Origin of the sequence: Phyllobacterium phragmitis (assembly GCF_002980495.1) — a bacterium.
Classification (GTDB): domain Bacteria; phylum Pseudomonadota; class Alphaproteobacteria; order Rhizobiales; family Rhizobiaceae; genus Paramesorhizobium; species Paramesorhizobium phragmitis.
In genome coordinates this window covers 111,543-168,067 of the sequence record NZ_PVBR01000007.1, presented here as the reverse complement: position 1 = coordinate 168,067, position 56,525 = coordinate 111,543, and the positions used below count along the sequence as shown (strand labels likewise).

Here is a 56,525-nt window from a genome sequence, read left to right as displayed (position 1 = left end):
CGCCTATTTGAGATAGGTGCGCAAGATCCGCATGATGTCATCGATTTCGGCATCGGGGTCGCTCACGGCCCGTTCAGCAATCGCTTCCCGCGTTTTCCCGAAGGTTTCGCGAAAATGGGTTTCCAGCACTTCCGCCATCAGCCCGTTGGCCGCTCCGCGCAGCGCCGCAATCTGCTGGAGAAGTGCACTGCATTCCGTGCCTGCCTCCACCGCGCGCTCAAGCCCTTCGGCTTGCCCGCGAATGCGGCGCAGGCGCGTCAGCGCGCGCTTCTTGTCTGCCAGTGAATGCGGCATTGGATCTCCCGAATGCAATAAACGGTACATACTGTAGGGGAGTATGTCAACGGGTTCGGTCCGCCTTTCCATTCATAGTGGAACTGTTGTATCGGTGTGCGCCTTGTTGACCCGGCCCTATCAGTCGATACACCCATGGAGCACGGTTTGCCAGACCTGCCGAGCCTGCCTGTAACCGAAGCCTTGCCCGCGCTCGACCAAGCGCTGGAAAGCGGCAATGCGGCTGTGCTCGTCGCCCCGCCCGGCGCGGGCAAGACCACGCTGGTGCCGCTGCATTTTCTCGGCGCGTCATGGCGCGGCGATGGCATGATCGTGCTTCTGGAGCCGCGCCGTATCGCTGCCCGTGCCGCCGCCCGCCGCATGGCGTTGCTTTTGGGCGAGGAGCCGGGCGGAACCGTCGGCTATCGCATGCGGCTCGAAACGAAAACCTCCGCCCGCACGCGCATTCTTGTCGTCACCGAAGGCGTCTTCGCGCGGATGATCCTCGACGATCCCGATTTGAAAGGCGTTTCCGCCGTCCTCTTCGACGAATTCCACGAACGCAGCCTCGATGCGGATTTCGGCCTGGCGCTGGCGCTCGATGTGCAGGCAGCACTCAGGCCCGATCTGAAGCTCGTCGTCATGTCGGCAACGCTTGACGGCGCGCGCGTGGCAAGGCTTCTGAACGATGCGCCGGTGATCGAGAGCGCCGGCCGCTCCTTTCCCATCGATATACGCTACCGCGAGCGCAAACCCGACGAGCGCATCGAGGATGCGATGGCACGCGCCATCCGCGAGGCGCTTGCCGAGGAGACGGGCAGCATCCTCGCCTTCCTGCCTGGCCAGGGCGAAATCGAACGCACGGCGCGGCTTCTCGCAGACCGTCTGCCCGCCGATGTGATCCTCGCACCGCTCTATGGGGCGATGCAGGGCCGCGATCAGGATGCCGCCATCCGCCCGGCACCGGCGCGCAAGCGCAAACTGGTGCTGGCGACGTCCGTGGCGGAAACCTCGATCACCATCGACGGTGTTCGCGTGGTGGTCGATTCCGGCCTGGCGCGGCTGCCGAAATATGAGCCTTCCACCGGGCTGACGCGGCTGGAGACGGTACGCGCCGCGCGCGCCGCTGCCGACCAGCGCGCCGGCCGCGCCGGGCGCACCGAGCCGGGCATCGCCATTCGCCTGTGGCATTCCGGCCAGACCGCCGCCCTGCCGCCCTTCGCGCCGCCTGAAATCCTCGAAGCCGATCTCTCCGGCCTGGTGCTCGATTGCGCGGCCTGGGGCGTCGCAGACCCCGCCACGCTCGCCTTTCTCGATCCGCCGCCGGCGCCCGCGCTCACCGAAGCGAAGGCGCTGTTGAAGCGTCTCGGCGCGCTCGACGGCGATGGCCGGCTGACCGCCGATGGCGAGGCGATGCGCGCGCTGGCGTTGCCGGCCCGGCTCGCGCACATGATCGTTGCCGCCGCAAGGCGCGGCGAGAGCGGCCGGGCTGCGGAACTGGCGATGCTTTTGACCGAGCGCGGGCTCGGCGGCAATGACGTGGATCTCGATGTCAGGCTTTCCCGCTTCCATCGCGACCGAAGCGACCGCGCCATGCGGGCCAAGGGACTGGCAAAGCGCCTCGGCTCGGCGGTACGCTCGGCCTCTTCTTCGGGCGAGCCGTCCTCCGCCGGACGCCTGCTTCTCGATGCTTATCCCGACCGGATCGCCAAGGCGCGCGGCGCAGCCGGACAATTTGTGCTGGCAAACGGCAGGGGAGGCGAGGTCGATCCGGCCCTGCCGCTGTCGCGCGCCGGATGGCTGGTCGTCGCCGATCTCACCGGGCGGGCGGAGCGGACCCGCATTCTGGCCGCAGCCGAGGTGAGCGAGGAGGATATCCGCGCGGTGCTTGGGGCCCGTGTCGAAAGCGGACGCCAGATCGTCTATGATCCCGAAAAGAATGCCCTTCGCGCCCGCGAGGCGACCCGCATCGGCGCCATCGCGCTCTCGGAGCGGCAATTGCCCGCCCCATCCGGTGAGGACGCGGATAGGGGCGTCATCGAGGCGGTGCGCCAGCACGGGCTCGCTATTTTGCCATGGAGCAGGGAGGCGGAAATCCTGCGCCGCCGGCTTGGCTGGCTCAATCGTGGCTTGGGAGATCCCTGGCCGTCCATGGAGGACGATCATCTTCTCGCAACCCTCGATGACTGGCTTTTGCCGTTCCTTACGGGCGCGGCGCGGCTTGACCGCATCCCGCCTTCAGCGCTGATGAATGGCCTGCGTTCCCTGGTGCCGTATGATCTGCAACGGCGGATCGATGCATTGGCGCCCACCCATTTCGAAGTGCCGACGGGCTCGCATATCCCGATCCGCTACGATGCCGACGAGCCGGTGATCGCCGTGCGTGTGCAGGAGCTTTTCGGCCTCGCCACCCATCCGGCCATCGCCGGGGGCAAGGTGCCGCTGCTGCTCGAACTGCTATCGCCCGCGCATCGCCCGATCCAGATCACACGCGACCTGCCCGGCTTCTGGCGTGGCTCATGGGCCGATGTGCGCACCGACATGCGCGGGCGATACCCACGGCATGTCTGGCCCGAAGACCCGTTCGCAGCCGACCCGACCCGGCGCGCCAAGCCGCGTGGGCAATGATCACGAAAACGGCGGATCGAGGCGCAGCGGTATGTTCTTGCGCGAGACGAACGCTTTCCCGCATAAGGAAATGCCAGAAAGATGAAATGATGAATCCTGATTTCAGCAATCGCGCCTCCTACCTCTCGCGTCGGCTCAGGCTGACGACGCTGGTGCGCCTGCGCTGGCTGGCGATTGCCGGGCAGACGGCGGCCGTCCTGTTCGTGATGCTCTATCTGCAATTCCCGTTTCCGGTCAGCATCTGCTTTGCGCTGATTGCCTGTTCGGCATGGCTGAACCTGTTCCTCTCCTTCCGCTATCCGGTCAATCACCGCCTGCAGCCGGGAACGGCGATCGCCGTCCTCGCCTTCGACCTGTTTCAGCTTGCCGGCCTGCTCTATCTGACCGGCGGACTGCAAAATCCCTTCGCGGTACTGATGATCGTGCCGGTCATCATTTCCGCCACCTCGCTGCCGGGGCGCAGCACCATGGTGCTCGGCGTTCTCGTCATCGTCTGCACCACGTTGCTGGCCTTCGAGCATCGTCCGCTGCCCTGGTATCCCGGCGTGCAGATGACGCTGCCCTTCCTGCTGATCGCGGGTGTCTGGTGCGCCATCGTCTCGGCGCTGGTCTTCACCGGCGTCTATGCCTACCGCATCGCCGAGGAGGCGCGGCAATTGGCCGATGCCCTGACCGCCACCGAGCTGGTGCTGCAGCGCGAGCAGCATCTTTCGGCGCTGGACGGCCTCGCCGCCGCCGCCGCCCATGAACTCGGCACACCGCTCGCCACCATTGCCCTGGTGGTCAAGGAGATGCAGCGCGCCCTTTCGCATGACGACCGTCTGGCCGACGATGTGGAGCTTCTGCGCTCGCAGACGCAGCGTTGCCGCGAGATCCTGCAGCGGCTGACCAGCCTGTCGTCGGAGGGCGAGGAACATATGTCGCGCCTGCCGCTTTCCTCGCTGATCGAGGAGGTGATCGCACCGCATCGCAATTTCGGCATCCTCATCGACGTCAGCAAGACGGGCGGAGAGGGACCGGAGCCGGTGGCGCGGCGCAACCCCGGCGTCATCTATGGTCTGGGCAATCTGATCGAGAATGCCGTCGATTTCGCCCGTGTCAAGGCGAGTGTGACATGGGGCTGGACAGACAATACGGTGCAAATCACCATCCTCGACGATGGCCAGGGCTTCACGCCGGATATTCTCGACCGCATCGGCGAGCCCTATACGACGAGTCGCGAGGCGAGCACCAATGGCGGCGGGCTTGGGCTCGGCCTGTTCATCGCCAAGACGCTGCTGGAGCGTTCCGGCGCCCAGATCAGCTTCCACAATCGCAGCGATCCGGGGCAGGGCGCCGAGGTGCGGGTGGTCTGGCCACGCGGCGCTCTAGAGGAAAATATCGTCTGAAATTCCGACCAAAATTCAATGCCTATTTGACTTTTTGACGCAGGCCAATCAATAAGGGGCGAAAGAAAAGACGAGTAGGAAACAACCTGATGGAAGACGCAGATCAGGACAATGCCGGCACGATCGGCAACGATCCTTCCCTTCTTCTGGTCGATGATGACAAGCCGTTTCTGCAACGTCTTGCGCGCGCCATGGAGAGCCGTGGTTTCCAGGTCACGACAGCCGAATCCGTCGAGGAAGGGATTGCGGCGGTCAGGCATTCAGCCCCCGCCTATGCCGTGGTCGACATGCGCCTTGCCGATGGCAACGGTCTCGATATCATCGAGGCTATCCGCAGCCGCCGCGAAGATACCCGCGTCATCGTCTTGACCGGTTATGGCAATATCGCCACGGCGGTCAATGCGGTGAAGCTCGGCGCGATCGATTATCTCTCGAAGCCGGCGGATGCCGACGAGGTCTTCGCGGCGCTCACCCGGCGCGCCGGTGAAAAGGTCCCGCCGCCGGAAAATCCGATGTCGGCTGATCGCGTGCGCTGGGAGCATATCCAGCGGGTCTATGAGATGTGCGACCGCAACGTCTCGGAAACCGCGCGTCGCCTCAACATGCACCGCCGCACGCTCCAGCGCATTTTGGCCAAACGAGCGCCGAGGTAGGTAAGGGAGTAAGGGAATAGGGGAATAGGGGAATAGGGGAATAGGGGAATAGGGGAATAGGGGGTATATTTCCTTACTCCCTTACTCCCTTACTCCCTTACTCCCTTACTCCCTTACTCCCTTACTCCCTTACTCCCTTACTCCCCTATATCCACATCCGGCATGCTGATGCCCGAAAGCTCGGCAAGCGTCAGCCGTGCGGCGCTGGTGCGTGCGAAACGCAGCGTCATCGCCTTGCGCGTCGCCGCCGCCAGCCGGTGTTCCGGCGCATCGCGCAGAATTTCCGCGCCATAGCCGTCGGAGAGGATGAAACCGCACTCCTCGGGGAAGATATCGCTCGGCACGCCCGGATGGGTGGCGAAGAACAGCCTGTCGCAATGGGCCCGGTAGATCGGCCATTTGCGGTCCGCCTTCCAGTCCTCGATCGAGGATTTGATCTCGACGATCCAGATATCGCCGCTGCGCGTCAGCGCGACGAGATCGGCGCGCCGTCCCGAGGCAAGCGGCAGTTCAGGTGTCACGGTCAGCCCCATCTCAAGGAACAAACGCTGCACGCCGCGCCGCACGAGCATGGCGTTTTCCGACTGGCGGCCATCGGCGAGCGGATGGGTCTGATGGGGAATCACGATCGGCATGGCGCTATTTTGCGCCAAAGAGACGCGCTCCGTCTACTGCGTCGCCAAACGCTTCCAAATTGCCGCCTCATTCCTAGGCTCGGGCAAGCATAATTGTATTTTCGACAATCACAAATGTGGCTTTTTCGCGCCCCGACGGGTTCGCGGAAGGTGAAAATGTGGAAAACTCGCATTACGGTTAATCCACGGTTAATAATGCCGGTAATACATTGGTGCTATTGGAAGGGCGATTCGCCCGTATCGGATATTGCAGACGAGGGGAAATATATGAATATCAAGCCGTTGCTGGTGGCTTCCGGGCTGATTGCCGCAACCGCCCTTGCCGGGTGTTCGACAGTCGGCGGAACCTTCTACACCGCGTCATATGCCTCTGTAACGGATGCGGGCTACAAGCTCCCCGCGATTCCGAAGACAAAGGTTCCGTCTCAGTACCTTCGCCAGATCGTGAAATACGAGACAAGCGAAGCGCCGGGCACGGTGATCGTCGATACGTCAGCGAAATTTCTCTATTTCATCATGCCGGACGGCAAGGCCATGCGCTATGGCATCGGCGTCGGCAAGCAGGGCTTCGAATGGTCGGGCACGGCGCGCATCGCGATGAAGCGCGAATGGCCGACGTGGACGCCGCCGGCAGCGATGATCAGGCGCCGGCCGGAATTGGCGCAGTATCGCGGCGGCATGAAGCCCGGCCTGCAAAATCCGTTGGGCGCCCGCGCGCTTTATCTGTTCAGGGGCGGCCACGATACGGGCTATCGCCTGCATGGCACACCGGAATGGTGGTCGATCGGCAAGGCGATGTCGTCAGGTTGTATTCGCCTGTTGAACCAGGACATCATGGATCTCTACAACCGTGTGGATATCGGCGCGAAGGTGATCGTGAAGTAGGTTCCGCCCCCCCCCTGGAATGCGAAAAGGCCGCTGAAAGCGGCCTTTTTATATCAGTGGTGGTCTTATCAGACCGATTCGACGTGCTGCACTTCAGGCACGAAATGCCGCAGCAGGTTCTGGATGCCGTGCTTCAGCGTTGCCGTCGAGGACGGACAGCCGGAGCAGGCGCCTTTCATGTGCAGATAGACGGTTCCCTTTTCGAAACCGCGGAAAGTGATGTCGCCGCCGTCCTGCGCGACGGCAGGGCGCACGCGCGTCTCGATCAGTTCCTTGATGGTGCCGACGATCTCGGTATCGGCCTCGTCGAAGAACTCACCCTCGCCATGTTCGGGCACGCTGTCCTCGGTCGTGGACATGACCGGCGCGCCGGCCATGAAATGTTCCATGATCGTGCCGAGAATGGCGGGCTTGAGATGCTGCCAGTCCGGATCGTCCTTGGTGATGGTGATGAAATCATAGCCGAAGAACACACCCGTCACACCGGGCACTGCAAAGAGCTTGGCGGCAAGAGGCGATGTATTTCCCGCCGTATCGGCATTACGGAAGTCTGCCGTGCCTTCCGGCATGACCACTTTTCCGGGCAGAAATTTCAGGGTCGCCGGATTGGGCGTCGTTTCGGTCTGGATGAACATCGCGTTCTCCCGCGCTGGTTCTTGGAACTGTTCGAAAGTAGGCCTATCGGCCGGGCGGTTCAAGCCTGGCGTCAATGACGTCTGCGTGACCTATATAAGGATGTTAGGCGACGGCATCAATGTCCTGGTCTGTGAGGTTGTGCGGCACCACCGTAACCGGGACGGGAAAAGCCGCGCCGCGCCCGGCGATCGACTGTACGAGCGGGCCTGGACCTTCCTTGCCGGCCCCGGCCGCCAGCACCAGGACGGCGATGTCCTGATCTTCCTCGATCAGCCCGTGGACTTCCTCGGAAGTCTGCCCTTCACGCACGACGAGTTCCGGTTCCAGCCCCTGTTCCTCGCGCACCTTGGCGGCGAACTTGTTGAGCGTTCCCTGGGCCCGTTCCTCGGCTTCCGCGCGCATGATGTCGCCGACGCCGAGAAACTGCTGGAAATCGACCGAATCGATCACGAACAGCAGCACCAAGGTGCCGCCGGTGTTCTTGGCGCGGCGTGAGGCATAGGCGACTGCGCGGTCGCACTCCGGCGTCTCGTCGATGACGGCGAGGAACTTGCGGCGGTGTCCGGCTTCCCGGCTGAGACGTTTTGAAACCATGCGATCAATTTGCCATTGCAAGAGGGGACCTGCAAGGACGTGATTTCCCCCGCCTCCAAGATCCCGGAAAAAAACAAACGGAGCAAGACCGTTGCTCCGTCACGCTTTCGGCCCTGCGGGGCTCAATCCTGCAGGAAACCGATGATATCGCGCACATTGCGCATGGTCGCTTCGGCGAGAACGCCGGCGCGCTCGCCGCCATCCTTCAGGACCGCATCGACGTGAGCCTGATCGGCCGAGATACGGCGCATTTCGTCGGTGATCGGCGAAAGTCGCGCCACCGCGAGGTCGGCCAGCGCCGGCTTGAACTCGGAAAACTGCCTGCCGCCGAAATCGCGGATGACGCTGGCCTTGTCGGTGCCGGAAAGTGCGGCGAATATGCCGACGAGATTGTCCGCCTCGGGCCGGCTCTCCAGCCCTTCCACATCCGACGGCAACGCTTCGGGATCGGTCTTCGCCTTGCGGATCTTTTTGGCGATCGTATCGGCATCGTCGACGAGATTGATCCGCGAAAGGTCGGACGGATCGGATTTCGACATCTTCTTGGTACCGTCGCGCAGCGACATGATCCGCGTTGCCGGACCGCCGATCAGCGGTTCGGCCAGCGGGAAGAAGCCTGAAACGGTCTCGTCGCCGACGGCCATCTCGACACCGACGCCCAGCGAGGCGATGCGGTCGGAATAGTCGTTGTTGAATTTCTGCGCGACGTCGCGGGTCAGTTCCAGATGCTGCTTTTGATCCTCGCCGACCGGCACATGCGTCGCCCGGTAGACGAGAATGTCGGCGGCCATCAGGCTCGGATAGACGAACAGCCCGGCGGACGCATTCTCGCGGTCCTTGCCGGCCTTGTCCTTGAACTGCGTCATGCGGTTGAGCCAGCCCATGCGCGCCACGCAGTTGAACACCCAGGCGAGTTCGGCATGCTGGTGCACGCGGCTCTGGTTGAAGACGATATGCTTCTTGGGATCGATGCCCGCTGCGAGGAATGCAGCCGTCACCTCACGCGTCGAAACCATCAGGTCCGCGGGATCGGGCGAAACCGTCAGCGCATGCATGTCGACGACGCAATAGATGCAGTCGTGGCTGTCCTGCAGATCCACCCAGCGCTTGATCGCTCCCAGATAATTGCCGAGATGCAGGTTTCCGGTCGGCTGGACGCCGGAGAAGACGAGCGGTTTGAAACTGTTCATGCTGGTTCCCTGAAGCTGGTGGAGAGCCGGGTGGATGATATGGTGGCGCTTTTTGGCAGAGCGATGCGCGCCGATCAAGCGGAATCGCTGTCCTGTGTTTCGTTGCCGGCTGCGCGCGGCTTGCGTTTCAGGCTGCGCCTGATCATGCCGGTATCAGCGCCGCCGAGGCCGAAGGCGAGTGCGAAATAGACCACCATGGCCGTCAATATGAGGCCGCCCAGCGTCGCAGCCCGCACGAGCAGGGGAACACCGGTGGCAAGCGAGTGGCCGAGCCATTGCGTTGCGTAATGCAGCCCCGCCGCCATGATGGCCGCCGCCAGGATAAGGCGCGGAATGCGGGTCAGGAGCGGAATGTCCTGTCCCCAATGCTTGCGCCAGACCAGCGTGGAGAAGAGCAGGATGACATTGACCCATCCGGCGACGATTTCCGCCGTCGCGATGCCGCTTGCCGCGAAAATCGGAAAAAGCGTCAGGGCGAGTGAAATGTTCACGGCCACCGAAATTCCTGCAAAGACCATCGGCGTGCGGGTATCCTCGCGGGCGAAGAAGCCGGGAATGAATGCCTTGATCAGCACGAAGGCCGGCAGGCCCAGCCCATAGATGGCGAGGATATCGGCAACGATGCGCGTGGCGTCGGGCGAAAACTGACCACGCTCGAAGAGCAGCCGCACGATCGGCTCCGACATGACGAGCAGTGCTGCAGCCGCCGGTAGCGTGAGAAACAGCGTGAACTCGACCGAGCGGTTCTGCAGATTGGCGGCTTCCTTCAGATTGCCGGAGCGCAGCGCCCGCGAAAGTTCAGGCAAGAGCACGGTCGCGACCGCGATGCCGACGACGCCGAGCGGCAGCTGATAGACGCGATCGGCATAGACCAGCGAGGAAACCGCGCCCTCCTTGCCCGATGCGATATTGGTGTTGATCAGCAGGTTGATCTGGGTGATGCCGCCGGTTATCGCCGCCGGCAGAGCGAGGACGAGCAGCCGTTTGACATTGGGCGTGAGGCGCGGGCGCCGAAACCCGATGGCGATGCCCGCATTGCGCACGGCGATCCAGACGATGGCGAGTTGCACCAGCCCCGCCGCCATGACGCCCCATGACAGACCATAGCCGACAGTAAGCGCATCGTGACCGCGATACCAGGCATAGGCGAGGACGCCGATCAGGATGATGTTGAGAAAGACCGGTGCGACGGCTGCCGCGAAATAGCGATGCAGCGAGTTGAGCATTCCGCTCATCATCGCCGCAAGCGACATGCAGGCGAGGTAGGGGAACATGATGATCGCGAGCGTCACCGTGCTCTGGAATTTCTGCGGATCGTCGGCAAAGCCCGGCGCGATCACGTAACGCACCAGGAAAGGCATCGACAGTTCCATGACGATGGTGAGGCAGAGCAGCACCGTGAAGAGGACGCCGAACACCTCCTCGGAGAAGCGCTTGGCGCCGTCGAGGCCGTGCTTTTCGATTTCCTTGGCGAAGAGCGGCACGAAGGCCGAGTTGAAGGCGCCTTCCGCGAAAAGCCGCCGAAACGTATTGGGAAACCGGAATGCCGCGTTGAAGGCGTCGGCCACCGGCCCGGTACCAAGGGCTGCCGCCATCAGCATTTCACGGGTAAAGCCGAAGAGGCGGCTCATCAGCGTACCCGAGGCGACGGTGGCGAACTTCTTCACGAGGCTCATGGGTGAGAGCCTTTCATTTTGGCGCGTGCTTGAAACACCCCCCTCTGCCCTGCCGGGCATCTCCCCCACAAGGGGGGAGATTGGATATCAGGACCGCTTTCGCCAATCGCCACCGTTGCAGGCTCCGCCATCGATGCCAGCCAATCTCCCTCCTTGTGGGGGAGATGCCCGGCAGGGCAGAGGGGGGTATCTCGCGATTCCATCAAAACAGACCACTCATTCCGCAGCCTGGTGCGAACGGCTGCTGCCGCGCGCCTGGCCGTTTTCCTTGCCCAACAGCGCCAAAAGCTTGCGCCGGACATTGGCCTGCCGTGCCGGACTGGAAATCTTGTGGCCGACGAGATCGGTGACGTAGAAGGCGTCGATCACCTTCTCGCCGAAGGTGGTGATATGCGCCGAGGCGATATCGAGCGAAAGATCCGAAATCACTCCGGTGAGTTCGGACAACAGGCCCGGACGGTCGAGCCCCTCGACTTCGACGACGGTGAACTTGTTCGACAGCGTATTGTTGATCTCGACGCGCGGCTCGAGGCGGAAGGCCTTGGCCGCGCGTTTCGGCTTGGTGCGCTTGGCCAGCATGTCAGGCAGGTGGGAGCGGCCCGACAGCACGTCCTCGATCAGCTTGCCGACACGCTCAGCCCGTCTTTTCTCGTCGTCGTCGGTTTCGAATTCGCGATTGATCAGAATGGTGTCGAGCGCCCGCCCGTCGCTCGTCGTGAAGATCTGCGCATCGACGATATTGGCGCCGGCGCCCGCACAGGCGCCCGCGATCACCGAGAGCAGGCGCGGATGGTCGGGCGAAAGCACGGTGATTTCGGTCACCGCCTCGAAGGCGTGCGGCTGCACCATCGTTGCGAGCGGCTTGCCCGATGCATCCGTGTCGCGGATGAAATTGGCATGCCGCACCTGGTCTTCCAGACTGACGGTGAGGAAATAATTCTGGTAGTGCAGATTGAGATAGGCTTCCCGCTCCGCCTGCGGCCAGGAGGAAAGGGCGGTCGCAAGCTGCGCGCGGGCGTGTTCGAAGCGGTCCTGGCGCGAGACTTCCGAAAAGCCGCCGGTCAGGAGCAGTTCGGTTTCGTAGAAAAGCGTGCGCAGGAGCTGGCCCTTCCAGCCGTTCCAGACGCCGGGGCCCACGGCCTTGATATCGCAGACCGTCAGGATCAAAAGCAGTTTCAGCCGCTCCAGCGTCTGGACGGTGTCGGCGAAATCCTCGATGGTCTTGCGGTCGTTGAGATCGCGCGACTGCGCCACCATGCTCATGGTCAGGTGCTCCTGCACCAGCCATGCCACCGTCTCGGTTTCCGCCGGGCTGAGGCCTAAGCGCGGGCAGAGCTTGCGCGCAATCTTTGCACCCGCAACCGAATGATCCTCCGGCCGACCCTTGGCGATATCGTGCATCAGCAGCGCGATATAGAGGAGATTGCGGTCCTTCTTCAGCGCCGGCATCAGCGTGTTGGACAGCGGGTGCTCATGCTCCAGTTCACCATGCTCGATCTCCGAAAGGATGGCGATGCAGCGCAGCAGATGCTCGTCGACCGTATAGTGGTGGTACATGTTGAACTGCATCATCGCGACGATCTTGCCGAAATCCGGAATGAAACGGCCGAGCACACCCGACTCGTTCATCCGCCGCAGGATGAGTTCGGGATTGCGCGGCGATGCCAGGATTTCGACAAAGAGGCGGTTGGCTTCCGGGTTCTCGCGCAGTTCGGCATTGATCAGCTTGAGCGAGCGGCTGACCTGCTGCACCGCATGGGGGTGGAATTCGAGGCCGTTTTTGTCGGCCAGATGGAACAGCCGGATGATGTTGACCGGATCGTGCTGGAAGACCTCGTCATTGGCGATGTTGATGCGGTGGTTGTCGGCGATGAAATCCTGCGTACCGGCAAGCTTGCGCTTGCGGCGCGAGAAGGTGAGGAAGATGCGGTTGAAGCCCGGAACGTGCTTGGCCTGCTCCTCCTCCAGAGCGGCACAGATGATGCGCGTCAGGTCGCCGACATCCTTGGCGACAAGGAAATAGTGCTTCATGAAGCGCTCGACATCGTGCTGGCCGGGATGCGCCGTATAGCCCAGCCGGTGGGCGATATCGCGCTGGATGTCGAAGGAGAGCCTTTCCTCCGCCTTTCCCAAGAGGAAATGCATGTGGCAGCGCACCGCCCACAGGAAATCCTCCGCCTTGTTGAACAGCTTGTGCTCGGCGCGCGACAGCACGCCTGCCTTCACCAGTTCCTCGCTCGTGCGCACGCGATAGAAATATTTGGCGATCCAGAACAGCGTGTGCAGGTCGCGCTGGCCGCCCTTGCCTTCCTTGACGTTCGGCTCGACCAGATAGCGTGTTTCACCTGTTTTGCGGTGGCGGTTGTCCCGCTCGGTGAGTTTCGCCTGGATGAATTGCGGTGCTGTCCCCTTGACCACTTCTTGATCGAAGCGTCCGGTCATCTCATCATAGACTTCACGGCTTCCACAGAGGAAACGCGTTTCCAGGATGGCGGTGCGGATGGTCATGTCCTCACGCGACAGCCGGATCGATTCATCGATATTGCGCGTGGCGTGGCCGACCTTCAGTCCCATGTCCCACAGCATGTAGAGGACGTATTCGACCACCTGCTCGCCCCACGGCGTCTGCTTGTAGGGCAGGAGGAACAGAAGATCGATGTCCGAGCCGGGCGCCAGCGTGCCGCGGCCATAGCCGCCGACAGCGACAAGCGCCATCCGCTCGGACGTCGACGGATTGGTTGCGGGATAGACGGTGGTGGTGGCGAAATCGTAGAGCGTCTCGATGATGACGTCCATCAGATGCGAGAGGCGGGTGGCGCAGAGGACACCGCCGCCATCCTTCATCAACATCGCTTCGGCGCTCGCGCGCCCATCCGCCAGCGTGGCCTTCAGCGTCTGCAACACCTGGCCGCGTATCGCCTGAGCGTCGGCTTGTCCTGCAAGGGCATCCAATTGCCCGCGCAGTTTTTCCGCATTGACGATCTGTTCAAGCTTCAGGTCTGAGGCGCTCATGGAATGGGTCCGATGGATGGATGCTTCCTATAGCGCGTTTTGGAAGGGGTGGGTATGGGGAAAGATGCCGTGGAATGCCCCTCACCCTTACCCTCTCCCCGTCAAAACGGGGAGAGGGGGGACATAGACGCTTCGCCTGTTCTTCGTGCCAAGTGCAGGGAGAAGGAAGGGGCGGCAACGTTGAAGTCCCCCTCGCCCCGCTTGCGGGGAGAGGGTAAGGGTGAGGGGCATTTCGCCTACGTCGTCGCATTATAGGCCGCGATGGCCGCCATGTTGACGATGTCTGAATCCTTCGCGCCGAGCGAGACGATCTGCACCGGCTTGTCGAGGCCGACCAGCAGTGGGCCGATGACCGTCGAACCGCCCAGTTCCTGCAGCATCTTGGTGGAGATCGAGGCGGAGTGGAAGGCCGGCATGACCAGCACATTTGCCGGGCCTGACAGGCGGATGAAGGGATATTGCTCCATCAGGATCGGGTTGAGCGCTACATCCGCGCCCATCTCGCCGTCATATTCGAAATCGACGCGGCGCTTGTCGAGGATCTTCACCGCCTCCTGGATGCGCTCCGACCGCTCACCGCCCATATGGCCGAAGGTCGAATAGGCGAGAAGCGCCACGCGCGGCACATAGCCCATGCGCCGTGCCATGCCCGCCGCCTCCTCGGCGATATCGGCAAGCTCCTCGGCATTGGGCATTTCGTGAACCGCGGTATCGGCGACAAGCACCGTGCGGCCGCGGCAAAGCGCGATCGATACGCCGATCACCTTGTGCCCCGGCTTGGCGTCGATGACGCGGAGCACGTCTTCGAGTCCCGTCGCGTAATTGCGCGTCACGCCGGTCACCATGCCGTCGGCATCGCCGAGCGCCACCATGCAGGCGGCGAAATGATTGCGGTCATTGTTGATGATGCGGTGGCAGTCGCGGAAGAGATAGCCCTTCCGCTGCAGCCGCTCGTAGAGATAATCGGCATAGACCGTATTGCGGCTCGATAGCCGCGCATTGATGATCTCGATACCCGCCTTGGCGAGATCGACGCCGGCTGTCTCAGCCGTTTCGCGGATGCGCTCCTCGCGGCCGAGCAGGATGGCGGTGCCCAAACGCTGATTGGCATAGGAGACGGCGGCGCGCATGACCTGCTCTTCCTCGCCCTCGGCGAAGACGATGCGTTTTGGCTGGCGCCGCACCCGCTCATAGATGCCCTGCAGCGTCGAGGCGATCGGGTCGCGGCGGGCGGAGAGTTCGCGCGCATAGGCTTCGAGATTGGCGATCGGCTTGCCGGCGACGCCTGAATCCATCGCCGCCTTGGCCACCGCCACCGGTATGGCGGTGATCAGCCGTGGATCGAAAGGCACGGGGATGATGTAGTTCGGGCCGAAGCGCGGGCGGTTGCCCTGATAGGCCGCCGCCACATCGTCCGGCACGTCTTCGCGGGCGAGCTCAGCCAGCGCATTGGCGGCGGCCACCTTCATCTCCTCGTTGATGGTGGTGGCGCGCACGTCGAGCGCGCCGCGGAAGATATAGGGAAAGCCCAGGACGTTGTTGACCTGGTTGGGATAGTCGGAGCGGCCCGTCGCCATGATCGCGTCGGAGCGGATGCGCGCCACTTCCTCCGGCGTGATTTCGGGGTCCGGATTGGCCATGGCGAAGATGATCGGGTTGGGCGCCATCGAGCGCACCATATCCTCCGTCAGCGCGCCCTTGGCCGAGACGCCGAAGAAGATGTCGGCTCCGTCCATGGCTTCGCTAAGCGAGCGCTTGTCCGTTTTCACCGCATGAGCGGATTTCCACTGGTTCATGCCCTCTTCGCGGCCCTGGTAGACGACGCCCTTGGTATCGCAGAGAATGACGTTCTCAGGCGTGAAGCCCATGGCCTTGACCAGCTCGATGCAGGCGATACCGGCCGCGCCCGCGCCATTGCAGACGAGCTTGGTCGTCTTCATGTCGCGCCCGGTCAGGTGCAGCGCATTGATCAGCCCGGCGACCGCGATGATCGCCGTGCCGTGCTGGTCATCGTGGAAAACCGGAATGTCCATCAATTCGCGCAGGCGGCTTTCGATGATGAAGCAGTCCGGCGCCTTGATGTCTTCCAGATTGATGCCGCCGAAGGAGGGCCCGAGATAGCGCACGGCGTTGATGAAGGCGTCGATATCGGTGGTATCGACCTCCAGGTCGATGGAATCCACGTCGGCGAAACGCTTGAACAGCACCGCCTTGCCTTCCATGACGGGCTTGGAGGCCAGCGCGCCGAGATTGCCCAGCCCGAGGATCGCCGTGCCGTTGGAGATCACCGCCACCAGATTGCCCTTCGACGTGTAGTCATAGGCGCGCGCCGGGTCTTCGGCGATGGCTTTCACCGGTACGGCGACGCCTGGCGAATAGGCAAGCGAAAGGTCGCGCTGCGTCGCCATCGGCTTGGTCGGGTTGATCTCCAGCTTGCCGGGACGGCCATTGGCGTGGAAATCGAGCGCTTCCTTGTCGGTGACCGAAGGTGCAGTCCGGCTATTGCTCTTGATGCTGGATGGATCGACGGGCATGTTCCCTCCGGGGCGTTGTTCTGTGGAGGAAAATTCGATACCGCTAGCAAGACGGTGTGTAAACAGCACAACAGGGAATAGGTATTATTCAGGTCAATCGTGTATGGCTCAATTTGCCCCTCACCCTTACCCTCTCCCCGTAAGGACGGGGCGAGGGGGACGCCAGCGTTGCCGCTTCGCCCGATTCCCCGTGTGCGGGGAGAAGGTCCCGGCAGGGGGATGAGGGGCGTTCTCCGGCATATGCGATTGAACTAAGTTCGACACATCCTAACCGGGAAACACGCATTGAACGACAAGCCGCAATTCACCGACGGGCCCCGGACGGGCGCGGACGCCTATGACGCGGGCGCGCGCCCGATGCCGATAATGACGCCTATGATGGAGCAATATATCGAGATCAAGGCTGCGAATGAAGGTTCGCTGCTGTTCTATCGCATGGGCGATTTCTACGAGCTCTTCTTTGCCGATGCCGTCGAGGCGTCGAAGGCGCTCGGCATCACGCTGACCAAGCGCGGCAAGCATATGGGCGAGGATATCCCGATGTGCGGCGTGCCGGTCCATGCCGCAGACGATTATCTGCAAAGGTTGATTGCCAAGGGCTACCGCGTCGCCGTCTGCGAGCAGACGGAGGATCCGGCGGAGGCAAGGAAACGCGGCTCGAAATCGGTGGTGCGCCGCAATGTCATCCGCCTCGTCACCCCCGGCACGCTCACCGAGGAAAAGCTGCTCGATCCATCGCAAGCCAATTTCCTGATGACGCTCGGCCGCGTCAAGGGTGCCGAGGATGGGCGCATGGCGCTTGCCTGGATCGACATTTCGACCGGCACCTTCCGCGTCTCCGAAACGGCGCCGGGCAGGCTGCTTGCCGATATCATGCGGGTCGATCCGCGCGAGTTGATCGTCGCTGAGCCGGTTTTTCATGATGAGGAACTGCGCCCGGTCTTCGACATGATCGGACGCGCGGTGACGCCGCAGCCGGCGAGCCTGTTCGACAGCGCGATCGCCGAAGCCCGCATCAAGCGCTATTTCGACGTGGCGGCGCTCGATGGCTTCGGCCAGTTTTCGCGCAGCGAACTCTCCGCGATCTCCGGCGCGATCGCCTATATCGAGAAGACCCAGATCTCCGAACGCCCGCCGTTGATGCATCCCGAGCGCGAAGAGGAGGGCTCCGCGCTCTTCATCGATCCCGCGACGCGCGCCAATCTGGAACTGGTGCGCACACTTTCGGGCAGCCGCGAGGGAAGCCTGCTCAAAGCGATCGACCGCACGGTGACGGGCGGCGGCGCCAGGCTTCTGGCCGAACGGCTGACCTCGCCGCTGACCGATCCGGCGGCCATCGCCGCGCGTCAGGACGCGGTTTCCTTTTTCCTGACCGAACAGCCGCTCGCCGAAGGACTGCGTGAAGAACTGAAGGGTGTGCCCGATATGCCGCGCGCTCTCTCGCGGCTTGCGGTCGGTCGCGGCGGGCCGCGTGATCTCGGCGCGCTGCAACGCGGCCTCGATGCGGCGCGGGGGATCGCGGCACTGCTTGCAGACCGCGACCTGCCGCCGGAAATCGAAAGCGCGCGTGCCGCCCTTGCCTCACTGCCGCAGGATTACGCCGAACATCTCGACCACGCTCTCCATGATGAATTGCCGCTTTTGAAACGTGATGGCGGTTTCGTGCGGGCGGGCTATCATGCCGAGCTCGACGAGATGCGGGCATTGCGCGACCAGTCGCGCCGGGTCATCGCCGGCCTGCAGGCTCGCTATACCGATGAGACCGGGATTAAATCGCTGAAGATCAAGCACAACAACGTGCTCGGCTATTTCATCGAGGTGACAGCCAATCACCATGCGATCATGACCGGCAGCGACGAGGCGAAGGGCCGCTTCATCCACCGCCAGACCATGGCCAATGCCATGCGGTTCACCACCACCGAGCTGGCGGAACTGGAATCGAAGATCGCCAATGCCGCCGATCGGGCGCTCTCCATCGAACTCGCCATTTTCGACACACTGACCAACGAAACCGTCGCGCACGCCGATGCGATCCGCGCCGGCGCGGCAGCCCTTGCCGTGCTCGATGTTTCCGCAAGCCTGGCAGCCCTTGCCGAGGAGCAGGGCTATTGCCGTCCGATCGTCGATGCGAACCTCGCCTTCAACATCGTCGCCGGCCGCCATCCGGTGGTCGAGCAGGCGCTGCGTCGGCAGGCGGCCAATCCCTTCGTCGCCAATGATTGCGATCTCTCGCCGCAGGGCGATCAGCACCATGGTGCGATCTGGCTCCTGACCGGCCCGAACATGGGCGGCAAGTCGACCTTCCTGCGCCAGAACGCGCTGATCGCCATCCTGGCCCAGATGGGATCTTTCGTGCCAGCAGGCTCAGCCCATATCGGCGTGGTCGACCGGCTGTTCAGCCGTGTCGGCGCATCTGACGATCTGGCGCGCGGCCGCTCGACCTTCATGGTCGAAATGGTCGAGACCGCGGCCATTCTCAACCAGGCGAGCGAGCGTTCCCTGGTCATTCTGGACGAGATCGGCCGCGGTACGGCCACTTTCGACGGACTCTCCATCGCCTGGGCGGCAGTCGAATATCTGCATGAGAAGAACCGCTGCCGGGCGCTTTTCGCCACCCATTTCCATGAAATGACGGCGCTTTCGGAAAAGCTCGTCCGGCTCGCCAACGTCACCATGCGGGTCAAGGAATGGGACGGCGACGTGGTCTTCCTGCACGAGATTGCCAAGGGTGCCGCCGATCGGTCCTATGGCGTGCAGGTCGCCCGCCTCGCCGGCCTGCCGGAAGCGGTGGTCAACCGGGCGCGCGACGTGCTGCATCAGCTGGAAGCCGGCGAAACCTCGGGCAAGGCCGACAAGCTGATCGACGATCTGCCGCTCTTTTCGGTCGAGGTGAAGCGCGAGAAGCCGAAGCAGAAGGGCGACAGTCCGCTGCTACAGGCCATCCTGGCGCTCAACCCCGACGAGATGACGCCGCGCGAGGCGATGGATGAGCTTTACCGGCTGAAGGTGCTGGCGGGGAAATCGTAGGGCGAATGACCGGGAAGGGATGCACATCCGGCTCACCCCCCTCTGGCCTGCCGGCCATCCCCCCTTGTGGGGGAGATGGCCGGCAGGCCAGAGGGGGGTGAGATCGAAGAGAGTCACGGCTCTCAAAGAATCACCTCGCCCTCAGGCCCCTCACATGAACCGGTCCGCTTCCGCACCGTAATAGGTGATATATCGGCTCGATATGTGCGAGACCGGCAGGACGATGAACACGTCGGTCGTGCCGAAGGCCTGATCGACAACCGCGCCGTCGCCGATCATCGCGCCGAGCCTCAGATAGCCCTTGATGAGCGGAGGCATGGAGAACAGCGCCACTTTCGGATTGATCGCCTCCAAAGGCATCAGATCCATCGGCTGATAGCGCTGCGGCAGCGCCCGCACGTCCCAATCCGCGTCGGCGCGGCAATGATGGTGCAGGAAGGACAGCGATAGCGCATGAGCCGCCGGGATGGCGCCATGGAACGAGGCGCAGCCGAACATCACATCGATATGGTGATGGCGGCAATAGGCCCATATGCCCTGCCACAAAAGTTCGACCGTACGCTTCGAGCGGTATTCCGGCTTGACGCAGGAGCGGCCGAGTTCGAGAAATTTGAGATCGGATTTGGCGAGCGTCAGCCGGTCGACGTCATATTCGCTCGCCGAATAGAAGCCATGGGCCTCGCGTGCCTTTTCGCCGCGCAGCAGCCGGTATGTGCCGACGATCTGCCGGTGTTCCGGCTCGGCAATGGCCGTATCGTAGACGAGTAGATGATCGCAGGCGGCATCGAATCGGTCCGCATCGCGCTCTTCCAATATTGCCGCGTCTTCCCGCTTCGCACCCAGCTCGTCGAAGAAGACCTTGAACCGCAATTCCTGTGCTGCGGCGATTTCCGCGGCGGTTTGGGCAAGCCGCACTTCCAGCGATCCCATTCGCCCGAGAACGCCGGGACTGTCGGGGCGCGTGAAAAGGGCCGGGTGTGCTTCGATGCTCGACATGCCTGCATCATTAATGATTTGCCGGGAAATTCCAAGCAAGGTGCTCATGGTGGTCTTCTCCCAGTGTGCTTATTTCACCTTTTTCGGAATATAAGGTGAAACAAAACATAAAAATTCCAATCAGTTGAAAGTATTCGAGGCGTTTTGACAGAAACGCGCGAACCAGTTCAACGCTCATGCCAAGGAGATAATGCGAAACTGCTACATCACGATGACAGCAAGGTGACATGAATAAGGCTATGCCCTTCGTTGCGTCACATGTTCCGTGATCGCCAGGGCAAGCTCCGCCGGATCGACGGGCTTGGCGATGAAACCCGTTGCGCCAAGTTTCATCAGATTTGTCCGCGTTCCGGCCTGATCGTCGGCGGTGAGCACGAGAATGGGGACGGCCGGCATGGTCTGCGCCGCCTCGAACATGCGGATCGCGGTGATTGCGGCGCCGCCGTCCATGCGTGGCATATGCAAATCCATCAACACGATGTCGAATGCCATGCCATCGAGTCTTGCCTGGCGAAAGGCCGTGACGGCCGCCTCGCCGTCAGTGGCGATGGACGCATCATGTCCGGCACGCAGAAGAACGGCGCGCGCCAGTTGCAAATTGATTTCATTGTCGTCGGCGATGAGAACGCGCAGCGGTGCCGTGCCCGGGTCAGGCGCTATCTGCGGCGCCCGGATGGCTTTCCATAAGGGTTCCGGCATTTCGGCGGTCAGGATGCGCAAAAGGCTCGTCGAGCGCACGGGGCGTACCAGAAATGCGTCGAAACCCTGGCGCATGACATCGGGCAAATGGTTCTTTTCCTCGGGCTTTATCAAGATGACGGCCTTGTCCACCCCCCGGGGCTCGCTTTTGGCGTCGGCCTTGCGCGCGCGAAGAAGCGGAGAAAGCGCCTCGGCGAAGGCCATATCGGCCAGAACGGCATCGAAATCCCGTTGTCCGGCCATATCCAGCGCCGTCGGGCCGTCGCGGGCGAAGAGCACTTCGGCACCATGATCGCGAAGCGTCCGTGCCAGGGCGTCGGCTTCGTGGCAATTGGGGCTAAGAAGGAGATAGGCCCTGTCTGCGAGGCAGGGGTTTTCGTCTGGCGCTGCGGCATCGGTGAACGGCAGGGTGAAGATGAAGCGGCAGCCCTTTTTCCATTCGCTTTCGACCGTAATGGCGCCGCCCATCGCCGCCGCGATCTTCTGCGAAATCGCCAGCCCCAGCCCGGCGCCGTCCCGCGATGTCGTCGAGCCGTCGTCCGCCTGCTCGAATTCCTCAAAGATGCGTTCCTTGTCGCCGGGCTTGAGGCCGGGCCCGCTATCGGCAACGCTGAAGACGAGCGAACGTCCATTCACTGAAACATCGAGAAGCACGCCGCCCTCATCCGTGAACTTGACGGCGTTTCCGATCAGATTGAGCAGAACCTGCCTGACGCGGGCCTGATCGATGCCGACCCTTGCCGGCACGTCATGCGAGACATGGCAGCCGAGGCTGATCCCTTTCGCGTAGGCCCTCGACGCCAGCAATTCGGTCACCGATTCGCAAAGCGGCCCGATTTCCGTCTCCACGGATTTGGGTTCGAAATGCCCCGCCTCGATCTTGGAAAAATCCAGGAGGTCTTCGATCAGCAGGAGAAGGGCGTCGCCCGATTGCAGGACGGCATCGGTATAGGCGCGCTGTTCGCCGGTGAGACCTGTCCCGGAGAGCAGTTTCGCCATGCCGATGATACCGTTCAGCGGTGTGCGGATCTCGTGGCTGACGGTGGCGAGGAAGCGCGATTTCGCTTGATTGGCGTTTTCGGCGCGTTGGCGTGCCGCGATCAGAAGCGTTTCCGATTCCAGCTTTTCGGTGGACTCCCAAAGCCGGTCCGCCAGTTCCTCGATCTTGCGGTGCTGCGCCTCGATCTTCTCTTCGAGGGAAATAATACCCCCGGTTTCCAGCGCGCGGATGGCGCGCTGCCAGCCGATGGCACCGGTCAGCGCCGTCAGCCCCGCGAAAATGAATGTCAGCGGCAGCGGCCATTGCGCCAGTGCCGACAATGTCGCCGTCATGCCGAGAAGCGGGCATAAAAGGAGGGCGGCTTTTACCCCGATCGGACCTTTCCAGACATTGCGGAAAATTGCGGCCAGGCGGCGGCCCGCGGAAGCCTGCGGCGGCGGCCCGCCATTGGGCGCAGGCGAACGCTTCCGGGCAGGCGGCAAGGCGCTCGGGGCATTCTGGGCGGTCGGGCCGGCGATGCTCATGCTCCGCCATAACACATGACGGTTCAGGTCCGGTTTCCCGAAACGATCAAATTTTCACAAACGCTGTCACATTGCCGGTCCCCTCCACCGGTCTATTATTGGTCGTTGACCTTGCCTTCGCCCCGTTCGCTTCTCCATGCGATGAGTTCATCGAGGATGATCAATCCGGCGCCGATCGTGATGAAGGCATCTGCGAGGTTGAAGACTGCGAAGGACCATGTCGCGGTGTGGAACAGCACATAGTCGATCACATAACCGTGCAGGCTGCGGTCGATCAGGTTTCCGAGCGCTCCGCCGATGATCAGTGCGAATCCGAACCGCGCGATCCGCCGCTCCGGCGAACTCGTCCACCAGAGATAGAGCACGAAACCGATGACGATGAGCGTCATGACGATCAGGCCGGCACCGCCCATCGACGACAGCATGGAGAAAGCAATGCCGTCATTATGCGTGCGAAACAGCGCCAGGAACGGCAGGATGCCGATCTGCTGATGATAATCCATGCCCGTTTCGACCCAATATTTGACGATCTGGTCGGCAATGACGGCAAAAATCACCACCAAAAGATTCAAAAAAATGGATTTTTTCATCATTTCTCACCCGACCTTTCATCGAGAACCAGCGCCTCGCGCCTGATCTCGAACAGCATGACGCCGGTGGCGATGGCGAGGTTGAGCGAATCGGCGCGCCCCGCCTGCGGGATGCGGGCAAGCCTGTTGCAAGCCGAAGCGAGGCTATCGGGCAGGCCCTGCTGCTCGTTGCCCATCAAGAGGATGACCGGTTTGCCCGCATAGGGAATGCTGCGATAATCGACGGCGCCTTTAAGATGTGTGCCGACGACGAGGCCGGAAAAACTCTTCCGCCAGCCGAGGAAATCGGCCTCGCCTGCGCGATAGAGCGGCAGGGCGAAGACGGAGCCCATCGTCGCGCGCACCGTCTCGATGGAGAATGGGTCCGTGGTATCGCCGATCAGGATAACGCCCTTTGCCCCCACCGCATCGGCGGTGCGGATGACGGTGCCGAGATTGCCGGGATCGCGCACCCGGTCGAGCGCGACATAGACATCGTTGCCCTGCGGTTTGAGGCTGGTGAGCGGTTGATATTTCTGCTCGAAACAGCCGACGACCATCTGCGGGTTGTCGCGCCTGGTGATGGCCGAGATGATTTTCTCGTTGACCTCCAGCACCAGCCCGCCCTTGGCCACCGTTCGCGCCGCCACCTGTTCGACCAGCTTGTTGCCCTTGCCGGCCTTGGCAAAGACCAGCGTGCGGATGCGCCAGCCGAGATCGAGTGCGTCGATGACGAGCTTCAGCCCCTCCGCCAGGAAGACGCCCTGCTGGTCGCGGAATTTCTTCATCGACAGCGCGCGCAGATCCTTGATGATGGGATTGGTCAGGCTGGTGATTTCCTTCACCTGACCTGTTTTCGGAAAATCACCATGGCTACTCATTACGCCACCCAGCGGCTGAAAAGCGATGTGGAAAGCGCGCGCCCGGCGGAGCGTTCGCGCAAGATGAGTTCACCGGATTCCACCCGTCCGCCAAGCCCGGTGAAGGCATCGCGCATCAATTCGTGGATGGCGAAGAACGAGGCGCGGATCGAATAGGCGGTCAGCACCACCGCGAGCGGCTTGCGGGTAAGGATCGAGCGGCAGAGATCGACCATGTCGGGGAGGTTGTCGAACAATTGCCAGACCTCGCCGTTCGGGCCGCGCCCATAGGCGGGCGGGTCGAGCAGGATGATGTCGTAGCGGCTGTCGCGGCGCTCCTCGCGGGCGACGAATTTGGTCGCGTCGTCGCAGATCCAGCGGATCGGTTTGCCGGAAAGCCCCGCCATCTCCTGGTTTTCCCGCGCCCAGAGAATGGCTTTCTTCGAGGCGTCGACATGGGTGACCTCCGCCCCCGCGCGTGCCGCGACCAGCGAGGCGACGCCGGTATAGCCGAAGAGGTTGAGGACGCGGACAGGTCGTCCGGCATTGCGGATGAGACTGTCCATAGTCGCCCAGTGCGACGCCTGCTCGGGAAAGACGCCGACATGCCGGAACGAGGTGAAGCGGCCGAGGAAGGGGATGCCGTCATAGGCGAGCGGCCATGTCTCGCCGAGGGCCAGGCGCGGAAAATGCCAGCGGCCAAGGCCTTCCTCGTCGGTATTGCCGGTGAAGATCGCATCTGCCTTCGCCCATTCCGACTGGTCCCATGCCGGAAGCCAGATCGCCTGGCCCTCCGGCCGCACGATGCGGTAGGGGCCGTATTGCTCGAGCTTCTGGCCATTGCCGCTGTCGAGCAGCGCATAATCCTCGGAAGGCTCGGTTTCGAGGATCAACGCCAGCTTTTCATCGGGCCTGATGCCTTCGCGCCGCGTCAGGACGCGCGGCTGCACGGGTTCGGCTGCAGGGCGTATCTGCCTCTCGGATACCGGCTTTTGCGCGGGCTTCACCCCTGATGCGGCCAATGGCTTGGTAGCGGGCTTGACCCGTGGCGCGCGCGTTCCAGCCGGCGCTTTGTCGCCCCGCTGCTGTCGCTTGTCTTTTCGCTTCGGTGGTTTCACCAGCACATTTCCCTTTGCCTTGGCTCCCTCCTAGGACAAAGCGCAGGCGCGTGAAAGAAAAAAGACATATGGGAATGCCTGGGAAGAACGAAGCAGGGATGTCACGCCGCGCTGTCGGCGGATGCCTTTTCGTAGACCAGGATACCGGCGGCGAGATCCTCGAGCGCCGCCCCGACCGATTTGAACAGCGTGATCTCCTCCGCCGAGCCGCGCCCCTGCACCTTGCCGCGTGTCAGATCATAGAGATCGCCGAGCACATGGCTTTCCGGGATGACACCCGCCTTGAGCGGCTGGACGATATCGCCGCCCTCCTTCAGTGCGCCCTCCCTGGTATCGACGAACACCCGGGCGCGCTCGATGCAGGCATCGTCCGTCTCGCGCATCGAGGGGGCGAAGGCGCCGATCAGATCGACATGCGCGCCGGGCTTGAGGAACTTGCCGTGGATCAGCGGAATGGTGGAAAGCGTGGCGGCGGAGATGATGTCGGCCTCGGCGATCGCCGCATCGCGATCTTCCGCAACGCGGGCACTGAGCCCCTCGGCGGTCAATTGCCTGGCGATTTTCTCCGCGCCCTCCGGGTTGCGGTTCCAGATGGCGATATCGCGGATCGGGCGGACGGCGCTGTGCGCCCGGGCGATGAAGGTCGAGAGCGACCCCGCGCCGATGATCACCAGCCTTTCGGCATCCTCGCGGGCGAGATAGCGCGCGGCGAGCGCCGAAGCGCCGGCGGTGCGCCAATTGGTCAGCCTCTGTCCGTCGATCAGCGCTTTCGGCTCGCCGGTCGTGCCGTCGAGCAGGAGATAGACGCCCATCACGGCGGGCTTGCCGGCTGCGCCATTGTCCGGCGAAACCGTGGCGATCTTGACGCCCATATACCCCTTCGAAGCGTCCGTCAGCGTGGAGAAATCCGACCAGGCGGGCATCAGCAGCAGCGTGGAAGCAGCCCCCTGCGGCCGTTCCACCGTATGGTGATGCCGCACGGGCTGGATCATCCCCTCGCGAAAGGCGCGGTCGAGCGCATCGACCATGTCAGGCCAGTTCAGGACGGCATCGACTTCATCGGCTGATATGTTTTTCATGGCATGTCCGAAGCCGCGAGCGCTTAACGCAGGGCGGGCAATTGTGTTTGGGAGCCGGGTTCGCCGGTTTTCCCGCCCTCGCTCTGTTCAGCACTGTAGCGCAGCCTGTCGGCCTCCGCTTTGCGGGCGCGGGCGAGCTTGCGGTACTTGCCCTGCGTGAACCATGTCACCATGCCGCCGAAAACCAACCCCGCGATCAGCACCCCGAACAGCCAGACGAACAGCGGCGCTGAATAGGACAGTGCCGGGTTTCCCGGGTTGAAGGGATCGAGCGTTACGGTGACATCATGGCGATTGGCGACTGATAACGCGATCAGCACGATGGCCAGCGGAACGAAGACGATGATGGTGACGAGACGGTTTGCCATGGCGTGGTTTACTGATCGTTGTTGTTCAGGCGGTCACGCAATTCCTTGCCCGTCTTGAAGAAAGGCACCCATTTCTCCTCCACGCTCACCGCGTCACCGGTGCGGGGATTGCGGCCGCTGCGTGCAGGACGGTTCTTGACCGAGAAAGCGCCAAACCCGCGCAGTTCCACACGGTTTCCATCCGCCAGCGCACTGGTGATTTGGTCGAATACGGCGCCGACGATGTTTTCCACGTCGCGTTGAAAGAGATGCGGGTTACGGCTGGCGATGATCTGCACAAGTTCCGACTTGATCACGGCGTTCGACCTCCCTTTGCGTGTTGGGTTCACGTTTTTGCGAATACATTAGTATTCGTAGAAACATTAATATTCAACAGCTTATTGGCCTTTGGAAGGCGCCGCGTCGGCACGCCAGATCGAAAGGAGGCCGTTGTTGAAGATGCGGTCCCCCGTCACTTCGCGCAGCAGGCTGCCGCTTTCTTCGGGCAGCCCCAGATACCGCGTCAGCAATCGGGCTGCCGATTCCGAGAGAAAATAACTGGCGCCCGATTTCTCGGGCTTCCATTCGATAACCGAGAGATTGCTGTCCACGCCTTTGCTCTTCAGCCAGTCGACCGCCTGTTCCTCGCCGCCCAATTCATCGACGAGCTTATTGCCGAGCGCCTGCCGTCCGGTGAAGACTGCGCCGTTTGCCAGCGCCAGGGTCTGCGCGTGGTCGAGCGGGCGGCGGCTTTCGACGAGACCGACGAACCAGTCGTAGGAATCCATGATCATGTTGCGGATCATCGCCTTGGCTTCCTCGCTGGCCGGGCTGAAGAAATTCGGCTCGGCCTTGAGCGGGCTCGATTTAATGGTCTCGACCTTGACGCCGAGCTTGGTCAGGAGCTCGGAAATATCGGGATATTGGAACAACACGCCGATGGAGCCGACGATCGAGGACTGGCGCGCCACGATATGGTCGGCGGCGCTGGCGATCATATAGCCGGCGGAAGCGGCCAGCGTTCCCACCTGGGCGACGACCGGCTTCTTCTCGGCCACCTTGCGCAGGGCTTCGAATATGGCTTCGCCGCCGGCTGTCGTGCCGCCTGGCGAATCGACCGAGACGATGACGCCCTTGACGGCGTCGCTCGTGGCGATCTTGTCGAGACGGTCGAGCAACTCGTCATCTTCGAGTATCGTGCCCTCGATCTTGACCTTGGCGATATGCGGTGTGCTGCGCCCGCCGATGCCGCTGGTGAAATGGATCAGCGCCGCGACGCCGAGCGCCACAAGGAGCAGCGTTACGATACGCCAGAAGGTGAGCTTCCGGCGCAGCCGTCGCCGGTCTATGATCGCGTCGGCAGTTTGTGTCATGGCTGTAACCCGTATTCGTTGTTGCGCAAGGCTCTGGACGCTGTATAGACGTTTACATGAAATCGCCAAAAATTTAGCCGCCACCTTAGGGGCAGCTTAACCCCTGCGGCAAGACGTTGTACCTTGTATTTGTTATTCTATCCCAAAATAACCATATTGGGATGTGAATGGGCCCATGAAAATGGTCCGGTTGATCCAGTACGAAAGAATTAGTCGTATGAATGCGAAAAAAAACGACTTGCGCCAGGGAGCCGAGGTTTCCGGGCATGGCGCGGCAGGCGCCCATACGGTGGATTTCGGCGTATCCGAAAAGAGCGCTGCGATTTTTCACGCGGCACAGCGCCATTCCGGCCGCGTTCGCGTGCTGAAGACGGCGCTGCCCATTGCGGCTGTCGCCATCGCCGGCGTCTTCTCGTGGTTCACCTTCCTTTCGACCCCCGCAGCCCCGATCAAGGTCCAGGTCGGCACGACAGGCATGGAGGACGGCAAGCTGGTGATGACCGATCCCAAGCTTGACGGGTTCACCAAGGAAAACCTTCCCTATACGATGACGGCCGCGCGCGCCACGCAGGACGTGACCAATAGCGGGGTCATCACCCTTGAGAACATCGATGCCGAACTTCCCCTGGGCGACAACGACCGCGCCAAGATAACTGCGAAGTCAGGCATTTACGATAATGCTAATGAACGTTTGCAACTCGATAAGGATTTTACTGTTACTACGAGCAACGGATTGACAGCGAAACTGAAGTCGGCGGACGTCAATATTTCAACCGGGCAGATCACCACGGATCAGCCCGTCGATATCCAGAGCGGCAATGCGCACATTCTCGCGGACAAGATGCAGCTCCAGGATAACGGCCAGGTGATGGTGTTCGAGGACAAGGTAAAGCTTGTCATCGCACCGGCAAAAGAGCAAAAGGACGATATTTCGGTTCCGGGTAATGATGGCTGAGGGCATGGGCCCTGTCATGTGCCCGTCCGGGCAGGTCAGGTAGAGGGCGGACATCGGGCGCTGCCGTTTTATAGGGGATGTGAGAATGCAGCGCAGATCGACACCACAAGATGACCTCCGGTCGAAACATCTCGGGCGTAGATTCGGAAGCGCGATGGCGGCAATGGCGCTTTTTGCTGCCGTGGCGGCTGCTCCGGCCCCGGCGCTCGCTCAACAGCAACAGCAGGCCGTTCCGTTTGGCGGCCTCAACTTCTCCAACGGCAAGGAGCCCGTCCAGATAAATGCCGACCGGTTGGAGATGCGCGACAAGGAAGGCATCGCCATCTTTACCGGCAATGTCTCGGTCGTGCAGGGACAGACGGCGCTCAAATCAGGCAAGATGACGGTCTATTATGCCAAATCACCCGAAAACGACGCCAAGTCGGGTGACGCGGCCGCGCAGCCGCAGGCGGCGCCCGGCCTTGGTGCGGCCGGCGTCGATCGTCTTGAGGTGAGCGGCAAGGTATACCTCAAATCCGGTACGCAGGTCGCCACCGGCGATTCGGGTACTTACGATGCAAAGACCCAGACCATGACGCTTCTCGGCAAGAAGGTCGTGCTTTCCGATGGCGAGAATGTCGCCACCGGTTGCAAGCTGACCGCGAATACCGGTACGGGCAGAGCGTTCCTGGAAAGCTGCAAGGGGCAGCCGGGCCGGGTTTCCATCATTCTCGCGCCGAAAAGCGCCCAGCAGCAGGGCAATCGTGCCGGCAGCGCGAAACGCAACTGAGCCGGACCAGACAGTGTCATTTTTTTCGCGTACCAAGACACAGGGCAAGAGTGGCGTCCAGCCGGCCTCGGCTGTGGAATCCGCCAATTCTCCCAGCCCGTCCCGTCCGGGATCGGGTGATCTCAAGCGCCTCAAGGGCACGCTCGTCGCGCGTGGTCTGACCAAGAGCTATCGCGGCAGGCAGGTCGTCAACGGCGTTTCCTTCGGCGTTCGTGCCGGAGAGGCCGTTGGCATTCTTGGCCCAAACGGCGCGGGCAAGACGACCTGTTTCTACATGGTGACCGGCCTTGTCCCGGTCGACAGCGGCAGCATCGAGATCGACGGCTTCGACGTCACGACCATGCCGATGTACCGACGTTCGCGTCTCGGCATCGGCTACCTGCCGCAGGAAGCATCGATCTTCCGCGGCCTGTCGGTGGAAGACAACATCAAGGCCGTGCTGGAAGTCGTCGAGAAGGACAAGAAGAAGCGGGCGAGCGAACTGGACGCCCTGCTTGAGGAATTCCATATCGCGCATCTTCGCAAGGCGCCCGCGCTTTCGCTTTCCGGTGGCGAGCGCCGCAGGCTCGAAATCGCCCGCGCGCTTGCCTCGCGTCCGAACTTCATGCTCCTCGACGAACCCTTCGCAGGCGTCGATCCGATCGCCGTATCGGACATCCAGCAATTGGTGCGGCATCTGACGAGCCGCGGCATCGGCGTGCTCATCACCGATCACAATGTGCGCGAGACGCTGGGTCTCATCGACCGGGCCTATATCATCCATGCCGGCCAGGTTCTTACCCATGGCCGTCCCGCGGAAATCGTCGCAAACCCCGATGTCCGGCGGCTCTATCTCGGCGATCAGTTCATACTTTGATCTGCCGCGGAAGAGGGGAAATTCCTTTTCCGTTCCGCATTCTGCAAAAAAAGAATCAGAAAAGTGCGATTCTGGGCGATTCATCGCGCCAGAACGGCGAAAATTGCGCATTCGGAATTGACAAGCAAGGTTTGTACCAGTTTTGTAAAGAAAAGCCCGCAAAAGTGGTGCAGGGGGAGTAAAGCGTAGGCCATGGCACTTTCGCCAAAGCTCGATTTGCGGCAGTCGCAGTCGCTCGTCATGACGCCGCAACTGATGCAGTCCATCAGGTTGCTGCAGATGAATCATATCGAGCTGGAGCATTTCATCGATCTGGAAATCGAGAAAAATCCACTTTTGGAACGCGTCGATCCCGCCAATGACGATGTTGCATCCGAGAGCCGCGATACGCCCGATGGCGAAAGCCGACATTCCGATTCGCGGGATGATTCGTCAGCTGATCCGACGGGCGATGCCGATGGTTTCGCCTTCGATGGCGGACATGCTGCCAGCGAACGCGAAGAAGGTCTCGATTGGCTCGATGATCGCGGGACGCCGGATTCGGGCGCCATTTCGGAGACGTTCGATACCTCGATGGAGAATATCTTTCCCGACGATCCCGGCCGCTACGAGCAGATCGCGCCCGATCTCGCCTCGCAGTGGAAATCCTCCGGCGGAGACGGTTATATCTGCGGTGGCGGCGAAGGGTTCGATATCGAGCAGGTGACGGCATCCCGCGTCTCGCTGCGCGACCGCGTCGACGAGCAGATACTCTTCGCCTTCAGGGACCCCGCCAAAAGGCTTATCGCCGCCGAACTCGCCGACCATCTCGACGATATGGGCTATCTCAGGGCCGATCTGCACGAGATAGCGGAGCGCCTTGTCACTGAACCGTTGCATCTCGAAGAGGTGCTGGCCGTGCTGCAGACATTCGAGCCTGCCGGGCTTTTCGCCCGTGATCTCGCCGAATGTCTGGCTATCCAGCTCAGGCAGAAGGACCGTTTCGACCCGGCAATGCAGGCGCTTGTCGCCAATCTCCAATTGCTGGCGAAGCGGGATTTCCAGACACTCAAAAGGCTCTGCGGCGTCGATCAGTCCGATCTTCTCGACATGCTGACGGAAATCCGTCTGCTCGATCCGAAGCCGGGTACGCTCTTCGCCGTCGGCGTGGCCAACGCCATTGTGCCCGATGTCAATGTCATGCCCGCGCATGGCGGCGGCTGGGAGATCGAGTTGAACGCCGCCGCTTTGCCGCGGGTTCTCGTCAATCAGGAATATTACATCATGGTTGCGCGCGGCGCCGGGCCGCAGGACAAGGATTTTCTCTCCGAGTGCCTGCAGAATGCCAATTGGCTGACGCGCAGCCTCGATCAGCGCGCACGCACCATCCTGAAAGTGGCGCGGGAAATCGTGCGCCAGCAGGACGGGTTCCTGATGAACGGCATTTCGCAGCTCAAGCCGCTCAATCTGCGGATGGTCGCCGACGCCATCGGCATGCACGAATCGACGGTGAGCCGCGTCACCGCCAACAAATACATGCTGACGTCGCGCGGCGTTTTCGAATTGCGCTATTTCTTCAACGCCGCGATTGCTTCGGCCGAAGGGGGGGATGCCCATTCCTCCGAGGCGGTGCGCCATCAGATACGCCAGTTGATAGATCGGGAAAGTCCCGATTCGATATTGTCCGACGACGCCATTGTCGATATCCTCAATCGCGATGGCGTGGATATCGCACGACGTACCGTCGCCAAATACAGGGAATCGATGAGCATTCCATCTTCGATTCAGCGGCGGCGGGAGAAAAAGGCGATCGCCGCGTCCGCGCGGTAGAAACGCAATGGACGGCGCAACGAGGGAAGGGGTTCGTTAAGAGCTTCTTAAGTTGGAATTGACTTTCGCAACGTCACTCAATAGAAGCCCGCTCGCGCGATGATGCGCGGGCTGTCCGAAGCTGCATGGCCGGAAACGAGGCCAAAGTGAGGGATGCGCGGCAGCAGTGGTTAATCTGAACGGGAAAGTTGATCATATGGTCCGTGCACAATAGTGCCGGATCGCTTTGCTCACACCACGCCTTGTGATTAGATTGGTCGTAAGGTGAAACGCAAACGAGGTATAACCACATGAGTCTGCGTGTATCTGGAAAGCACATGGATATCGGCGATGCATTCCGCATCCGGATCGAAGACCGGATCAGGGACGCGATCGGCAAATATTTCGACGGCGGATATTCGGGCCAGATCACGGTCGAGAAATCCTCCTCCCGCTTTTCGGCAGACTGCATGCTGCATCTCGATACCGGTGCTACATTGCAGACCACCGGTGAGGCACAGGACCCGCAGTTGGCTTTCGACGCGGCTGCGGACAAGATCGAGACGCGCCTGCGGCGCTACAAGCGCAGGCTGAAATCGCACCAAGTCGCCAATAGCAATGCCGTCTATGACGATATTATCTACCGTGTGATGTCTCCGGCTCCCGAGGATGACGAAGATATCCCGGACGATTATGCCCCGACGATCGTCGCCGAAACGTCGGTTTCGTTGCGTACCATGAGTGTCGCCTCCGCGGTCGTGGAGCTCGACCTCAAGGATAGTCCGGTTCTCGTGTTCCGCAATGCGGGCAACAGCCAAGTCAATATCGTGTACCGTCGATCCGATGGCAACATAGGTTGGATCGATCCCTCAACGGTGACCGGGCAGAAAGTGTCCCGCTCCTGAGAGCAACCTTGAGACGTCCACGTCGTTTGGGGTACGTGGACGTCTATATAGTCGGGATCGCAAGATCCCGCATAAAGAAGGAATGGAGAGAATGGATCTCAGCGATCTGATTCAGCCCGCGGCTATCATCCCTGCGCTGAAAGCAAGCTCCAAGAAGCAATTGTTGCAGGTGATGGCCGAGAAGGCCGCAGAACTGACAGGTCTGACCGAACGTGAAGTGTTCGATACCATCCTGCAGCGCGAGCGGCTGGGTTCGACCGGCGTGGGAAATGGCATCGCCATCCCGCACGGCAAGCTCAACAGCATCAAGCGCATCACCGGCATTTTCGCCAGGCTTGAAAACCCGGTGGATTTCGAGGCGCTGGACGACCAGCCGGTGGATATCGTCTTCCTGCTGCTGGCGCCTGAAAATGCAGGGGCGGATCATCTCAAGGCGCTGTCGCGCATCGCCCGCCTGTTGCGCGATCCTGATATGGTGACCAAGCTTCGCGGCACGCACGACGCTCAGGCGCTTTACGCCTTCCTGACCACCCGACCGGCCTCCAATGCCGCCTGAGATCAGGCTGGACGGGTGCGTGACGGAGCGCAACCTCGCCGTCTGTCCAGATTAGCGCGGTTCATTTTTAAATAGAAGCGCTGGCAGGACGCCCCGCGATTCCATCAAAACAGGAATCGCTCTAATCCGTTGCCTCAACGGTACAGAACCCGTTCACCAAATGAAAAAGGGCTGCCTCGGAGGGCAGCCCTTTTGCTTACAGCCAGAGCGGCGGAAAGATTACTGCAGCATTACCGTGCGCAGTTCGTGTTCCTGTGCTCCGGCGAGGATATTGGCGCGCGCATCGGAAAGCACGATCGGCTCGCCATCGGCGCCGAACAGCGCCCAGAGTTCCAGCCCCGGAGCCATTGGCGGCAAGGCCGGGAAGCTGCGTGCCAGATCGTCTGTCCGCATCTTGCGCATATAGGCGACTTCGCCCGCGCCCAGATGCGCGAATTCGGTTTCGGTGAAGATTTGTTTTTCGTTGGTCATTTAAGCCTCCATTTCGAGACAAGTCGGAAGTGACCTTGTCTTCTAGAGCTGTTGCGGCGATCCGCCGGGGCGGGGCTCAATCCTTCACATTTATATCAATACGTTTGATAAGCCGTTCCGGTTCCGGACGGTCCAAATCGATCGAAAGCAGTCCGTTCTGCAATTCCGCGGCGGCGACGCGCATTCCATCGGCAAGCACGAAAACGCGCTGGAACTGGCGCGCGGCAATGCCGCGATGCAAATATTCGCGTTCCTCTTCGTCTTCGTCGGTCTGCCGACCGCGAATGACGAGTTGGTTGTCTTCGGTCGTCACCTCGAGATCGTCATTGGAGAACCCCGCGACCGCCAACGTGATTCTCAGCCGTTCGGGGCCGGATTTGGTGCGCAGTCGTTCGATATTGTATGGCGGATATCCGTCTCCGGATTTGGCAATACGTTCCAGCGTCTTTTCCATTGTATCGAACCCAAGCAGAAGCGGGCTCGAAAACGGTGTCATGCGTGTCATTTGCAGCCCTCGTCAAAGCGACCGTAATCGGAAGAACCCGTTTCGGCATTTCTTCCTTGCCAACAGATATGGTCCGTGAAATCCGTGACTTCAAGAGCCGAATCGCATTCGAAGTCCATCCGCTTTTCCCACGGGCGTGGTGCTTCGGGATCGGATATGGAAAGGAAAAGGCGGCAATGGCGCGCAAGATCATCATCGATACCGATCCGGGGCAGGACGATGCGCTGGCGATTCTTCTGGCGCTGGCCAGTCCTGAACTGGACGTCATCGGGGTCACGGCCGTCGCGGGAAACGTGCCGCTCGCACTGACCGAGAAGAACGCCCGCAAGATCTGCGAATTGGCGGACAGGCCGGAGGCCAGGGTCTATGCCGGCGCCGCACGGCCCCTGATGCGCAAGCTGGTCACGGCGGAGCATGTCCATGGCCGCACCGGGCTCGACGGTCCGGACCTGCCGGAACCGGAAATGCCGTTGCAGCCCCAGCATGCGGTCGATTTCATCGTCGAGACGATATTGCGCGAGGAGGCGGGCAGCATCACGCTTTGCCCGATCGGCCCGCTCACCAATATCGCGCTGGCCTTGATCCACGCCCCGGAGATCGCACCGAGAATTCGTGAGATCGTGCTGATGGGCGGCGGCTTTTTCGAAGGCGGCAACATCACCCCTGCCGCCGAGTTCAACATCTATGTCGATCCCGAGGCGGCAAAGGTCGTTTTTTCCTCCGGTATCCCCATCGTCGTCATGCCGCTCGATGTGACCCATAGGGCACTGACCAAGGCGGACCGCATAGACCGCTTCCGCGCCATGGGCACCAAAGCGGGCGATGCCTGCGTGGCGCTGCTCGAATTCTTCGAGCGCTTCGACGAGGAGAAATACGGCAGCGACGGCGGGCCGCTGCACGACCCGAACGTCATCGCCTATCTCCTGGAGCCGGAGCTCTATTCAGGCCGCTATTGCAATGTCGAGATCGAGACGCAATCGGAACTCACCCTGGGGATGACCGTCATCGACTGGTGGGGCGTCACCGGCAGGCCGAAGAATGCGCTCGTCATGCGCGACGTCGACCATGACGGCTTTTTCGCGCTTCTGGCGGAGCGGATTGGGACACTCTGAGTCTAAACGGGCAATTCCGCCGAAAACGGAATGGCGGGCTGCGCGCCGGGCTTGAGGCAGGCGAAGGAAGCCGCCGTCGCCGCGCGGCGGCATGCGTCCTTCAATTCAAGCCCCATATCGAGGCCGGCCGCCAGATAGCCGCAGAACGTATCGCCCGCGCCTGTCGTATCGACCGGCTTGACCGGATGGGCGGCAACGGCGAATTGTTCTTGCGGCGTGGCGACACGCAGACCTTCCGCGCCGAGCGTCACGATCACGGTGCGGTCCGTCCTTGCGGCGAAATCCGCCATGCGCTCATCGCGGTCTGAACCTCTGAGCTTCAGCCTGTCCGCCGCCAGATCGAACTCCGTCTCATTGGCGATGACGATATCGGCAAGCGACAGCAATTCGGCCGCCTCGTCGCGCCAGGGCGCGATATTGAGGATGGACGTCGTACCGCTGGCGCGTGCCGCGTCGAGCGCGGCCTTGACGGTGGCAAGCGGAATTTCATGCTGGAGCAGCAGATGGCCGCCCGAAAGGCTGGCCACGTCCACATCGCTTTGCGAAACCGTTCCGTTCGCGCCTGGCACGACGACGATGACATTCTCGCCCGATGCCTCGACGGTGATGAGCGCTATCCCCGTTGCCACATCGGCCTTGCGCACCGGAGCGAGATCGATGCCGCCCGCATCGAGAAGCGCCACTGCTTGCCCGCCGAAGGCGTCATTGCCGATGGCGCCCACCATGCGGACCTTGGCGTCCGCCCGTGCCGCTGCCAGTGCCTGGTTGGCGCCCTTGCCGCCCGGCGCCGATTGGAAATCGGAACCCGATACGGTTTCGCCCGGCTTCGGAAGTTGCGCGGTCTTGGCGATCAGATCGAGATTGATGGAGCCGATAACGGTAATCATGGAAAACCCTGTTGTATGATGGGCTGCGTGATGGGCCGGAAAGATGGCCGGAAAGATGGAAAGACGCATATACAGGGTATCGGCGGCGGATGGCCAGAGCCGATTAGCGCCCTTTGGCCGTTGCAAGCGCGCGGCCGAAGGCGGTGGCGAAGCTCTCGCGATCGTCGGGATTGAGGAAGGAGCCGATCGACACCAGCCGTCCTTCACCCTCGACATTCATCGCCGTGATGCCGATTTCGTCATGCCGCGAGACGCGGAAGCGCGTCCAGAAGGGATTGAAGCGATGATCGCGCATGTGGCCCGACGGCGCGATCTGCCTGATGTCGAGCGCGGTGCGCGAGACGGATATTTCTTCCCTGGCCCGGCCCGCCCGGTAGTTCAGGCGGAAGGCGAGATAGACGAGGAAAACGTCGAGGCCGAGAAAGCCGAAGACCGGCCATGCGCCGATGGCAAGAAACAGGATGCCGCTGAAGATCCATCCCGCCAGAAGCGCTGTCATCAGCACCAGGAATCCGGTGCGCCCGAGCGAACGGTGCGGCACCAGAAGGGCGCGAAAGATGGGGGCTTCGTTTGCCTCCGGCTGTGCTCCGTGTGGATGCATCATCTCGTCACAGGCTCCTCGCCTTGCTATGGTCGAGGTTACAATTGTCATGCGGCAGATAGGATGAGTATAGAGGTCGAATGGAAAACGCCAAGGTCAAATTGTCGGCATCTGCCGCGCGCAAACGTCCGGCCCGTGTCGCTGGAACCCTCTATACGAAACAGGAAATCCACGAAATTTTCAGACGCTTTTCCGTGCAGCGCCCGGAGCCGAAAGGCGAACTGGAACATGTGAATGCTTTCACGCTTCTGGTCGCCGTGGTGCTTTCCGCACAGGCGACGGATGCCGGCGTCAACAAGGCGACGCGCGCGCTGTTCGCCGTCGCCGATACGCCGCAAAAGATGCTGGCGCTGGGCGAGGAAAGGGTCGGTGAATATATCAGGACCATCGGCCTGTGGCGCAACAAGGCGAAGAATGTCATCGCGTTATCGCAAGCGCTGATCCGCGACCATGGCGGTGCTGTGCCCGGTGACCGCGAGGCGCTGGTGAAATTGCCGGGCGTCGGCCGCAAGACCGCCAATGTCGTCCTCAACATGGCCTTTGGTCAGCCGACCATGGCGGTCGACACCCATATCCTGCGCATCGGCAACCGGATCGGCCTTGCGCCGGGCAAGACGCCCGATCACGTCGAAAAAATGCTGTTGCGGGTCGTGCCGCCGGAATATCTGCTGCATGCGCATCACTGGCTGATCCTGCATGGGCGCTATGTCTGCAAGGCGCGCAAGCCGGAATGCGAGAAATGCGTCATCGCCGATCTCTGCAAGGCAGCGGTAAAGACCACGGATATTCCCGCACCCCTGGTCCCGCTCGCTGCCTGACAAATACGCGATCACATGGCGGCGGCCGGAACCGGCTGTTTCCTGCTGATCGCTTTGTGCAGATGCACCATCATCGCGGCGGCGAAAAGCGGCGTCAGCAGATTGACGATGGGAATGGCGAGAAATACGGCGATCACCAGCCCTGCCAGAAACACCGTGCCTCCATATTTGGAGCGCAGCGCCTTCGCTTCGTCTTCGCTAAGGAAGCGCATGGCGGCGAACTCGAAATATTCCCTGCCGAGCAGATAACCGTTGACGACGAAGAAGGCGATGATGTTGACGCCCGGCACGAACAGCAGGAAGAGGGCGAAGATGTTGCCGAGGATGACAACCCCGAGGAACTTCAGCGAGAGGATGATCGAGCGGATGATCGGCAGGGCTTTCCCCGGCGGATCGGCGGGATAATCCTCCCGCTCGATGACTTCCGCGGCATCGTCGAGGAAAAGGCTCGCGATGATGGCGGTAACAGGCGCGATCAGAAGCGCCAGCGCCAGCGCGAGGCCGAGACTGGCGAAAATCGCCGCGATCGTTCCAAGCCATCCCGCCCATTGCGGCAATCCCGGCAGGAGTTGGTCGAGATACGGCCAAGCCATATAGACAAAGAGCTGGCGCAGCGCCACCCATAGGGCGACCAGGACGAGAACCGTCGCTCCCAGCGATTTCCACAGGACCGAACGGAACTCCGGCGTGAACAGGCGTTGCAAGGCGGCACTGGCGGCATCGAAGATCATTGCGGTTCCTTCCTCAAATATACCGCTTCCAGACATAGGAAGGCCGTATCCGGTAAAAAAGGTCAAGGGCGGATCAGCGGGCGATGACCCTGCACCTGAACGGCGAGGCTAGCCAAGAACGCCGCAAAACGGTACACCGGCTGCCACACTGTGCTTCTGGGCCGTTGCTCCGGGGCTATTGCGATTGTCGTCAACTATGCAGGATTGCTGAATCTCCCATGTCCAAATTTGATGTTCTGTGCATCGGCAATGCGATTGTCGATATCCTCGCGCGCACCGATGACGCCTTTCTTGTGAAGAACGCCATCGTCAAGGGAGCGATGAACCTGATCGACACGCAACGCGCCGAACTGCTTTATGAACGCATGGGACCGGCGGTCGAGATGTCGGGAGGCAGCGCCGGCAACACAGCGGCAGGCCTCGCCAGCCTCGGCGGACACGCCGCCTTTTTCGGCAAGGTCGCGGCGGATCATCTCGGCCGCATCTTCACGCATGATATCCGCGCCCAGGGCGTGGCTTTCGACACCCGTCCGCTGGAAGACGGCGTGCCGACCGCTCGCTCGATGATCTTCGTGTCGCCGGACGGCGAGCGCTCGATGAACACCTATCTCGGCGCCTGCGTCGAGCTTGGTCCCGAAGATGTCGAAAGCTCCAAGGTGGCCGATGCCAAGGTCGTCTATTTCGAGGGCTATCTCTGGGATCCGCCGCGCGCCAAGGAGGCCATCAGGCTGAGCGCCAAGATCGCGCATGAGCATGGACGCCAGGTGGCGATGACGCTTTCAGATCCTTTCTGCGTGGACCGCTACCGCGAGGAGTTTCTCGATCTGATGCGTTCGGGCACGGTCGATATCGTTTTCGCCAATGAGGCGGAGCTGAAATCGCTCTACCAGACGGAATCCTTCGACATGGGGCTGGACGCGATCCGCCAGGATTGCAAGCTCGCCGCGGTGACGCGTTCGGAAAAGGGATCGATCGTCGTGACGCGTGAGGAAACCGTTGCCGTTCCGGCGATCGAGCTTCGCGAATTGGTGGATACGACAGGCGCGGGCGATCTCTATGCCGCCGGCTTCCTCTATGGCTATACCCACGATTTCTCGCTTGCAGATTGCGCCCGCCTCGGTTCGCTGGCCGCAGGCGTCATCATCCAGCAGATGGGCCCGCGTCCGCAGGCAAGCCTGCGCGACATCGCCGAACAGAGCGGGCTCCTGCAGACAGCAGGGGTGGAGGGTTATGGCCTTTGAGCTACCAGGCGACCCTTCTTCCCTTCTCCCACAAGGGGAGAAGGGAAGAGGTTCAAATGCTGCTGCCGTTCCCGATAGGCAGATTAGGTTCTGCCGTTTGAGTTACCGTGTCAGTTGACACCAGAAAAGATCAGGCGTCGCCTTCGGCCTGCGGATCGACCGGGCCGGGCTCGGCTGTCGCTTCGACCGTCTGCGGCTTCGGTCCGCCGCGCGAGACGCCGACGAGGGCCGGGCGCAGCACGCGGTCGCCGATAACGAAGCCGGCCTGCACCACCTGCAGCACCGTATTGTTCGGCACCTCGGTATTGGGGATTTCGAACATCGCCTGATGGAAATGCGGATCGAATTTTTGGCCCTCGGGCTCGATCTTCTTCACGCCGTGCCGCTCCAGCGTCGAAAGCATGGCGCGTTCGGTCATCTCGACGCCTTCGGCAAGCGCGTTGAGGCCGGCATCGCCCTTTTCGAGCGCATCCGCCGGGATGGCGTCCAGCGCACGGCGCAGATTGTCCGAGACCGCCAGCATGTCACGGGCGAAATTGGCGACCGAATAGACCTTGGCGTCCTGCACGTCGCGCGCGGTGCGCTTGCGCAGGTTCTCCATCTCCGCGGCAAGCCGCATGAGCTGGTCCTTCAGTTCGCTGTTCTCGGCCAGAAGCTCCGCGATCGGATCGGCTGATTCAGCCTCATCTTCCGCCATTTCCGCCCTTGCGTCGGCCTTGCGCGCCTTGAGGAAATCGTCGGCGGCGCGCTTCAAAGCATCCCGATCCCTCGGATTGTTGATGTCGCGCTGGTCAAGATCGGGTGTCTCGCCTGTATTTTTTTCGTCAGCCATTCTCGTCTTCCGTCTTGAATCGTCGGTTGCGCCGGATATCGAGGTTTACACCCGGAAAATCAAGTGCATGTGAAGGAAAAGCCCAGCGCATCGCTCGAAAACCGGACCAGTTTTCGGAAAGTACGATGCGCAGCCTTAATAAATTACAGCGTCCTTTGTGCACCCTGCAGGATGCACAAAGGACGCTGTACTACCGCAAAAGCCGGGAAACGAGTTGTGCGGTATAATCGACCATCGGCACGATACGCGCATAGTTGAGACGCGTCGGACCGATGACGCCGAGTGCGCCGACCACGCGCTGTTCCGCATCGCGGTAGGGAGCGACGACGAGAGACGAGCCGGAAAGCGAGAAAAGCTTGTTTTCCGAGCCGATGAAGATGCGCACGCCGGAACCCGCTTCGGCAAGTTCGAGAAGCTGGATCATGCCTTCCTTGGTTTCCAGATCGTCGAAAAGATGCCTGAGCCGCTCGATATCGTCCTGTGCGTGGATGTTTTCCAGGAGATTGGCGCGTCCGCGCACGATAAGCCGCGTCGGCTGATCATTGCCGCCGCCGCTCCATATGGCGAGCCCCTGCTCGACCAGATGCTGCGACAGCGTGTCGAGCGCCTGCTTGGTTTCCTCCCTCAAGAGGGCCAGTTCGCCGCGCGCTTCGGAAAGCGTACGGCCCTGAATATGCGCATTGAGAAAATTCGATGCCTCGATGAGCTGCGAGGCCGTCACTCCCGGCGGAAGTTCGAGGATGCGGTTTTCCACGTCGCCGCTCTGGGTGACCAGGACGGCCAGCGCACGCGTCGGTTCGAGCCGCACGAATTCGATATGTTTCAAGGCGCCTTCGGCCTTGGTGGTCAGCACCAGCCCGGCGCCGCGCGACAGGCCGGAGAGAATCTGGCTGGCTTCCGTCAGCACGTTTTCCACCGAATGGCCGCTGCCGGCGGCGCGCACCTGGGCTTCGATCGACTTGCGCTCCTCGGGCGGAAGATCGCCGATTTCCAGAAAGGCGTCGACGAAGAAGCGCAGGCCCATCTGCGTCGGCAGACGCCCCGCCGAAATATGCGGCGCATAGACCAGGCCGAGTTGCTCCAGATCGCTCATCACATTACGGATCGTCGCCGGCGAGAGCGCCAGCGGCAGGATGCGCGAGAGATTGCGCGATCCGACCGGCTCGCCATCGCTCAGGTAACTCTCGACGATGCGACGGAAGATATCGCGCGAGCGCTGATCGAGGGTAGCAAGCGCTTCGGGAACTGGTGCTTTCATCATGTCTGTGCTTTATAGACTCTGTCAGAACTACCTTGAAACAGCTCTCCGCTAGCCGTCATTCTCGGGCTTGTCCCGAGAATCTACGACATATGGTCTGTCAGAACAGTAATCACCTTAACTTTCTTCTTATGGCAGATTCTCGGGACAAGCCCGAGAGTGACGGCAGACAAAACGCCTTGTCCTGCCAGCAGTGCAATTAAACCATGCCAGACTCTAACATGATTGCACGGGATTATATATGCTGGTCTTTTCGGGGATTAAATCAGGACAGGCGGGGTACTCCCTTTCTATTTTTATTTTTGCAGCCTAAAAGCCGTTCCAAGAAACGGAATCGAGGTTTATCAATGCGTCCATCCAAGCGCGCTGCCGACGAAATGCGCGCCGTCTCATTCGAGCGCGGCGTTTCCAAACATGCCGAAGGCTCCTGCCTGGTCAAGTTCGGCGACACGCAGGTGCTCTGCACGGCGAGCCTTGAGGAAAAGGTGCCGGGCTGGATGCGCAATTCCGGCAAGGGCTGGGTGACGGCGGAATATGGCATGCTGCCGCGCTCGACCGGCGATCGCATGCGCCGCGAGGCATCCACCGGCAAGCAGGGCGGCCGCACGCTGGAAATCCAGCGCCTGATCGGGCGTAGCTTACGCGCCATCGTCGATCTCCAGGCCCTGGGAGAACAGCAGATCACGGTGGATTGCGATGTCATCCAGGCCGATGGCGGCACCCGCACCGCCGCGATCACCGGCGGCTGGGTGGCGCTTCACGAGTGCCTGCGCTGGATGGAGACCCGCCAGATGGTCAAGCTCGACAAGGTGCTGAAGGATCACGTCGCCGCCATCTCCTGCGGCATCTGCGAGGGCGTGCCCGTCATCGACCTCGACTATGCCGAGGATTCGACCGCCGGAACCGACGCCAATTTCGTCATGACCGGCAAGGGCGGCATCGTCGAGATCCAGGGAACCGCTGAAGGCGTGCCATTCTCTGAGGAGGAATTCGCCTCGCTGATGGCGCTCGCGCGCGGCGGCATCAACCGGCTGGTTTCGCTTCAAAAGATCGCCGTCGCCTGAGACATTCTTGAAGAAGGACCGGCCATGAAGATGCAGCCCGTCGCCGTTCTGGAATCCGTTCTCTATGTCACGGACCTGCCGCGCGCAATTGCCTTCTATCGCGACGTGCTCGGCCTGGAACTCGCCGGCCATGCCGACCATCGCGCCGCCTTCTTCCGCTGCGGTTCCAGCGTGGTGATTCTGTTCGACGCTGATGAAACCATCAAGCCCGCCGCTCCGGGCAAGCTGCCGGTCCCCGCGCATGGCGCCAAGGGGCCGGGGCATCTCTGCTTCAGCGCCAGCCGCGCCGAGATCGTCGAATGGAAGGCGCATCTTCAAGCGCATGGCGTGGAGATCGAAAGTGAATTCGACTGGCCGAACGGCGCGCACTCGCTCTATTTCCGCGATCCCTCGGGCAATTCGCTGGAATTCGCCGAACCGCAACTATGGGCGTGATGATGGAATATGCAATGAGAAAGCTCGAAAAAGGCCGGTTGGTTGTCGCAACCCATAACAAGGGCAAGCTGCGCGAGATCGACGATCTGATCGGTCCGTTCGGCTTCGAAACGCAATCGGCCGGCGAGCTTGGGCTGCCCGAGCCGGATGAGACGGGTACGACCTTCGAGGAAAACGCCGCCATCAAGGCGCTGGCCGCGGCGAAGGCGACCGGCCTGCCGGCGCTTTCGGACGATTCCGGCCTTGCTATCGATATGCTTGGCGGCGCGCCCGGTGTCTACACCGCCAATTGGGCGGAACGCCCCGACGGCACGCGCGATTTCCTGTTCGGCATGCGCAAGGTCGAGGATGCGTTGCAGGACAAGGGCGCGTTGACGCCGGACAAGCGCAAAGCGCGCTTCGTCTCGGTCATCTGCATCGCCTGGCCGGACGGGCATACGGATTTCTATCGCGGTGAGGTGGCAGGCCAGATCGTCTGGCCGCCGCGCGGCGACAAAGGGTTCGGCTACGATCCGATCTTCCTGCCCGACGGCCATGAAAGGACATTCGGCGAAATGCAGGCTGAGGAGAAGCACGGCTGGAAGCCGGGCATGGCGCAAGCGCTTTCGCACCGCGCCAGGGCCTTCAGGCTCTTCGCCCGCGATGCGCTGGGCATCGAGTGATATGGGTCGGATGATGCGGCCGGACTGGGGCCATGATATCGTTCATGGGGCAGCGGAAGGCGAGAAGGCCTTCGGCGTCTATGTCCACTGGCCGTTCTGCGCGGCCAAGTGCCCCTATTGCGATTTCAACAGCCATGTCCGCCATCAGCCGGTCGATCAGTCGCGCTTTGCCGCCGCCTTCGCGCAGGAGATGCGCAGCATGCGGGCGCGCACCGGCCCGCGCACCGTCACCAGCATCTTCCTCGGCGGCGGCACGCCGTCGCTGATGCAGCCCGCTACGGTTGAGCGTCTGCTGAACGAGATCGCCGCCAACTGGAGTATCGCGGACGGCGCGGAAGTGACGCTCGAGGCCAATCCGTCGAGCGTCGAGGCCGAGCGTTTCCGCGGCTATCGCGCGGCGGGCGTCAACCGCGTCTCGCTCGGCGTGCAGGCCTTGAACGACCGGGATCTGAAAAGGCTGGGCCGGCTGCACAATGTCGAGGAAGCGCTGACGGCAATCGGCCTGGCGCGGGACATCTTCCCCCGCCTGTCCTTCGATCTCATCTATGCCAGGCCCGACCAGTCGATCGCCGAATGGCGCGCGGAACTGCAGCAGGCGATCGCGCTCGCCGCCGATCATCTGTCGCTCTATCAACTGACCATCGAGGAAGGCACGCCTTTCTACAATCTCTGGAAGGCGGGAAAGCTCGTCACCCCCGATGGCGATCACGCCGCAGCACTTTATCTCGAAACGCAAGACGTGACGGCGGCGCATGGCCTTCCGGCCTACGAGATCTCCAATCATGCCGCGTCGGGTGCGGAATCCAGGCACAACCTCGTCTATTGGCGCTATGGCCAATATGTCGGCATCGGGCCGGGCGCGCATGGCCGCTTCGTCGAAAACGGCATACGCACCGTCACCATGACCGAGCGCCATCCCGAAACCTGGCTGGAGAAGGCGGAGCGTCAGGGCCATGGTGTTGTCGAGGAAGAATATCTGACGAGTGCTCAGGAAGGCGATGAATTCCTGATGATGGGGCTGCGGCTTGTCGAGGGCGTCGATCTCTCCCGCTATCGCCGTTTGACCGGGCACGATATCGACCAGGGCAGGCTCGGCGGCCTCATCGGCCAGCACCTGATCGAGCCGATGGGCGGCACGCGCATCCGCGCCACGCCGGACGGCGCGCTGCTGTTGGATGCGGTGGTGGCGGATCTGGCGGCTTGACGCTTTGCAGTGAATGGCTCGTGGCTTAGAGCGGCCTGTTTTGATGGAATCGCGAGGCAACCCCCCTCTGCCTTGCCAGGCATCTCCCCCTCAAGGGGGGGGGGAGATTGGCTGACACAACCCTCGACCTGATCCTGCAACATTCGCGATTGATACCGCAGTCGATGAAGGCGTAATCTCCCCCCTTGAGGGGGAGATGCCCGGCAGGGCAGAGGGGGGTGAGATGCCCCGCCAACGTCTATTGAAAAATGAAATATTCTAGTCAGGAAATCTCTTTGACCACCCCCGACACCCCATCGCGCGAATATGTCATCGGCACCGCCGCCTTCCGGGCGAGGCCGCTGGAGCCGGCGCTCTATATCGTCGCCACGCCGATCGGCAATCTTGGCGACATGACCGTCCGCGGCCTCGAAACGCTGGCGGGCGCGGATATCCTCGCCTGCGAGGATACGCGTGTCACCCGCGTGCTGCTCGACCGCTTCGGTATCGCCAGGCGGCCCGTCGCCTATCACGAGCACAATGCGGCGGAGGCCGGGCCGAAGCTGATCGCGGCGCTGTGCGAGGGCAAGAGCGTCGCGCTCGTCTCCGATGCGGGAACGCCGCTCGTTTCCGATCCCGGCTACAGGCTGGTGGGCGAGGCGAAGGCGGCCGGCATCCGCGTTGTGCCGATCCCCGGCGCATCCGCCGTGCTCGCCGCACTCACGGCGTCGGGCCTGCCGACCGACAGTTTTCATTTCGCCGGTTTTCTGCCGTCCAAGCAGGGGCAGCGCCGCACCAGGCTCGAAGCCCTGCAACGCATCGACGCGACGCTGGTCTTCTTCGAATCGCCCAACCGCACCGCCGCCACGCTGGCCGATATGGCGGCGGTTTTCGGCGAGACCCGCAAGGGCGCGCTTTGCCGCGAACTGACCAAGGCCTACGAGACGGTGGTGACCGCGCCGCTTGGGCAATTGGCCAGCCAGTTCGACGGCGAGGATCGGCTGCGCGGCGAGGTGGTTTTGCTGGTCGGCCCGCCAGACGAGGCGAAGGCGCCGGCAAGTCCCGAGGAGATCGATCAGCTTCTTCTGTCGCTTTCCGCCGAAATGCCGCCGGCGAAAGCGGCGGGCGAGGCCGCGAGGATGACCGGCGGGCAGAAGGGCGAGCTTTATCAGCGCCTCATCGCGCTCAAGACTGGGCGCACATGACGGCGGCCGCACGCAAGCGCAAGGCGTTCTTTCGCGGCCATTCCGCCGAACGGCTGGCTTCGCTCGCTTTGATGCTGAAAGGCTTCCGCATCCTCGCGCGCCGCTACAGGACACGGCTTGGCGAAATCGACCTGATCGCCAGACGCGGCGATCTCGTCCTCATTGTCGAGGTCAAGGCCCGCGCGACGCTTGAGAGCGCGATGGATGCCGTCAATTACGCCTCCATGCGTCGGATCGAGGCGGCGGCCGATCTCTGGCTGGCGCGCCAGCCCGACCGGGCGCGGCTGTCGCTGCGTTTCGATCTGGTCGCGGTTCTGCCGTGGCGCTGGCCGCTGCATGTGCCCGCGGCCTTCACCGCATCCCGATAAATCTCTTGCATAGGGCTTTAAATCCTATAAGAATTGTGGGGTAATCGATCCGTCGGGCCGAGGCATATCCGCTGCGCATGCACGCATGGCGGAGCCTCTGCTTTCGATACATCGTTCGGCGAACGAAAATTCTTGGCTTTCCGCCGTTTGGGCAAAAACGATGCTCCGGAGCATGTTCCGGCGCAAGTCTGTTCCTTATAAATCCTTGATAAATGTCTGATAATCCGGGCCTCTATCTCAAAGGATATCGTCCCGTGGCATTTGGTTCAGCCCCACTGTCGGTCTTTCCCGCCTTCTTCCGTATCCGGAATGAAGTGGTGGTGATCGTCGGGGATGGTGAGGAAGCGCTCAACAAGGCGCGGCTCCTTGGCCAGACCAGCGCGCTGATCCGCATCGTCTCGCCGAACCCGGAGCCGGTGCTGGCGAGGTTCATCGCCGAGCAGGGTGTGGAGCATTTGGCCGAGGACTTCACGTCCGCCCATCTCTCAGGCGCCCGGCTCGTCTTCGTAGCCACCGGAGACGAAGCCGCCGATACGGCAATCGCCGCCGAGGCGCGCCGTCAGCGAATTCCCGTTAATGTCGTCGACCGCCCGGATCTCTGCGATTTCTACACGCCGGCGATCGTCAACCGCGCCCCGCTCGCCATCGCCATCGGCTCGGAAGGCACCGGCCCGGTGTTGACGCAGATGATTCGCGCCAGCATCGATGCAGCACTTTCGCCGCGTCTCGGCGATCTGGCGAGGCTTGCCGACGCCTATCGCCCCGCCGTCGAGAAATTCCTGCCTAAGGGCGCGGTGCGGCGGCTCTACTGGCGCTCGTTCTTCTCAGGCGATGTAGCGCGCCGGATCGACCGTGGCGATGAGGCTGCCGCCCATGCCGCCGCAAAAAAGCTTTTGAAAGAGCAGGGCGCGCCGCAGGGTTATATCTGGCTGGTCGGCGCCGGCCCCGGCGCGGAAGATCTGCTGACGCTTCGCGCGCAGCGCGTGCTGATGGAGGCCGATGTCATCGTTCATGACGCGCTGGTTCCAGACGCCATCATCGCCATGGGCCGCCGCGACGCCGAGCGCCTGTCCGTCGGCAAGCGCAAAGGCTGCCATTCCAAGAGCCAGGACGACATCAATGCGCTGCTGGTGGAGCTCGCCCGTCAGGGCAAGCGCGTGGCGCGGCTCAAATCGGGTGATCCCCTGGTTTATGGCCGGGCAGGGGAAGAAATGGCCGCATTGCGCGAGGCCGGCATCGGCTTCGAGATCGTGCCGGGCATCACCTCGGCTTTCGCCGCCGCCGCCGACATGGAATTGCCGCTGACGCTGCGCGGCGTCGCCTCTTCGCTGGTCTTTACGACCGGCCACGACATGTCCGGTGAAATTTTGCCGGATTGGGCCAGGCTCGCCCTTTCGGGCGCCACCATCGCCGTCTATATGGGGAGCTCCGTCGCCGCCTCGGTCGCAGCCAGGCTGATGAGCGCGGGCCTCCATGAAGACACGGCCGTTGCCGTCGTCGAGAATGCCGGCCGCCCGGATCGCCGCATGTTCCACGGGCTGTTGAAGGATTTGCCTGCGCTGGAGAAGCGCAGCGATCTCTTGGGCCCGGTCATGGTCGTGATCGGCGATGCCGTCGCCGGCGCAGCCATCCATAAAGCAGAATCGCTGGCGCTCCGCCGGCATGAGATTGCTGCCTGAGTGGCAGCCTGATTAAAGGACGAAATGGATGACGATCAAGGTTCTGACCGCCAACCGCCTGACCGATGGCGAAGCCGTCTGGCTTGGGGCTGACGGTGAGTGGCGCGAGACCATCGAGGGTGCGCTTCTCGCGCGCGACGCGGAAGCGGTCGCAGCACTTGAAAGCGCCGGCAAGGCGGCGCTCGGCGCCAATCTGGTGGTCGATGTCAATTTGATCGATGTCGAGGAACGCGGCGGCGAACTCTATCCGCTGCGCCTGCGCGAGCGCATCCGCCTCAGCGGGCCCACCATCGATTTCGAACCGCGCAAGAAGCCGGAGAATTCCGCCGTTTCCGCCGCCTGAGCACAACGTACAAGCCAAACGTATCGGGAAAAACGCAAGCCATGTATCGTTATGATGAGTTCGACCACGCCTTTGTCGCAGCCCGCGTCGAGCAGTTCAAGGACCAGGTCCAGCGCCGTCTGTCGGGCGAATTGACGGAAGACCAGTTCAAGCCGCTGCGGCTGATGAACGGCGTCTATCTCCAGCTGCACGCCTATATGCTGCGCGTCGCCGTCCCCTATGGCACGCTGTCAGCTAAGCAGATGCGCAAGCTTGGGTCTATCGCCCGCGTCTATGATCGCGGCTACGGCCATTTCACCACGCGGCAGAACATCCAGTACAACTGGCCGGCGCTTGGCGACATTCCGAAGATCCTTGATGAGCTGGCGGAAGTCGAAATGCACGCCATGCAGACGTCGGGCAATTGCATCCGCAATGTCACCGCGGATCATTTCGCCGGGGCCGCCGCCGATGAGGTCGCCGATCCGCGTCCTTTCGCCGAAATCCTGCGGCAATGGTCGTCGCTGCATCCGGAATTCTCGTTCCTGCCGCGCAAGTTCAAGATCGCCGTCACCGGCGCCGAGCATGACCGCGCCGCGATCCAGACGCACGATATCGGCCTGCATTTAAAGAAGAACGCGGCGGGTGAATTGGGCTTCGGCGTCTATATCGGCGGCGGCCAGGGTCGCACGCCGATGGTGGCCAAGAATATCCGCGACTTCCTGCCCGCCGAGGATCTGCTTTCCTACACCACGGCCATCGTCCGCGTTTACAATCTGCATGGCCGCCGCGACAACAAGTACAAGGCGCGCATCAAGATCCTCGTCCATGAGACCGGCACGGAGGAGCTGACCCGTCAGATCGAGGCCGAATGGCGGGCGCTCAAGGAGAGCGACCTCAAGCTGCCGCAGGGCGATATAAACGCCATCGACACCTATTTCCGCCCGCCGGTGTTGCCCGAGCGGCCGGAAGGCTGGGGCACGCTTGCCGTGGCCAAGCGGGCCGATGCCGGTTTCGCCGCCTGGGTCGATCAGAACGTCACGCCGCACAGACACCCGGATTATGGCGTCGTCACCATTTCGCTGAAGCCCATCGGCGGCATCCCCGGTGACGCCAGCGCCGAGCAGATGGAACTGGTCGCCGATATCGCCGAGAAGTTCAGCCAGGACGAAATCCGCGTCAGCCACGAGCAGAATCTGGTGCTGCCGCATGTCGCGCTCGCCGATCTGCGTACCGTCTATGATCTGCTCCTGACCGATGGCCTCGCCACCGCCAATGCCGGATTGATCACCGATATCATCGCCTGCCCGGGGCTTGATTATTGCGCGCTTGCCAATGCCCGCTCCATTCCGGTGGCGCAGCGCATTTCCGAACGCTTCGGCGCTCCCGCCCGCCAGTCGGAGATCGGCGATTTGAAGATCAAGATCTCCGGCTGCATCAATGCCTGCGGCCATCACCATGTCGGCCATATCGGCATTCTCGGCGTCGAGAAGAAGGGCGAGGAACTTTATCAGATCACGCTCGGCGGCTCGGCCGACGAGATCACCACGGTGGGCGAGATCACCGGCCGTGGCTTCTCCTCGGAAGAGGTGGTCGATGCCATCGAAAAGATCGTCGACACCTATCTCGGTCTGCGCACCGGCAGGCAGGAAAATTTCCTTGCCGCCTACAGGCGCGTCGGTGCGGCGCCATTCAAGGAGGCGCTCTATGGCCCAGTCAGCCGTGCTGCCTGATATCGACGAAAACGCCGTGGCCGACGAGGCGCGCGCGCTGGAAGCGCGCTATGGCGGGCTTGATTCGAGGCTCATCATCGAACTCGCGATCGATCATCTCTTCAACGAAGAGATAGCCGCAGTTTCTTCGTTTGGCGCGGAATCCGCCGTGCTTCTGCATCTCATCTCCCAGGTCGACCATTCGACGCCGGTCATTTTCCTCGAAACCGGAAAGCATTTCAGCGCCACTTTGGCGCATCGCGACCGCCTGATCGAGGAATTGGGCCTCACCGACGTGCAGAATGTCTATCCCCAGCAGAATTCGTTGAAGCGCGAGGATCCCTTCGGCGCCTTGTCGATGACTGACAAAGACCGTTGCTGCTTCATCCGCAAGGTCGAGCCGATGGCGCGCGCCGTGGCGCCCTATCGCGCCTGGATGACGGGGCGCAAGCAGTTCCAGGCGTCGACGCGCCAGGCACTGCCGGTGTTCGAGGCTGTCGGTTCGCGCATCCGCATCAATCCGCTGGCCCGCTGGCAGTCATCGGACCTGCAGGCCTATATGGTCGCGCACGGTCTTCCCGCGCATCCGCTTATCGAAAAGGGCTACCGCTCGATCGGCTGCATGCCCTGCACCAAGCCGGTCGAGGATGGGGAAGACCAGCGCGCCGGACGCTGGGCCGGTTCGGACAAGACGGAATGCGGCATTCACCTGACGGGCCTGACCGACACCCTATCCAACATTTCGCTGACGGAATCGAATTTATGAGTGAAACGACCGAGCAGAACGAAAAGCAGCTCTGGGGGCGTGAAGGTTTCCGCAACGATCCCTATATAGAGGCCGAAAGCCTCGATGCGGCGGGCGATGCGCCGGCCGTCATCCTGCCGCTGGCCGCATGGCTTGGGCTTGATGACGATATCAGGCGGACCAGCAATCGCAGGATCGGCGTCATGGTCGCTCCGGGCGAGGATATCGAGCCGCTGCTGGACAAGCTCGACACCATCCCGCTGATCGCGTTGCAGTTTCCCGCTTTCAACGATGGCCGCTCCTATTCGAAGGCCGAACTCCTGAAAGGGCGCCACGGCTTCTCTGGCGAGTTGCGCGCCGTCGGCGATGTGCTGATCGACCAGGTGGTGTTCATGCTGCGCGCCGGTTTCGACACCCTGCAGGTGAGCAACCCGATAGCGCTCGAACGTCTGAACGCGAGCGATCTGCACGACACGCCGGGCTATTACCAGCCGGGGCGCGGATCGGCGCAGACAGCCGGCGGCTATAGCTGGCGCCGGACGCCGGCTGGTTAGAGCGGTTCTTGTTTTAATGGAATCGCTAGGCAACCCCCCTCTGTCCTGCCGGACATCTCCCCCACAAGGGGGGAGATTGGCTGACATAGCCCACGGCATCCATTCTACGAGGTTTGCGATTGGTGCCAAACATTTTTGAAGGCTAATCTCCCCCCTTGTGGGGGAGATGTCCGGCAGGACAGAGGGGGGTGTTGGAGCGCGCCCTTGACCAAATTTCGCAGGCATTCTTATGACCGATTTGAACGACAGGAAGCACTTGATGTCCGAGACTATCAACCAGACAATCGAAACCGATGTTGTAATCGTCGGCGCGGGGCCGGTCGGCCTGTTCGCCGTGTTCGAGCTCGGTCTTCTCGACCTGCGCGCCCATGTCATCGACATTCTCGACCGTCCGGGCGGACAGTGCGCCGAGCTCTATCCGGAAAAGCCGATCTATGACATTCCGGGCCTGCCTGAGGTCACCGGACAGCAACTGACCGACAATCTCTTGAAGCAGATCGCACCATTCGATCCGCAGTTCCATTTCTCCACCATGGTGACGGCGCTTGAGCGCCTCGAAGACGGCCGCTTCCGCGTCGAGACCGATGCCGGCGAAACCTTCCTCACCAAGATCATCGTCATTGCCGCCGGCGGCGGTTCCTTCCAGCCCAAGCGCCCGCCGGTGCCGGAGATCGAGCACTATGAGGGCAAAAGCGTTTTCTATGCCGTGCGCAAGATCGAGGCCTTCCGCGACCGTGATGTGGTCATCGTCGGCGGTGGCGATTCGGCGCTCGACTGGACCCTCAATCTGGAGCCGGTGGCGAAATCGGTGACCCTCGTCCATCGCCGTCCAGAATTCCGCGCAGCACCCGACAGCGTCAACAAGATGTGGGCGCTGGAAAAGGAAGGCCGCGTCAAGTTCCGCATGGGACAACTGGGCAGCCTGCAGGGCGAGAACGGCGAATTGTCGAAGGTGGTGCTCAAGGGCGCGGAAGGCGAGGAAGTGCTCGAAGCCGACCGGCTTCTGCCGTTCTTCGGCCTGACGATGAAGCTCGGCCCCATCGCCGACTGGGGCCTCAATCTCGATCAGAACCTGATTGCGGTCGATACCGAGAAGTTCGAGACGTCGGAGCCTGGCATCTTCGCCATCGGCGACATCAACACCTATCCGGGCAAGCTGAAGCTCATCCTTTCCGGCTTCCATGAGGCGGCCTTGATGACGCATGCGGCAAAACGCATCGTTGCACCGGGCGAACGGATCATCTTCCAGTACACCACCTCGTCCACTTCCTTGCAGAAGAAACTTAAGGCGGCTTGAGCATGATCCCGAAAAGTTGCAGACTTTTCGGATAAGATCATGCGGCTAACAACAGGTTTACAGTGTCCGATACGCTTCTTATTCATGTTACAGACCAGAACGGCGAGCGCCACACGCTTGAGGCGCTGGAAGGCTTTCGCGTGATGGAGATCATCCGCGACTGGGGGCTGGACATCAAGGCCGAATGCGGCGGCGCCTGCGCCTGCGGCACCTGCCATGTCTATGTGGATGAGGATTGGGGGCGCAAGCTTTACGAGCCGCTCGACGAGGAGCAGGACCAACTGGACCAGACCTTTCATGTCGAGGATAATTCCCGCCTCTCCTGCCAGCTCATCATGACGCCGGAACTGGACGGCCTCGAGGTGACGCTGGCGCCCGGCACACAAACGGGCCGCGAAGCTGCTTAGGGGAGTAGGGGAGTAAGGGAATTGAGGAGCAAGCAGCCGCTTGCTCCTCAAAACATATTCCCCTATTCCCCTACTCCCTTATTCCCCTTTGAAAAGGAGACCGCCTTGATCCGGCACATCGTTTTTTTCAGCGCCAGGGAAGGGCAGGATCTCGAGGAGATGCGCGCCGGGCTGGAGCGGTTGGGGACGATCCCCCATTCCGATATGTTCGAGGTCCTGGAGAACAGCAAGGTCGATCCGCTCTGCGACAGGATCGATCTCGTGGTCTATGCCGAATTTGCCGATGAGGCAGCGCTTGCGGCGTATAAGGCCCATCCCACCTATGCCGAGACCACCCGGCACGTGCGCCCGATGCGCGAAATGCGCTATTCGGCGGATGTGGTGTCGAAGTTTCGGTGAAGTTTGGCGCGGTTCACTCTTAGATCGCAGCGCGCTTTCGTTAAAACGAGAGACGCATCTACCTTCGTCCCGGCTTCATCGCCAGCGGCAGATTGCCGAAAAGATCGGGTTCGTCGCTCGTCCGCGCCCCCTCGATGGTCAAGATCCGCAGCTTCGTCTCAGCGCCGCCATTGGCCGAGAAGCCGCCGGTCTTGCCGCTTGCGCCGAGCACGCGATGACAGGGAACGATGATGGGGAAGGGGTTCTTGCCGAGCGCCTGGCCTATCGCCTGCGAAAGGCTGACATCGCCGATGCGCCTGGCGATCGCGCCATAGGTGAGGGTCTCTCCGGGCGCAATCTGGAGCGCGATTTCATAGACCTGCCGGTGAAGTGGCGGCAGGCCTTCCATATCGAGCGGAGCCTTGGAAAAATCGACCTTCTCGCCTTCGAGGAGTGCAATGATGCGGTCTATCACATCCCGCACGGCGGCGGGTGCGGGCCTCTCCTGCGCCAGCGGAAATCGTTTTTGCAGCTTCGCTTGCGTTGCCGCCGCATCGGCCTCCGGCAGTTGAACGCCGACGATGCCCTTTTCGCCCCAGGCGATGGCACAGGGGCCTATTGCGGTTTCGAAGGCGGTTGTCCCAGGCGATTCCATAACCCTTATCCTAACATGAATCGTAAATTGATGTGGTTGAAGCCGGACGGAAATAATGTTTGTCTTGGGAAAACGGCGGGTGACGAGGCTAATAACACGAGACATTTTTGCGCCGTCCGCCTAGAAATAGCCACGGAAGCGCGAAGACTGCTTCCTACAGCGCCATGCGTCCTTTAGGAGGCATAAAGGACGCTGTAGATTATTGGACCGGCGCATCGTGCTTTCCGAAGACCGATTCCGGTTTTCGGGCCGATGCGGTTGCGTGCCGGCTGTGAACTGAGGAATGAAAATGGACGATTACGAAAGATACGCGACGGGGCTGTTGATCGTGTTTGGCGCGCTCATCATTGGCGGGCTGATGGCCGTCAATATCACGGTTGCCGACAAGCCGGGCTTCCTCTTCGCCCTGGGCGCCGCGATCGTGGCGTGGTTTTCGGCCTTCGCGGTGCTGTTCGACCGGCCGCGTCTTTACGGCATCATGATCGCCACAGCGATCGCGCTCGTTGGCGCATCGATCGGCGCCTATGTAACGTGAACCTCCGCATCCTCCGGTAAATCGTCATCCGTCGGGAATATCTCCCGGTCGAGCAGCGTACGTCCGAACGTGTAGACGAGTTCGGCCGCTTCGTCGTTCCCCTGGCTCTTGAGCCTGTTATAGATCTTGCCGGCCGCATAATTCATGCGCCGGGCAGCGCTTGCATCCGTCTCGTGCAGGATCTGCGCGAGGCAGATGGCGATCTCCATCATGCCGATGGCAGTCTGGTCCGTGCTTGTTCCGCTCATTTTCCACTCCCGTGAAACAGATCCTGACGCCAGCTAACCTACCCCCAATGGGCATGAACGAAAAAGCCCCGGAAAAACCGGGGCTCTCAATTGGGGTCTGATATGCATCCTGCATTCAGATGAACGGCGAATAGCACTGGCGGCGTGGGCCGTTATAGGGCTGGTAGCTGTTGTCGTAAGCCCTGTACGACCGGTAACGATTATAGCACCAGCGCACATGCGCACTGCCTGCCGGGCGGCGATAGCGTGGCCTATGCCCGCGATAGTGGGGCCGGACGCCCCAGCCATAACGAGGCCGATAGTGCCGGCGATGGTGCCGCCAGCCATGGTGCCGGTCCCATCTCCTGTTATGATGGCGCCAATGCCGGCGGTGCTTGAAGCGTGGGCGGTGGCGATGTCCGCGGTGCCGGTACTCGCGGTGCTGGACCGTCTCGACCTGCCCGGCGGCTGCCATCGGTTGTGGATTGGTGACGGAAAGGGGGGCGGCATTCGCCGTTCCGATCGCTCCGGAAGCCCCCATGGCCAAAGACATCAAGACGGCGAAGACCGCCGAAATACGAGCTCTCATATTACCTCCTTCTGCGCCTTTGCCGGATCAAGTCCTTACGGGTCACAAACGGCAATTCGCAGGAAATATGTCCCTTACAAGCCTCATTCGCAGAGCATTATGGCGCGGCGATGATGGAAATACAGCGTTTTCCGCCACTTAGGGTCACATTTTACGCCGCTGTTTAACAGACAGTTGAAGGCGGCTGGCGCATCTCCGGCCTTGCCGATCCCTCACCACGTGTTGACATGATCGAAACCCGCGGTGCTAATGGAGCCATCGAGGTTCTTTCGAGTCGGAAACGGCGAGAAGGCTAAGAGGGAAGCCGGTGCGCACTCCATCTTTGGAGCGCAAGGCCGGCGCTGCCCCCGCAACTGTATGCAGCGAGTTGCTGTCGCTTAAGTAGTATTTTGCAGCCAGGTGGAACATTTGGCGTCGCAAAATGCCGCTAAACAAAAGTCACTGGTCCGGTTGACGGATCGGGAAGGCCAGACAGCGGCGATGACCTGTGAGCCAGGAGACCTGCCCCGATAATGGACGTGAAAACG

55 protein-coding genes, 1 pseudogene and 1 riboswitch are annotated in these 56,525 nt (G+C 61.8%); of the genes and pseudogenes, 29 read left to right on the top strand and 27 right to left on the bottom strand.

The genetic code is table 11. From position 1 onward, the window contains the following. Nucleotides 1-3: 3 nt before the first annotated feature. Nucleotides 4-294, bottom strand: a complete 291-nt coding sequence (locus tag C5748_RS11805; protein WP_105742124.1) for a metal/formaldehyde-sensitive transcriptional repressor — start codon at nt 292-294, stop codon at nt 4-6. A gap of 147 nt (nt 295-441) precedes the next feature. Here C5748_RS11805 and hrpB point away from each other — a divergent pair, with 147 nt between their 5' ends. The 3 genes from hrpB (at nt 442) to C5748_RS11790 (ending at nt 4,942) form a co-directional block, all read left to right on the top strand. Next, a complete protein-coding gene (gene hrpB, locus C5748_RS11800) occupies nt 442-2,901 on the top strand; it encodes an ATP-dependent helicase HrpB (protein WP_105742221.1) in 2,460 nt (819 codons plus the stop codon). Nucleotides 2,902-2,990: 89 nt separating this feature from the next. Then, complete coding sequence (locus C5748_RS11795) at nt 2,991-4,289, top strand: ActS/PrrB/RegB family redox-sensitive histidine kinase (protein WP_105742222.1); 1,299 nt, start codon at nt 2,991-2,993, stop codon at nt 4,287-4,289. A gap of 89 nt (nt 4,290-4,378) precedes the next feature. Then, nucleotides 4,379-4,942: an ActR/PrrA/RegA family redox response regulator transcription factor gene (locus C5748_RS11790; protein ID WP_105742123.1), complete on the top strand. Its 564-nt coding sequence runs from the start codon at nt 4,379-4,381 to the stop codon at nt 4,940-4,942. Nucleotides 4,943-5,079: 137 nt separating this feature from the next. Here C5748_RS11790 and C5748_RS11785 read toward each other — a convergent pair whose 3' ends face one another. Continuing rightward, nucleotides 5,080-5,577, bottom strand: coding sequence for an MmcB family DNA repair protein (locus C5748_RS11785; protein WP_105742122.1), 498 nt, complete (start codon nt 5,575-5,577; stop codon nt 5,080-5,082). A 267-nt stretch (nt 5,578-5,844) separates the two neighbouring features. Between C5748_RS11785 and C5748_RS11780 the strand changes: the two genes are divergently transcribed. Next, the gene (locus tag C5748_RS11780) at nt 5,845-6,462 is read left to right on the top strand and encodes a L,D-transpeptidase (protein ID WP_105742220.1); all 618 of its coding nucleotides are present in this window, start codon (nt 5,845-5,847) and stop codon (nt 6,460-6,462) included. Between the two features lie 68 nt (nt 6,463-6,530). On the opposite strand, the gene C5748_RS11775 is transcribed toward C5748_RS11780, so the two are convergent. The 6 genes from C5748_RS11775 to C5748_RS11745 all read right to left on the bottom strand — a co-directional run bounded on the left by C5748_RS11775 (nt 6,531) and on the right by C5748_RS11745 (nt 16,104). Further along, complete coding sequence (locus tag C5748_RS11775) at nt 6,531-7,097, bottom strand: NifU family protein (RefSeq protein WP_105742121.1); 567 nt, start codon at nt 7,095-7,097, stop codon at nt 6,531-6,533. Nucleotides 7,098-7,200: 103 nt separating this feature from the next. Next, nucleotides 7,201-7,692 carry a universal stress protein gene (locus tag C5748_RS11770; protein WP_105742120.1) on the bottom strand — a complete coding sequence of 164 codons (492 nt, stop codon included), beginning with the start codon at nt 7,690-7,692 and terminating at the stop codon, nt 7,201-7,203. 122 nt (nt 7,693-7,814) lie between these two features. Then, on the bottom strand, nt 7,815-8,882 hold the full coding sequence (gene trpS / locus C5748_RS11765) for a tryptophan--tRNA ligase (protein WP_105742219.1): 1,068 nt from the start codon (nt 8,880-8,882) through the stop codon (nt 7,815-7,817). Between the two features lie 74 nt (nt 8,883-8,956). Then, nucleotides 8,957-10,558, bottom strand: coding sequence for a murein biosynthesis integral membrane protein MurJ (murJ, locus tag C5748_RS11760; protein ID WP_105742119.1), 1,602 nt, complete (start codon nt 10,556-10,558; stop codon nt 8,957-8,959). 216 nt (nt 10,559-10,774) lie between these two features. Continuing rightward, on the bottom strand, nt 10,775-13,588 hold the full coding sequence (locus C5748_RS11750) for a [protein-PII] uridylyltransferase (RefSeq protein WP_342588358.1): 2,814 nt from the start codon (nt 13,586-13,588) through the stop codon (nt 10,775-10,777). Nucleotides 13,589-13,806: 218 nt separating this feature from the next. Further along, a complete protein-coding gene (locus tag C5748_RS11745) occupies nt 13,807-16,104 on the bottom strand; it encodes an NADP-dependent malic enzyme (protein WP_105742117.1) in 2,298 nt (765 codons plus the stop codon). A 366-nt stretch (nt 16,105-16,470) separates the two neighbouring features. Here C5748_RS11745 and mutS point away from each other — a divergent pair. Further along, nucleotides 16,471-19,131, top strand: a pseudogene (gene mutS / locus C5748_RS11740) (DNA mismatch repair protein MutS); the annotation flags it as partial. Between the two features lie 150 nt (nt 19,132-19,281). Here the strand turns inward: mutS and olsB are convergent. The 9 genes from olsB to sppA all read right to left on the bottom strand — a co-directional run bounded on the left by olsB (nt 19,282) and on the right by sppA (nt 27,696). Beyond that, on the bottom strand, nt 19,282-20,175 hold the full coding sequence (gene olsB, locus C5748_RS11735) for a l-ornithine N(alpha)-acyltransferase (protein ID WP_199194775.1): 894 nt from the start codon (nt 20,173-20,175) through the stop codon (nt 19,282-19,284). Between the two features lie 189 nt (nt 20,176-20,364). Beyond that, nucleotides 20,365-22,350, bottom strand: coding sequence for an ATP-binding protein (locus tag C5748_RS11730; RefSeq protein ID WP_105742116.1), 1,986 nt, complete (start codon nt 22,348-22,350; stop codon nt 20,365-20,367). A gap of 95 nt (nt 22,351-22,445) precedes the next feature. Then, nucleotides 22,446-22,943 (bottom strand): signal peptidase II, encoded by a 498-nt coding sequence (gene lspA / locus C5748_RS11725; protein ID WP_105742115.1) that lies wholly within the window; start codon nt 22,941-22,943, stop codon nt 22,446-22,448. After that, on the bottom strand, nt 22,940-23,800 hold the full coding sequence (locus C5748_RS11720) for a TrmH family RNA methyltransferase (protein ID WP_105742114.1): 861 nt from the start codon (nt 23,798-23,800) through the stop codon (nt 22,940-22,942). Before C5748_RS11720 ends, lspA begins: the two co-directional genes overlap by 4 nt. Continuing rightward, nucleotides 23,800-24,801 carry an RsmD family RNA methyltransferase gene (locus C5748_RS11715; protein WP_105742216.1) on the bottom strand — a complete coding sequence of 334 codons (1,002 nt, stop codon included), beginning with the start codon at nt 24,799-24,801 and terminating at the stop codon, nt 23,800-23,802. Before C5748_RS11715 ends, C5748_RS11720 begins: the two co-directional genes overlap by 1 nt. Nucleotides 24,802-24,998: 197 nt before the next feature. After that, nucleotides 24,999-25,976 carry a bifunctional Delta(1)-pyrroline-2-carboxylate/Delta(1)-piperideine-2-carboxylate reductase gene (gene lhpI / locus C5748_RS11710; RefSeq protein ID WP_105742113.1) on the bottom strand — a complete coding sequence of 326 codons (978 nt, stop codon included), beginning with the start codon at nt 25,974-25,976 and terminating at the stop codon, nt 24,999-25,001. A gap of 23 nt (nt 25,977-25,999) precedes the next feature. Next, nucleotides 26,000-26,344 carry a LapA family protein gene (locus tag C5748_RS11705; RefSeq protein WP_105742112.1) on the bottom strand — a complete coding sequence of 115 codons (345 nt, stop codon included), beginning with the start codon at nt 26,342-26,344 and terminating at the stop codon, nt 26,000-26,002. Nucleotides 26,345-26,352: 8 nt separating this feature from the next. Beyond that, nucleotides 26,353-26,640: an integration host factor subunit beta gene (locus C5748_RS11700; protein ID WP_105742111.1), complete on the bottom strand. Its 288-nt coding sequence runs from the start codon at nt 26,638-26,640 to the stop codon at nt 26,353-26,355. 81 nt (nt 26,641-26,721) lie between these two features. Then, the gene (sppA, locus tag C5748_RS11695) at nt 26,722-27,696 is read right to left on the bottom strand and encodes a signal peptide peptidase SppA (protein WP_105742110.1); all 975 of its coding nucleotides are present in this window, start codon (nt 27,694-27,696) and stop codon (nt 26,722-26,724) included. Nucleotides 27,697-27,913: 217 nt separating this feature from the next. Between sppA and lptC the strand changes: the two genes are divergently transcribed. The 6 genes from lptC to ptsN all read left to right on the top strand — a co-directional run bounded on the left by lptC (nt 27,914) and on the right by ptsN (nt 33,525). After that, nucleotides 27,914-28,651, top strand: coding sequence for an LPS export ABC transporter periplasmic protein LptC (gene lptC, locus C5748_RS11690; RefSeq protein WP_105742109.1), 738 nt, complete (start codon nt 27,914-27,916; stop codon nt 28,649-28,651). An 85-nt stretch (nt 28,652-28,736) separates the two neighbouring features. Then, entirely contained in the window at nt 28,737-29,420 is a 684-nt protein-coding gene (locus C5748_RS11685; RefSeq protein WP_105742108.1) for an LptA/OstA family protein, read from the top strand. 73 nt (nt 29,421-29,493) lie between these two features. Next, nucleotides 29,494-30,276 (top strand): LPS export ABC transporter ATP-binding protein, encoded by a 783-nt coding sequence (gene lptB, locus C5748_RS11680; RefSeq protein ID WP_105742215.1) that lies wholly within the window; start codon nt 29,494-29,496, stop codon nt 30,274-30,276. Nucleotides 30,277-30,468: 192 nt separating this feature from the next. Next, a complete protein-coding gene (gene rpoN, locus C5748_RS11675) occupies nt 30,469-32,085 on the top strand; it encodes an RNA polymerase factor sigma-54 (protein ID WP_105742107.1) in 1,617 nt (538 codons plus the stop codon). Between the two features lie 290 nt (nt 32,086-32,375). After that, entirely contained in the window at nt 32,376-32,969 is a 594-nt protein-coding gene (gene hpf, locus C5748_RS11670; RefSeq protein ID WP_105742106.1) for a ribosome hibernation-promoting factor, HPF/YfiA family, read from the top strand. Nucleotides 32,970-33,060: 91 nt separating this feature from the next. Further along, nucleotides 33,061-33,525: a PTS IIA-like nitrogen regulatory protein PtsN gene (gene ptsN / locus C5748_RS11665; protein ID WP_105742105.1), complete on the top strand. Its 465-nt coding sequence runs from the start codon at nt 33,061-33,063 to the stop codon at nt 33,523-33,525. Nucleotides 33,526-33,744: 219 nt separating this feature from the next. Here the strand turns inward: ptsN and C5748_RS11660 are convergent, their stop codons facing one another. Together C5748_RS11660 and C5748_RS11655 are read right to left on the bottom strand one after the other, a co-directional pair. Then, a complete protein-coding gene (locus C5748_RS11660) occupies nt 33,745-33,996 on the bottom strand; it encodes a BQ00720 family protein (protein ID WP_105742104.1) in 252 nt (83 codons plus the stop codon). 76 nt (nt 33,997-34,072) lie between these two features. Further along, on the bottom strand, nt 34,073-34,501 hold the full coding sequence (locus tag C5748_RS11655; protein WP_105742103.1) for an Hsp20 family protein: 429 nt from the start codon (nt 34,499-34,501) through the stop codon (nt 34,073-34,075). Nucleotides 34,502-34,677: 176 nt separating this feature from the next. On the opposite strand from C5748_RS11655, the gene C5748_RS11650 reads away from it, so the two are divergent. Continuing rightward, entirely contained in the window at nt 34,678-35,613 is a 936-nt protein-coding gene (locus C5748_RS11650) for a nucleoside hydrolase (protein ID WP_105742102.1), read from the top strand. A 2-nt stretch (nt 35,614-35,615) separates the two neighbouring features. Here the strand turns inward: C5748_RS11650 and C5748_RS11645 are convergent, their stop codons facing one another. Both C5748_RS11645 and C5748_RS11640 read right to left on the bottom strand, forming a co-directional pair. Beyond that, a complete protein-coding gene (locus C5748_RS11645) occupies nt 35,616-36,500 on the bottom strand; it encodes a ribokinase (RefSeq protein WP_105742214.1) in 885 nt (294 codons plus the stop codon). Nucleotides 36,501-36,603: 103 nt separating this feature from the next. Further along, the gene (locus tag C5748_RS11640; RefSeq protein ID WP_105742101.1) at nt 36,604-37,104 is read right to left on the bottom strand and encodes a DUF2244 domain-containing protein; all 501 of its coding nucleotides are present in this window, start codon (nt 37,102-37,104) and stop codon (nt 36,604-36,606) included. A gap of 77 nt (nt 37,105-37,181) precedes the next feature. Between C5748_RS11640 and nth the strand changes: the two genes are divergently transcribed. Then, nucleotides 37,182-37,919 carry an endonuclease III gene (nth, locus tag C5748_RS11635; RefSeq protein ID WP_105742100.1) on the top strand — a complete coding sequence of 246 codons (738 nt, stop codon included), beginning with the start codon at nt 37,182-37,184 and terminating at the stop codon, nt 37,917-37,919. A gap of 11 nt (nt 37,920-37,930) precedes the next feature. Here nth and C5748_RS11630 read toward each other — a convergent pair whose 3' ends face one another. Continuing rightward, entirely contained in the window at nt 37,931-38,650 is a 720-nt protein-coding gene (locus C5748_RS11630; RefSeq protein ID WP_105742099.1) for a sulfate transporter family protein, read from the bottom strand. Between the two features lie 218 nt (nt 38,651-38,868). Here C5748_RS11630 and C5748_RS11625 point away from each other — a divergent pair, with 218 nt between their 5' ends. Further along, entirely contained in the window at nt 38,869-39,891 is a 1,023-nt protein-coding gene (locus C5748_RS11625) for an adenosine kinase (RefSeq protein WP_105742098.1), read from the top strand. A gap of 130 nt (nt 39,892-40,021) precedes the next feature. Here C5748_RS11625 and grpE read toward each other — a convergent pair whose 3' ends face one another. Next, nucleotides 40,022-40,723: a nucleotide exchange factor GrpE gene (gene grpE / locus C5748_RS11620; RefSeq protein WP_105742097.1), complete on the bottom strand. Its 702-nt coding sequence runs from the start codon at nt 40,721-40,723 to the stop codon at nt 40,022-40,024. A 190-nt stretch (nt 40,724-40,913) separates the two neighbouring features. Further along, nucleotides 40,914-41,984, bottom strand: a complete 1,071-nt coding sequence (gene hrcA, locus C5748_RS11615) for a heat-inducible transcriptional repressor HrcA (RefSeq protein ID WP_105742096.1) — start codon at nt 41,982-41,984, stop codon at nt 40,914-40,916. 344 nt (nt 41,985-42,328) lie between these two features. On the opposite strand from hrcA, the gene rph reads away from it, so the two are divergent. From rph to C5748_RS11535, 14 genes are all read left to right on the top strand, one after another. Further along, nucleotides 42,329-43,045: a ribonuclease PH gene (gene rph / locus C5748_RS11610; protein WP_105742095.1), complete on the top strand. Its 717-nt coding sequence runs from the start codon at nt 42,329-42,331 to the stop codon at nt 43,043-43,045. Between the two features lie 30 nt (nt 43,046-43,075). Beyond that, nucleotides 43,076-43,480 carry a VOC family protein gene (locus C5748_RS11605; RefSeq protein ID WP_105742213.1) on the top strand — a complete coding sequence of 135 codons (405 nt, stop codon included), beginning with the start codon at nt 43,076-43,078 and terminating at the stop codon, nt 43,478-43,480. Between the two features lie 14 nt (nt 43,481-43,494). Then, on the top strand, nt 43,495-44,142 hold the full coding sequence (gene rdgB, locus C5748_RS11600) for an RdgB/HAM1 family non-canonical purine NTP pyrophosphatase (RefSeq protein ID WP_105742212.1): 648 nt from the start codon (nt 43,495-43,497) through the stop codon (nt 44,140-44,142). A gap of 1 nt (nt 44,143) precedes the next feature. Next, the gene (gene hemW, locus C5748_RS11595) at nt 44,144-45,346 is read left to right on the top strand and encodes a radical SAM family heme chaperone HemW (RefSeq protein ID WP_105742094.1); all 1,203 of its coding nucleotides are present in this window, start codon (nt 44,144-44,146) and stop codon (nt 45,344-45,346) included. A 248-nt stretch (nt 45,347-45,594) separates the two neighbouring features. Further along, a complete protein-coding gene (gene rsmI / locus C5748_RS11585; RefSeq protein WP_105742093.1) occupies nt 45,595-46,530 on the top strand; it encodes a 16S rRNA (cytidine(1402)-2'-O)-methyltransferase in 936 nt (311 codons plus the stop codon). Next, entirely contained in the window at nt 46,527-46,898 is a 372-nt protein-coding gene (locus C5748_RS11580; RefSeq protein ID WP_105742092.1) for a YraN family protein, read from the top strand. Before rsmI ends, C5748_RS11580 begins: the two co-directional genes overlap by 4 nt. 254 nt (nt 46,899-47,152) lie before the next feature. Then, on the top strand, nt 47,153-48,577 hold the full coding sequence (gene cysG, locus C5748_RS11575) for a siroheme synthase CysG (protein ID WP_245429018.1): 1,425 nt from the start codon (nt 47,153-47,155) through the stop codon (nt 48,575-48,577). 28 nt (nt 48,578-48,605) lie between these two features. After that, nucleotides 48,606-48,920, top strand: coding sequence for a DUF2849 domain-containing protein (locus C5748_RS11570; RefSeq protein WP_105742090.1), 315 nt, complete (start codon nt 48,606-48,608; stop codon nt 48,918-48,920). 41 nt (nt 48,921-48,961) lie between these two features. Next, entirely contained in the window at nt 48,962-50,632 is a 1,671-nt protein-coding gene (locus C5748_RS11565) for a nitrite/sulfite reductase (RefSeq protein ID WP_105742089.1), read from the top strand. Then, the gene (locus C5748_RS11560) at nt 50,607-51,377 is read left to right on the top strand and encodes a phosphoadenylyl-sulfate reductase (protein WP_199194773.1); all 771 of its coding nucleotides are present in this window, start codon (nt 50,607-50,609) and stop codon (nt 51,375-51,377) included. Before C5748_RS11565 ends, C5748_RS11560 begins: the two co-directional genes overlap by 26 nt. Then, nucleotides 51,374-51,910 carry a DUF934 domain-containing protein gene (locus C5748_RS11555; protein WP_105742088.1) on the top strand — a complete coding sequence of 179 codons (537 nt, stop codon included), beginning with the start codon at nt 51,374-51,376 and terminating at the stop codon, nt 51,908-51,910. Before C5748_RS11560 ends, C5748_RS11555 begins: the two co-directional genes overlap by 4 nt. Nucleotides 51,911-52,181: 271 nt before the next feature. After that, nucleotides 52,182-53,207, top strand: coding sequence for an NAD(P)/FAD-dependent oxidoreductase (locus C5748_RS11545; protein ID WP_105742210.1), 1,026 nt, complete (start codon nt 52,182-52,184; stop codon nt 53,205-53,207). Nucleotides 53,208-53,269: 62 nt separating this feature from the next. Beyond that, nucleotides 53,270-53,614: a 2Fe-2S iron-sulfur cluster-binding protein gene (locus C5748_RS11540; RefSeq protein WP_105742087.1), complete on the top strand. Its 345-nt coding sequence runs from the start codon at nt 53,270-53,272 to the stop codon at nt 53,612-53,614. A gap of 105 nt (nt 53,615-53,719) precedes the next feature. After that, the gene (locus C5748_RS11535; protein WP_105742086.1) at nt 53,720-54,013 is read left to right on the top strand and encodes a Dabb family protein; all 294 of its coding nucleotides are present in this window, start codon (nt 53,720-53,722) and stop codon (nt 54,011-54,013) included. A 58-nt stretch (nt 54,014-54,071) separates the two neighbouring features. On the opposite strand, the gene C5748_RS11530 is transcribed toward C5748_RS11535, so the two are convergent. Continuing rightward, nucleotides 54,072-54,647: a methylated-DNA--[protein]-cysteine S-methyltransferase gene (locus C5748_RS11530; RefSeq protein ID WP_105742085.1), complete on the bottom strand. Its 576-nt coding sequence runs from the start codon at nt 54,645-54,647 to the stop codon at nt 54,072-54,074. A 289-nt stretch (nt 54,648-54,936) separates the two neighbouring features. Between C5748_RS11530 and C5748_RS11525 the strand changes: the two genes are divergently transcribed. Further along, entirely contained in the window at nt 54,937-55,182 is a 246-nt protein-coding gene (locus C5748_RS11525) for a hypothetical protein (protein ID WP_105742084.1), read from the top strand. Here the strand turns inward: C5748_RS11525 and C5748_RS11520 are convergent. Together C5748_RS11520 and C5748_RS11515 are read right to left on the bottom strand one after the other, a co-directional pair. Further along, a complete protein-coding gene (locus C5748_RS11520; RefSeq protein ID WP_105742083.1) occupies nt 55,170-55,430 on the bottom strand; it encodes a hypothetical protein in 261 nt (86 codons plus the stop codon). The genes C5748_RS11525 and C5748_RS11520 overlap by 13 nt on opposite strands. 115 nt (nt 55,431-55,545) lie before the next feature. Further along, on the bottom strand, nt 55,546-55,950 hold the full coding sequence (locus C5748_RS11515; RefSeq protein ID WP_425350242.1) for a BA14K family protein: 405 nt from the start codon (nt 55,948-55,950) through the stop codon (nt 55,546-55,548). Nucleotides 55,951-56,242: 292 nt separating this feature from the next. Then, a riboswitch (cobalamin riboswitch) is annotated at nt 56,243-56,521 on the top strand. Nucleotides 56,522-56,525 lie beyond the last annotated feature (4 nt).

What these genes read in the sequence shown, in the direction of transcription:
- C5748_RS11805 (WP_105742124.1), bottom strand. Translation starts at nt 294, where the DNA reads ATGCCGCATTCACTGGCAGACAAGAAGCGCGCGCTGACGCGCCTGCGC.
- C5748_RS11795 (WP_105742222.1), top strand. Translation starts at nt 2,991, where the DNA reads ATGAATCCTGATTTCAGCAATCGCGCCTCCTACCTCTCGCGTCGGCTC.
- C5748_RS11790 (WP_105742123.1), top strand. Translation starts at nt 4,379, where the DNA reads ATGGAAGACGCAGATCAGGACAATGCCGGCACGATCGGCAACGATCCT.
- C5748_RS11785 (WP_105742122.1), bottom strand. Translation starts at nt 5,577, where the DNA reads ATGCCGATCGTGATTCCCCATCAGACCCATCCGCTCGCCGATGGCCGC.
- C5748_RS11780 (WP_105742220.1), top strand. Translation starts at nt 5,845, where the DNA reads ATGAATATCAAGCCGTTGCTGGTGGCTTCCGGGCTGATTGCCGCAACC.
- C5748_RS11775 (WP_105742121.1), bottom strand. Translation starts at nt 7,097, where the DNA reads ATGTTCATCCAGACCGAAACGACGCCCAATCCGGCGACCCTGAAATTT.
- C5748_RS11770 (WP_105742120.1), bottom strand. Translation starts at nt 7,692, where the DNA reads ATGGTTTCAAAACGTCTCAGCCGGGAAGCCGGACACCGCCGCAAGTTC.
- trpS (WP_105742219.1), bottom strand. Translation starts at nt 8,882, where the DNA reads ATGAACAGTTTCAAACCGCTCGTCTTCTCCGGCGTCCAGCCGACCGGA.
- murJ (WP_105742119.1), bottom strand. Translation starts at nt 10,558, where the DNA reads ATGAGCCTCGTGAAGAAGTTCGCCACCGTCGCCTCGGGTACGCTGATG.
- C5748_RS11745 (WP_105742117.1), bottom strand. Translation starts at nt 16,104, where the DNA reads ATGCCCGTCGATCCATCCAGCATCAAGAGCAATAGCCGGACTGCACCT.
- olsB (WP_199194775.1), bottom strand. Translation starts at nt 20,175, where the DNA reads ATGAGCACCTTGCTTGGAATTTCCCGGCAAATCATTAATGATGCAGGC.
- C5748_RS11730 (WP_105742116.1), bottom strand. Translation starts at nt 22,350, where the DNA reads ATGAGCATCGCCGGCCCGACCGCCCAGAATGCCCCGAGCGCCTTGCCG.
- lspA (WP_105742115.1), bottom strand. Translation starts at nt 22,943, where the DNA reads ATGATGAAAAAATCCATTTTTTTGAATCTTTTGGTGGTGATTTTTGCC.
- C5748_RS11720 (WP_105742114.1), bottom strand. Translation starts at nt 23,800, where the DNA reads ATGAGTAGCCATGGTGATTTTCCGAAAACAGGTCAGGTGAAGGAAATC.
- lhpI (WP_105742113.1), bottom strand. Translation starts at nt 25,976, where the DNA reads ATGAAAAACATATCAGCCGATGAAGTCGATGCCGTCCTGAACTGGCCT.
- C5748_RS11705 (WP_105742112.1), bottom strand. Translation starts at nt 26,344, where the DNA reads ATGGCAAACCGTCTCGTCACCATCATCGTCTTCGTTCCGCTGGCCATC.
- sppA (WP_105742110.1), bottom strand. Translation starts at nt 27,696, where the DNA reads ATGACACAAACTGCCGACGCGATCATAGACCGGCGACGGCTGCGCCGG.
- lptC (WP_105742109.1), top strand. Translation starts at nt 27,914, where the DNA reads ATGAATGCGAAAAAAAACGACTTGCGCCAGGGAGCCGAGGTTTCCGGG.
- C5748_RS11685 (WP_105742108.1), top strand. Translation starts at nt 28,737, where the DNA reads ATGCAGCGCAGATCGACACCACAAGATGACCTCCGGTCGAAACATCTC.
- rpoN (WP_105742107.1), top strand. Translation starts at nt 30,469, where the DNA reads ATGGCACTTTCGCCAAAGCTCGATTTGCGGCAGTCGCAGTCGCTCGTC.
- hpf (WP_105742106.1), top strand. Translation starts at nt 32,376, where the DNA reads ATGAGTCTGCGTGTATCTGGAAAGCACATGGATATCGGCGATGCATTC.
- ptsN (WP_105742105.1), top strand. Translation starts at nt 33,061, where the DNA reads ATGGATCTCAGCGATCTGATTCAGCCCGCGGCTATCATCCCTGCGCTG.
- C5748_RS11660 (WP_105742104.1), bottom strand. Translation starts at nt 33,996, where the DNA reads ATGACCAACGAAAAACAAATCTTCACCGAAACCGAATTCGCGCATCTG.
- C5748_RS11655 (WP_105742103.1), bottom strand. Translation starts at nt 34,501, where the DNA reads ATGACACGCATGACACCGTTTTCGAGCCCGCTTCTGCTTGGGTTCGAT.
- C5748_RS11650 (WP_105742102.1), top strand. Translation starts at nt 34,678, where the DNA reads ATGGCGCGCAAGATCATCATCGATACCGATCCGGGGCAGGACGATGCG.
- C5748_RS11645 (WP_105742214.1), bottom strand. Translation starts at nt 36,500, where the DNA reads ATGATTACCGTTATCGGCTCCATCAATCTCGATCTGATCGCCAAGACC.
- C5748_RS11640 (WP_105742101.1), bottom strand. Translation starts at nt 37,104, where the DNA reads ATGATGCATCCACACGGAGCACAGCCGGAGGCAAACGAAGCCCCCATC.
- nth (WP_105742100.1), top strand. Translation starts at nt 37,182, where the DNA reads ATGGAAAACGCCAAGGTCAAATTGTCGGCATCTGCCGCGCGCAAACGT.
- C5748_RS11630 (WP_105742099.1), bottom strand. Translation starts at nt 38,650, where the DNA reads ATGATCTTCGATGCCGCCAGTGCCGCCTTGCAACGCCTGTTCACGCCG.
- C5748_RS11625 (WP_105742098.1), top strand. Translation starts at nt 38,869, where the DNA reads ATGTCCAAATTTGATGTTCTGTGCATCGGCAATGCGATTGTCGATATC.
- grpE (WP_105742097.1), bottom strand. Translation starts at nt 40,723, where the DNA reads ATGGCTGACGAAAAAAATACAGGCGAGACACCCGATCTTGACCAGCGC.
- hrcA (WP_105742096.1), bottom strand. Translation starts at nt 41,984, where the DNA reads ATGATGAAAGCACCAGTTCCCGAAGCGCTTGCTACCCTCGATCAGCGC.
- rph (WP_105742095.1), top strand. Translation starts at nt 42,329, where the DNA reads ATGCGTCCATCCAAGCGCGCTGCCGACGAAATGCGCGCCGTCTCATTC.
- C5748_RS11605 (WP_105742213.1), top strand. Translation starts at nt 43,076, where the DNA reads ATGCAGCCCGTCGCCGTTCTGGAATCCGTTCTCTATGTCACGGACCTG.
- rdgB (WP_105742212.1), top strand. Translation starts at nt 43,495, where the DNA reads ATGAGAAAGCTCGAAAAAGGCCGGTTGGTTGTCGCAACCCATAACAAG.
- hemW (WP_105742094.1), top strand. Translation starts at nt 44,144, where the DNA reads ATGGGTCGGATGATGCGGCCGGACTGGGGCCATGATATCGTTCATGGG.
- rsmI (WP_105742093.1), top strand. Translation starts at nt 45,595, where the DNA reads ATGAAATATTCTAGTCAGGAAATCTCTTTGACCACCCCCGACACCCCA.
- C5748_RS11580 (WP_105742092.1), top strand. Translation starts at nt 46,527, where the DNA reads ATGACGGCGGCCGCACGCAAGCGCAAGGCGTTCTTTCGCGGCCATTCC.
- C5748_RS11570 (WP_105742090.1), top strand. Translation starts at nt 48,606, where the DNA reads ATGACGATCAAGGTTCTGACCGCCAACCGCCTGACCGATGGCGAAGCC.
- C5748_RS11565 (WP_105742089.1), top strand. Translation starts at nt 48,962, where the DNA reads ATGTATCGTTATGATGAGTTCGACCACGCCTTTGTCGCAGCCCGCGTC.
- C5748_RS11560 (WP_199194773.1), top strand. Translation starts at nt 50,607, where the DNA reads ATGGCCCAGTCAGCCGTGCTGCCTGATATCGACGAAAACGCCGTGGCC.
- C5748_RS11555 (WP_105742088.1), top strand. Translation starts at nt 51,374, where the DNA reads ATGAGTGAAACGACCGAGCAGAACGAAAAGCAGCTCTGGGGGCGTGAA.
- C5748_RS11530 (WP_105742085.1), bottom strand. Translation starts at nt 54,647, where the DNA reads ATGGAATCGCCTGGGACAACCGCCTTCGAAACCGCAATAGGCCCCTGT.
- C5748_RS11525 (WP_105742084.1), top strand. Translation starts at nt 54,937, where the DNA reads ATGGACGATTACGAAAGATACGCGACGGGGCTGTTGATCGTGTTTGGC.
- C5748_RS11520 (WP_105742083.1), bottom strand. Translation starts at nt 55,430, where the DNA reads ATGAGCGGAACAAGCACGGACCAGACTGCCATCGGCATGATGGAGATC.
- C5748_RS11515 (WP_425350242.1), bottom strand. Translation starts at nt 55,950, where the DNA reads ATGGGGGCTTCCGGAGCGATCGGAACGGCGAATGCCGCCCCCCTTTCC.